At 71.7% G+C, this 57,017-nt stretch carries 54 protein-coding genes (2 of these 54 only partly in view); 13 read left to right on the plus strand and 41 right to left on the minus strand.

Annotated elements, in window-relative coordinates; genetic code table 11:
• Positions 1-1,381: the 3' portion of a hypothetical protein gene (locus tag ASC99_RS04230; RefSeq protein WP_057228360.1), read on the plus strand. The gene continues 1,061 nt to the left of window position 1, outside the view; the window shows 1,381 of its 2,442 coding nt (coding positions 1,062-2,442); its start codon lies off the left edge, out of view; it ends in the stop codon at positions 1,379-1,381.
• 32 nt (positions 1,382-1,413) lie between these two features.
• Positions 1,414-1,635, plus strand: coding sequence for a hypothetical protein (locus ASC99_RS04235; RefSeq protein WP_057228362.1), 222 nt, complete (start codon positions 1,414-1,416; stop codon positions 1,633-1,635).
• Positions 1,636-1,690: 55 nt separating this feature from the next.
• Here ASC99_RS04235 and ASC99_RS04240 read toward each other — a convergent pair whose 3' ends face one another.
• Positions 1,691-2,485 (minus strand): FHA domain-containing protein, encoded by a 795-nt coding sequence (locus ASC99_RS04240; protein ID WP_235502904.1) that lies wholly within the window; start codon positions 2,483-2,485, stop codon positions 1,691-1,693.
• Between the two features lie 153 nt (positions 2,486-2,638).
• Between ASC99_RS04240 and ASC99_RS04245 the strand changes: the two genes are divergently transcribed.
• Positions 2,639-4,282 carry a serine/threonine-protein kinase gene (locus ASC99_RS04245; protein ID WP_057228364.1) on the plus strand — a complete coding sequence of 548 codons (1,644 nt, stop codon included), beginning with the start codon at positions 2,639-2,641 and terminating at the stop codon, positions 4,280-4,282.
• 27 nt (positions 4,283-4,309) lie between these two features.
• A complete protein-coding gene (locus tag ASC99_RS04250; protein WP_057228365.1) occupies positions 4,310-4,837 on the plus strand; it encodes a GNAT family N-acetyltransferase in 528 nt (175 codons plus the stop codon).
• Here the strand turns inward: ASC99_RS04250 and ASC99_RS04255 are convergent.
• The 3 genes from ASC99_RS04255 to ASC99_RS04265 all read right to left on the minus strand — a co-directional run bounded on the left by ASC99_RS04255 (position 4,829) and on the right by ASC99_RS04265 (position 10,144).
• Positions 4,829-5,842, minus strand: a complete 1,014-nt coding sequence (locus ASC99_RS04255) for an aminotransferase class I/II-fold pyridoxal phosphate-dependent enzyme (protein ID WP_057228367.1) — start codon at positions 5,840-5,842, stop codon at positions 4,829-4,831. The genes ASC99_RS04250 and ASC99_RS04255 overlap by 9 nt on opposite strands.
• On the minus strand, positions 5,839-7,179 hold the full coding sequence (locus ASC99_RS04260; protein ID WP_235502905.1) for a radical SAM protein: 1,341 nt from the start codon (positions 7,177-7,179) through the stop codon (positions 5,839-5,841). The genes ASC99_RS04255 and ASC99_RS04260 overlap by 4 nt, the downstream gene beginning before the upstream one ends.
• A gap of 91 nt (positions 7,180-7,270) precedes the next feature.
• Positions 7,271-10,144 carry an RNA helicase gene (locus ASC99_RS04265; RefSeq protein WP_235583002.1) on the minus strand — a complete coding sequence of 958 codons (2,874 nt, stop codon included), beginning with the start codon at positions 10,142-10,144 and terminating at the stop codon, positions 7,271-7,273.
• Between the two features lie 146 nt (positions 10,145-10,290).
• Here ASC99_RS04265 and ASC99_RS04270 point away from each other — a divergent pair, with 146 nt between their 5' ends.
• The 3 genes from ASC99_RS04270 to ASC99_RS04280 all read left to right on the plus strand — a co-directional run bounded on the left by ASC99_RS04270 (position 10,291) and on the right by ASC99_RS04280 (position 11,412).
• Positions 10,291-10,470, plus strand: coding sequence for a hypothetical protein (locus tag ASC99_RS04270; protein ID WP_157531360.1), 180 nt, complete (start codon positions 10,291-10,293; stop codon positions 10,468-10,470).
• A 184-nt stretch (positions 10,471-10,654) separates the two neighbouring features.
• The gene (locus ASC99_RS04275) at positions 10,655-11,029 is read left to right on the plus strand and encodes a hypothetical protein (RefSeq protein WP_057228374.1); all 375 of its coding nucleotides are present in this window, start codon (positions 10,655-10,657) and stop codon (positions 11,027-11,029) included.
• Positions 11,030-11,085: 56 nt separating this feature from the next.
• Positions 11,086-11,412 carry a helix-turn-helix transcriptional regulator gene (locus ASC99_RS04280; protein ID WP_304440506.1) on the plus strand — a complete coding sequence of 109 codons (327 nt, stop codon included), beginning with the start codon at positions 11,086-11,088 and terminating at the stop codon, positions 11,410-11,412.
• 40 nt (positions 11,413-11,452) lie between these two features.
• Here ASC99_RS04280 and ASC99_RS04285 read toward each other — a convergent pair whose 3' ends face one another.
• Positions 11,453-12,622 (minus strand): aminotransferase class V-fold PLP-dependent enzyme, encoded by a 1,170-nt coding sequence (locus ASC99_RS04285; protein ID WP_057228376.1) that lies wholly within the window; start codon positions 12,620-12,622, stop codon positions 11,453-11,455.
• Positions 12,623-12,717: 95 nt separating this feature from the next.
• Between ASC99_RS04285 and ASC99_RS04290 the strand changes: the two genes are divergently transcribed.
• Both ASC99_RS04290 and ASC99_RS04295 read left to right on the plus strand, forming a co-directional pair.
• Positions 12,718-14,790, plus strand: a complete 2,073-nt coding sequence (locus ASC99_RS04290) for a prolyl oligopeptidase family serine peptidase (protein WP_057228378.1) — start codon at positions 12,718-12,720, stop codon at positions 14,788-14,790.
• Between the two features lie 200 nt (positions 14,791-14,990).
• Positions 14,991-17,372: an immune inhibitor A domain-containing protein gene (locus ASC99_RS04295; protein WP_057228380.1), complete on the plus strand. Its 2,382-nt coding sequence runs from the start codon at positions 14,991-14,993 to the stop codon at positions 17,370-17,372.
• Between the two features lie 150 nt (positions 17,373-17,522).
• Here the strand turns inward: ASC99_RS04295 and ASC99_RS04300 are convergent, their stop codons facing one another.
• From ASC99_RS04300 to ASC99_RS04330, 7 genes are all read right to left on the minus strand, one after another.
• A complete protein-coding gene (locus ASC99_RS04300; protein WP_057228382.1) occupies positions 17,523-19,328 on the minus strand; it encodes a glycoside hydrolase family 36 protein in 1,806 nt (601 codons plus the stop codon).
• Between the two features lie 339 nt (positions 19,329-19,667).
• On the minus strand, positions 19,668-22,025 hold the full coding sequence (locus tag ASC99_RS04305; protein WP_057228384.1) for a collagenase: 2,358 nt from the start codon (positions 22,023-22,025) through the stop codon (positions 19,668-19,670).
• 129 nt (positions 22,026-22,154) lie between these two features.
• On the minus strand, positions 22,155-23,135 hold the full coding sequence (locus ASC99_RS04310; RefSeq protein WP_057228386.1) for an ABC transporter ATP-binding protein: 981 nt from the start codon (positions 23,133-23,135) through the stop codon (positions 22,155-22,157).
• Positions 23,132-24,118: an ABC transporter ATP-binding protein gene (locus tag ASC99_RS04315; RefSeq protein WP_057228388.1), complete on the minus strand. Its 987-nt coding sequence runs from the start codon at positions 24,116-24,118 to the stop codon at positions 23,132-23,134. Before ASC99_RS04315 ends, ASC99_RS04310 begins: the two co-directional genes overlap by 4 nt.
• Positions 24,115-25,104 (minus strand): ABC transporter permease, encoded by a 990-nt coding sequence (locus ASC99_RS04320; protein WP_057228390.1) that lies wholly within the window; start codon positions 25,102-25,104, stop codon positions 24,115-24,117. The genes ASC99_RS04315 and ASC99_RS04320 overlap by 4 nt, the downstream gene beginning before the upstream one ends.
• Positions 25,101-26,090 (minus strand): ABC transporter permease, encoded by a 990-nt coding sequence (locus tag ASC99_RS04325; protein ID WP_057228392.1) that lies wholly within the window; start codon positions 26,088-26,090, stop codon positions 25,101-25,103. Before ASC99_RS04325 ends, ASC99_RS04320 begins: the two co-directional genes overlap by 4 nt.
• Positions 26,091-26,104: 14 nt before the next feature.
• Positions 26,105-27,841 carry an ABC transporter substrate-binding protein gene (locus tag ASC99_RS04330; protein ID WP_057228394.1) on the minus strand — a complete coding sequence of 579 codons (1,737 nt, stop codon included), beginning with the start codon at positions 27,839-27,841 and terminating at the stop codon, positions 26,105-26,107.
• A gap of 258 nt (positions 27,842-28,099) precedes the next feature.
• Between ASC99_RS04330 and ASC99_RS04335 the strand changes: the two genes are divergently transcribed.
• Positions 28,100-29,542 carry an aminopeptidase P family protein gene (locus tag ASC99_RS04335; RefSeq protein ID WP_057228396.1) on the plus strand — a complete coding sequence of 481 codons (1,443 nt, stop codon included), beginning with the start codon at positions 28,100-28,102 and terminating at the stop codon, positions 29,540-29,542.
• A gap of 59 nt (positions 29,543-29,601) precedes the next feature.
• The gene (locus ASC99_RS04340; protein ID WP_057228400.1) at positions 29,602-29,973 is read left to right on the plus strand and encodes a MerR family transcriptional regulator; all 372 of its coding nucleotides are present in this window, start codon (positions 29,602-29,604) and stop codon (positions 29,971-29,973) included.
• Here ASC99_RS04340 and ASC99_RS04345 read toward each other — a convergent pair.
• From ASC99_RS04345 to ASC99_RS04360, 4 genes are all read right to left on the minus strand, one after another.
• Positions 29,952-30,965 carry a nitronate monooxygenase gene (locus tag ASC99_RS04345; protein WP_057228402.1) on the minus strand — a complete coding sequence of 338 codons (1,014 nt, stop codon included), beginning with the start codon at positions 30,963-30,965 and terminating at the stop codon, positions 29,952-29,954. The two genes, ASC99_RS04340 and ASC99_RS04345, sit on opposite strands and share 22 nt — an antisense overlap.
• Positions 30,962-31,645 (minus strand): TetR/AcrR family transcriptional regulator, encoded by a 684-nt coding sequence (locus tag ASC99_RS04350; RefSeq protein ID WP_057228501.1) that lies wholly within the window; start codon positions 31,643-31,645, stop codon positions 30,962-30,964. The genes ASC99_RS04345 and ASC99_RS04350 overlap by 4 nt, the downstream gene beginning before the upstream one ends.
• A 68-nt stretch (positions 31,646-31,713) precedes the next feature.
• Positions 31,714-32,346, minus strand: coding sequence for a response regulator transcription factor (locus tag ASC99_RS04355; protein WP_057228404.1), 633 nt, complete (start codon positions 32,344-32,346; stop codon positions 31,714-31,716).
• Positions 32,343-33,560 (minus strand): sensor histidine kinase, encoded by a 1,218-nt coding sequence (locus tag ASC99_RS04360; protein ID WP_235502909.1) that lies wholly within the window; start codon positions 33,558-33,560, stop codon positions 32,343-32,345. Before ASC99_RS04360 ends, ASC99_RS04355 begins: the two co-directional genes overlap by 4 nt.
• 179 nt (positions 33,561-33,739) lie before the next feature.
• Between ASC99_RS04360 and ASC99_RS04365 the strand changes: the two genes are divergently transcribed.
• Together ASC99_RS04365 and ASC99_RS04370 are read left to right on the plus strand one after the other, a co-directional pair.
• Positions 33,740-34,810 carry an FtsX-like permease family protein gene (locus ASC99_RS04365; protein WP_057228405.1) on the plus strand — a complete coding sequence of 357 codons (1,071 nt, stop codon included), beginning with the start codon at positions 33,740-33,742 and terminating at the stop codon, positions 34,808-34,810.
• Positions 34,807-35,502, plus strand: coding sequence for an ABC transporter ATP-binding protein (locus ASC99_RS04370; protein ID WP_057228406.1), 696 nt, complete (start codon positions 34,807-34,809; stop codon positions 35,500-35,502). The genes ASC99_RS04365 and ASC99_RS04370 overlap by 4 nt, the downstream gene beginning before the upstream one ends.
• Here ASC99_RS04370 and ASC99_RS04375 read toward each other — a convergent pair.
• From ASC99_RS04375 to dop, 25 genes are all read right to left on the minus strand, one after another.
• Entirely contained in the window at positions 35,499-36,086 is a 588-nt protein-coding gene (locus tag ASC99_RS04375; RefSeq protein ID WP_057228505.1) for a Uma2 family endonuclease, read from the minus strand. The two genes, ASC99_RS04370 and ASC99_RS04375, sit on opposite strands and share 4 nt — an antisense overlap.
• Positions 36,087-36,186: 100 nt before the next feature.
• The gene (locus ASC99_RS04380; protein ID WP_057228408.1) at positions 36,187-36,921 is read right to left on the minus strand and encodes a hypothetical protein; all 735 of its coding nucleotides are present in this window, start codon (positions 36,919-36,921) and stop codon (positions 36,187-36,189) included.
• 90 nt (positions 36,922-37,011) lie between these two features.
• A complete protein-coding gene (locus ASC99_RS04385; protein ID WP_057228410.1) occupies positions 37,012-37,722 on the minus strand; it encodes a GntR family transcriptional regulator in 711 nt (236 codons plus the stop codon).
• Positions 37,723-37,791: 69 nt separating this feature from the next.
• Entirely contained in the window at positions 37,792-38,691 is a 900-nt protein-coding gene (locus ASC99_RS04390) for an ornithine cyclodeaminase family protein (protein WP_057228412.1), read from the minus strand.
• Positions 38,691-39,722 carry a proline racemase family protein gene (locus ASC99_RS04395; RefSeq protein WP_057228414.1) on the minus strand — a complete coding sequence of 344 codons (1,032 nt, stop codon included), beginning with the start codon at positions 39,720-39,722 and terminating at the stop codon, positions 38,691-38,693. Before ASC99_RS04395 ends, ASC99_RS04390 begins: the two co-directional genes overlap by 1 nt.
• Entirely contained in the window at positions 39,719-41,107 is a 1,389-nt protein-coding gene (locus ASC99_RS04400; RefSeq protein ID WP_057228416.1) for an aldehyde dehydrogenase, read from the minus strand. Before ASC99_RS04400 ends, ASC99_RS04395 begins: the two co-directional genes overlap by 4 nt.
• A 143-nt stretch (positions 41,108-41,250) precedes the next feature.
• A complete protein-coding gene (locus ASC99_RS04405) occupies positions 41,251-42,252 on the minus strand; it encodes a proline racemase family protein (protein WP_057228418.1) in 1,002 nt (333 codons plus the stop codon).
• A gap of 73 nt (positions 42,253-42,325) precedes the next feature.
• Positions 42,326-43,189 carry a dihydrodipicolinate synthase family protein gene (locus ASC99_RS04410; RefSeq protein ID WP_057228507.1) on the minus strand — a complete coding sequence of 288 codons (864 nt, stop codon included), beginning with the start codon at positions 43,187-43,189 and terminating at the stop codon, positions 42,326-42,328.
• 154 nt (positions 43,190-43,343) lie between these two features.
• On the minus strand, positions 43,344-44,726 hold the full coding sequence (locus tag ASC99_RS04415; RefSeq protein WP_057228420.1) for an NAD(P)/FAD-dependent oxidoreductase: 1,383 nt from the start codon (positions 44,724-44,726) through the stop codon (positions 43,344-43,346).
• A complete protein-coding gene (locus ASC99_RS04420) occupies positions 44,707-45,021 on the minus strand; it encodes a (2Fe-2S)-binding protein (protein WP_057228423.1) in 315 nt (104 codons plus the stop codon). Before ASC99_RS04420 ends, ASC99_RS04415 begins: the two co-directional genes overlap by 20 nt.
• A 26-nt stretch (positions 45,022-45,047) precedes the next feature.
• Positions 45,048-46,199, minus strand: a complete 1,152-nt coding sequence (locus ASC99_RS04425; RefSeq protein WP_057228424.1) for an FAD-binding oxidoreductase — start codon at positions 46,197-46,199, stop codon at positions 45,048-45,050.
• Positions 46,200-46,311: 112 nt separating this feature from the next.
• Positions 46,312-47,205, minus strand: coding sequence for a twin-arginine translocase subunit TatC (gene tatC, locus ASC99_RS04430; RefSeq protein WP_057228509.1), 894 nt, complete (start codon positions 47,203-47,205; stop codon positions 46,312-46,314).
• Between the two features lie 47 nt (positions 47,206-47,252).
• A complete protein-coding gene (gene tatA / locus ASC99_RS04435; protein WP_057228426.1) occupies positions 47,253-47,492 on the minus strand; it encodes a Sec-independent protein translocase subunit TatA in 240 nt (79 codons plus the stop codon).
• Positions 47,493-47,576: 84 nt separating this feature from the next.
• Positions 47,577-47,741, minus strand: coding sequence for a hypothetical protein (locus tag ASC99_RS38245; RefSeq protein ID WP_157531361.1), 165 nt, complete (start codon positions 47,739-47,741; stop codon positions 47,577-47,579).
• A 13-nt stretch (positions 47,742-47,754) separates the two neighbouring features.
• On the minus strand, positions 47,755-47,985 hold the full coding sequence (locus ASC99_RS04440) for a hypothetical protein (protein WP_057228428.1): 231 nt from the start codon (positions 47,983-47,985) through the stop codon (positions 47,755-47,757).
• A 3-nt stretch (positions 47,986-47,988) separates the two neighbouring features.
• Positions 47,989-48,906 carry a YafY family protein gene (locus ASC99_RS04445; RefSeq protein WP_057228511.1) on the minus strand — a complete coding sequence of 306 codons (918 nt, stop codon included), beginning with the start codon at positions 48,904-48,906 and terminating at the stop codon, positions 47,989-47,991.
• Between the two features lie 26 nt (positions 48,907-48,932).
• Complete coding sequence (locus ASC99_RS04450; RefSeq protein WP_057228430.1) at positions 48,933-49,910, minus strand: YafY family protein; 978 nt, start codon at positions 49,908-49,910, stop codon at positions 48,933-48,935.
• Positions 49,911-50,050: 140 nt separating this feature from the next.
• Positions 50,051-50,422, minus strand: a complete 372-nt coding sequence (locus tag ASC99_RS04455; protein WP_057228432.1) for an FKBP-type peptidyl-prolyl cis-trans isomerase — start codon at positions 50,420-50,422, stop codon at positions 50,051-50,053.
• 58 nt (positions 50,423-50,480) lie between these two features.
• A complete protein-coding gene (locus ASC99_RS04460) occupies positions 50,481-51,770 on the minus strand; it encodes an FKBP-type peptidyl-prolyl cis-trans isomerase (protein WP_057228434.1) in 1,290 nt (429 codons plus the stop codon).
• A gap of 143 nt (positions 51,771-51,913) precedes the next feature.
• Positions 51,914-52,900, minus strand: a complete 987-nt coding sequence (locus ASC99_RS04465) for an FKBP-type peptidyl-prolyl cis-trans isomerase (protein ID WP_057228436.1) — start codon at positions 52,898-52,900, stop codon at positions 51,914-51,916.
• Positions 52,901-52,993: 93 nt separating this feature from the next.
• A complete protein-coding gene (gene pafA, locus ASC99_RS04470) occupies positions 52,994-54,355 on the minus strand; it encodes a Pup--protein ligase (RefSeq protein ID WP_057228438.1) in 1,362 nt (453 codons plus the stop codon).
• Between the two features lie 109 nt (positions 54,356-54,464).
• Positions 54,465-55,205, minus strand: a complete 741-nt coding sequence (prcA, locus tag ASC99_RS04475) for a proteasome subunit alpha (RefSeq protein WP_057228440.1) — start codon at positions 55,203-55,205, stop codon at positions 54,465-54,467.
• A gap of 36 nt (positions 55,206-55,241) precedes the next feature.
• Entirely contained in the window at positions 55,242-56,084 is an 843-nt protein-coding gene (gene prcB, locus ASC99_RS04480; RefSeq protein WP_057228441.1) for a proteasome subunit beta, read from the minus strand.
• A gap of 154 nt (positions 56,085-56,238) precedes the next feature.
• Positions 56,239-56,457, minus strand: a complete 219-nt coding sequence (locus tag ASC99_RS04485; protein ID WP_057228443.1) for a ubiquitin-like protein Pup — start codon at positions 56,455-56,457, stop codon at positions 56,239-56,241.
• A 135-nt stretch (positions 56,458-56,592) separates the two neighbouring features.
• On the minus strand, positions 56,593-57,017 hold the 3' portion of the coding sequence (gene dop, locus ASC99_RS04490; protein ID WP_057228445.1) for a depupylase/deamidase Dop. Its footprint extends 1,087 nt past the window's final position; only the last 425 of its 1,512 coding nucleotides appear in the window; its start codon lies off the right edge, out of view; the stop codon is at positions 56,593-56,595.

A 57,017-nucleotide genomic window follows, 5' to 3' on the forward strand; every position in this document is an offset into this window, starting at 1 on the left:
CTGCCGGGTGCTCACCACGTGGATCGAGGCGCCGGAGACCACCCCGGACGAGGTCGCGGCCCACTTCCGAGCGCTGGACGTTGCGGTGCTCCGGGCGGAGAAGAGCGGACAGGCGCAGCTCGGCGTGACGCTGGCCCGTGCCGCCTCGCCGAAACTGGCGCTGTCCCGGCAGTTCGACGCATGGGGCAGCCTGCTCGGAGCCGGCTGGACCGCCGCGAAGAGCGCGGGAGACAGCGTGGGTGAGGAGTTCTTCCTGCGCGAGGCGCGCACCCGCCGCAAGGCGATCGGTCGAGCCGCACAGACGGCGGCCCTGGCGCTCGAGGCCGGCGTGCTCTGGCACGAACTCACCGTCCTGCAAGCGCATTCGGCGGCCCATCAGGTCGCCAGTGCGGCGGTGACCACCCCACCGCCGGTCCACACGTTCGTCCCGACGCACGGCACGGGCCACCTGGCGTCCGTCCCACACGCGCCCGCCACGGTGGTTCCCCCGCACGCACCGGTGGCGAAGCCGGTGGTCGACTTTTCGGGTGCCGGCCACCACTCGGCCGTCGCCAACCACCTGCCGGCCGGCACACCTGCCCCCACCCCGACACCGGCGCGGATCGACCTTTCGCAGGCGCACTCCTCCGTCGCCCAGCCGACGCCGACGCATGCCGTGAACACACCCACGCCTGCGACGAGTTCGGGCCACGCGACACACGTCTCCGCCGCCCATCCGACGCACGCCGTGGGCACGACCGCGACGGGCTCGGGCCACACCGCGCTCACCGTCGCAGGCGCGGCAGGTGCCAAGGCCGGAGTGTCAGCACTCGCTCTCGCCTGCGCGTTCGGCTTCGTTGTCGTGCTGGGCGTGGGCGCCATGGTCTACGCAGACGACCAGTCAGCCTCGTCGTCTGCCGCCACATCGGGTCCCGTCTACCCGGCCGTCAAGACGTCGGGGCCGAGCAAGCACACCTCGCCCACACCCACCTTCGACCCCGTGTGCAAGACCGTGATCCCGGACCTGGAACGAGAGATCCAGCGGTACAACACCGACCGCGCCACCGCGTCCGGCTCGCTCGACGCGTACAACAACGCCATGGGCGCCTACAACTCGGGCCGGACCTCCACTCCTCCCAGCGACGGCACCCTGAAGGCCAACGTCAACACCGTCCTCAGCGACCTGCGCTCCATCGAGTCCACGTTGCGGGGAGCCAAATCGCGAGCCCGGGACAGCTCCGTGGCGTCAGATCTCAACAGCATGCTGACCTCCGTTCAGCAGATGGAGAGCCAATATCGGTCGTATCAGAACGATCCGGAAGGTTCCACGGTAGACACGTCGAGTCAGGCCTCAGCGATGAACTCGGCCGCAAACCGTCTGGAAGCCGACTGCGGTACCTGACCATCCCTCAGAACAACCAGGAAAGGCCGACCATGCCTGCGGAATCCGCACCCGGCGGCATCCAGGCCGGGGACGTCTCCGGCACCTTCATCGTGGGCGACAACAACCGCGTGACGAACACGGCGCAGCGCCCCGAACAGCCGCAATCCCAGCCACGCCAACAGAACTCGGCGGAGGACCGGGCAGCCGTCTTCGCGGTCGAGCACGGCACCATGCACGTGACCTACAACGCCGAGCCCGACCCGGAACGCTGAGAAACGCCGCCTGCCCCGGCGAACGATCCACCGGGGCAGGCGTCCTGACGTCCGCTCATTCCTGACCGGCCAGCAACTCCAGGTCCTGAGCACTCAGCGTCGCCGTCTTCAGCAGTTCCCTGATCAGGTTGACGCTGAGCATCGAGCCGACCGGCTCGCCGACCTCATCGCGCGTCAGTCCGCGTACGCCCCGCCGGTGCAGCCGTTCGCGCACGTCCTCGACCGAGTTCGCGACCGACTTGTAGCTCCAGGACTTGGTCACGTAGACCGAGGCGTTGACCAGGCGGGCGGTGTCCTCCCAGGTCAGCGGGAGAGGGAAGGCGTCGTGGCCCTCCAGGTAGCGCCGGGCGAGCGCGGTGAGTACCAGCCGCTCCTGCGGGGAGAGTTCGTAGACCGTCTCGGGGCCCACGGTCTCCGCACTGCTCGTGGAGCGGGGGCGCCGGTCGTCCTCGGCCACGACGCGGACCTCCACCAGGTGGGAACGCTGCTTGGAGGAGTTGATCACCAGTGGGGTGTACCCGGAGTCGGTGATCCGCTTGTGGCCGGTGAGCATCAGCACGCCGTCGGGCAGTTCGATCGGCAGGTTGCCGGTGTTGATCAGCCACCAGTTCTCGTCCGTGCCCGTGCAGGTGAAGACGCCGTGCCGACGGCTGACCGTCGGGTCGTCGACACCGACCGGCACGTGCACATCCTCGCGGTCGCGCCCGAACAGCAGCGTGTACCGGCGCGGCGGCACGGCGTACCCACCCTCCGGACCGAGCACGAAGATCGTCCCGGGCGGCGCCGAGGGCACCCTGTCGGCAGGACTGCCCGGCGGCAGCATCTGGGGTGGGAAGTTTCCGTACGCCATCTCACATACCTCCGCCTCGGCTCGCGCCAGTGTAGGAACCCCCTCCGAGGACCGGTCCTCACGCGGGACCCGGTCTCCGTCAACTGATGTTGCATGGGCATGACTTGATCGATAATCTGCCCGCCATGAGCGCTACCGGCCGGGAACCTGCTGATGACAGATAGCACGGTCGCCGAACCTCTCGGTCCGGGCGATCCGCAGGAGATCGGCAGCTTCACCATCATCGGCCTGCTCGGCACCGGTGGCATGGGCGAGGTCTACCTCGGGGCCTCGGACCGGGGCTACGCCGCCGTCAAGCGCGTCCGGCCCCGGCTGGTCTCCAGCGAACGCTTCGAACGAGAGGTCGGCATCCTCTACCGGGTGCCGTTCGGGGTCGGGCCGAGGGTACTGGCGAGCGACGGCACCGCGGAACGCCCCTGGTTCGCCGCCGAGTACGTCCCCGGTCTCACGGTGGACGAGGCCGTCCGGCTGCGCGGCCCGCTGCCCGCCGAGGCGCTGTGGCTGCTGCTGGCCGAGGCAGCCACGCAGCTGCGGGCCGTGCACGCGTCCGAGATCGCGCACCGCGACATCAAGCCCGGCAACGTCATGCTGGTGCGCGACGGTGTGAAGCTGATCGACTTCGGCATCGCCCGCGCCGCGGACCAGGCGAGGCTCACCAGGGGCGGTGGCAGCTACGGAACCCAGGGGTTCTCGGCTCCGGAACAGCAGGCCGGGAACGAGGACGTGGCAGCACCCGCGGACGTCTACTCGCTCGCGGCGCTCCTGCTCTATGCCTCCTCGGGTCGCACGCCCGGAGTTGTCCCCGATCTGGCACCGCTGCGCACCGTGGACGCCGACCTCGCCGCCGTCATCGAGCCCTGCCTCGCCACCGACCCCCAAAGACGCCCCACCGCCCACGAGATCGCCGCGGCGGCCCGCCTGCACCTGCCCGTTCCTCCCTCGTCGTGGCCGCCTGAGGTCATGTCACGCATCGACGCGCGACGCGCCTTCGCCGCGACGCCGGTCGGCAAGCTGGAGACCGTCCCTCCGCCGGACCTGGCCACGGACCCGAATCCCGAAGTCGGAGCCACGCCCCTCGGATCACCTCGCCGCCCGCGCACACGCCTGCTCGTGCTACCGATCGCCGCCGTGATCGCCCTCGGCGCCGTCGCGGCGTTCGTCCTCAGCCCGTCCGGTTCCCCGCATGACCGTCCGTCACCATCGGCCGGCAGCACGTCGGTCACTGTCGAATCAACCGTCGGGACAACGCAGCGGCCCTCTGCGAGCCCTTCGGCGTCCCCCACTACCCCAGCCCCAACCGGCTCGACGCAGCCGCTCCCCCCGAGCCCGACTGCCTCGCCCTCCGCCACTTCCAAGCCCACTCCCCCGACCACCCCACCGAGCACAGCCCCTGCCCCCGTCGTGACCGCCTCGTCGCCCGCGACTGCCCCCAGCGTCACCTCTTCGTCGATCAGCGGCATCAACGGCGGCGACGACCCGGCGCAGGTCAAGGGCTCCGAGGCGGACACCAGCTGGTTCGGCAACGTCGCCGCCTGCTCCGCCTGGCTAGACGACAACGGCTCCGGCGCCCTCGCGGGCGTGCTGAACACCTCCCTGAACCAAACCTGCGTCGCCGAGCTCAACCGCAGCGACGGCCTCAGCTACACCTTCCGCGCCTCCTGGGGCGCCGCGAAGACGAACTTCGTCCCGGACACCGGCACCACGATGTGGATCTGCGTCTGGAACGCGAGCGACCGGACCAGCGAGCAGTGCTCCGCCCGCTTCGGCATGAATGGGACCACCCCGGTCCGTCGGTGAAGTGGTCGCGACCCGGAGGATGACCGCATGACCATCGAGTTCCGCCACCACACCGACCTCACCGCGGAGGCCCGCCAGGACCTGCTGGACGTCTACACGGAGGTCCGGGCACCCCTGCTGCACCTGGCCAACTACGGCGTCGAGGCGTTCGTCCGACGCCTCGACCAGTACGCCACCGAGCCCGGCTTCGAACTCGTCCTCGGCTACGACGGCGAAGTACCGGTCGGGTACGCCTACGGCAACACCGTCGACGCCGCCGACCGGTACTGGAAACGGATGGCCGAACCGCTGCCCGACGGCTGGACCGACACCCCCGTGCTGGCCATCAGGGAGATCGGCGTCCGCACCCCCTGGCGCGGAACCGGCACCGCCCGCCGCATGCACGACGAACTCCTCGCCCACCGCACCGAGGACCGCGCCACCCTCATGGTCAACCCGCTCGCCGGGGACGGCAAGGTCCAGGCCCTGTACGGGACTTGGGGTTATCAGGCTTTCAACAGCCAGCCGCCTTCGGCCGACTCACCCCGACTCACCGCCATGGTCCGCTCACGCTGATTCCGAGGTCGGGCCGAAGCCGTCGGCAAGGCTGGTCAGGACGGAGCCGGACCAGCGGCTCTCCCCGAACACGCTGACCGGCAGGGCGAGCAGGCCGTACTCGCGCCGGAGCGTCTCCGCCGGGATGTCCACCGGGAAGAAGTAGTTGCCGGGGCAGGTCCGGCTCGCCACCGGAATCGCCCCGAGCACCTCGTCCGGCAACCGTTCGAACAACCGCTCAGCCCGGGCGGCCAGTTCGTCGACGACCTGCCGGGGCACGTCACTGTGCTCGGTCAGCAGGCGGTCGGCGAGCCTGAGCTGTGTCTGCGTCGGCGGATCCGCCCGGAACGCTTCGGCCAGTTCGGCCTGCGCCGGACCCAGCAGGACCACGCCGAAGGTGCGCGGCCACAGCCACCCCTTGGTGACCGAGTGCAGCAGGACCGCACGGCCGGTGTCCAGCAGTCGCCGGGTGCCGGCCGCGAACGGGGCCCCCAGGTCGTAGACGCTGTCGATCAGCAGGTGGCGGCGCGGCGAATCCCGCAACCACGAGATCAGCGCGTCGCACTCGGCATCGGAGAGGTACCGGCCGAGCGGCTTGCTGGGGTTGGCGAGCAGCAGGTACTCGGGCCGGTCGTCCGCCGGCGCCCCGGGGAGGACCGGCGTCGGCAGCGTCGGGTAGGACGCGGGCGCCAGGCCCGCAGCGCGAGCCAGCTCGAAGTAGACCGGGTAGACGTCGCTGGGCAACCACAACCGCGCCTGCACGGTGCGCAGCCAGTGGAACACCACACCGAGCCCGTGCCGGACCCCTCGGCAGACCATGGTGTGGCGGGACCACTCCTCCGGCAGCTCGAACCGCCGCAGCCAGGCGCGGGCGAGATCGCACCGGTGCACCGTACTCAGACCGGCCGGCGGCTCCGGTCGCAGCGGAGCGAGCGCCCGGTACACATTGGTCTCGGCAGCGTCCAACAGGGCAGGGCCGGCACTGAGTTGCCGCCGCCGGAAGTCCTGAAACTCGTCGAACCTCATACCGCTGCACCTGCCGGCACGATCTCGCTGGCCCGGTCCTCCAGGGAGGCGTAGCAGCGTCCGTCGGCCAGGACGTTCCAGCTGCGTGCGATCCCGTTGGTGCGTTCCCAGAGCAGGCTGGGCTCGGTGTAGGCGGCGATCCGCATCGGTCGTCCTTCCCAACTGCCGTGGTAGACCGGTGCGCCCCAGGGCAGGCGGCTCGCCAGTTCGAAGCCGTGCTGCTCGGCGAACCGGGTGACGACGGACAGCGAGACCTGGCGCTCCCGGCTCCAGACGTTGGCGGCGCGGTCGAAGTAGAGCGACTCGGTGCTGGTGGAGACGTAGAGCTCTTTGAAGCAGACTTCCTCGACGCCGAGAGTCGCGGCCCACGCAAGGTAGTCGCCGACGCCGGTCGCGTCGGCCACGCCGCCGTGCTGGAGCACGCAGATCAGTCTCATCCGCAGCCCCGGCCAGCGGTCACGTTCCACGCGCCAGGTGTCGACCACCGAGCCCACCGGCGTACGCAGCATCATCAGCCGCTCACTGACGGCCTCGTCCTGATGGTGCCGGGAGACCGCCAGCACGCTCAGGCCCGCGGCGCTCAGGGCTGCCAGTCGGTCGGCCCGGTCGGCGTGCTGACCCTTCGCCAGGGTGTGCGCGTTGGTGATCAGGACGACCTTCGGGAAGGCCGCCGAGCAGGCGGAGACCAGCCGCAGCTGCTGGTCGAACGGTATGAGCGTGGGCTCCCCGCCGCCGGTGATCACTGCCCGCTCGGCACCCGCCGCACGGGCCCGCTCCAGCCAGTGGGCGACCGCGTCCCACGGGACCCGGGCCGGCGCCTGGTCGCTGGAGATCGAAGCCGCGGAGAAGCAGAACGAACACCGGGCCTGGCAGGCGGAGGCGACCGGCAGAACCGAGACCGTACGCGGTCGCAGGTCGGCGTAGCGACGCTGCGCCGATCCCTGCAGGTGCAGGGAGGCCGCCATCGCATCCTCGACGGTGGTCGGGCGCAGCGTGAACTCGTCGCCCACCTGGTCGAGTTCGTGCACGGCTGACAACCGGATCCGAGCCTCGTGCAGTTCCGTGCCGAGGCCGGTCGACACGTTGGGCTCCAACGTGTCGGGGTCCACCGTGGTTTCCAGCACCAGCAGTCGGTCGCCCGGAACGGCCAACCGGTCCAGCAGACGTCGCGCCTTACCGATACCGATACCCAACTCCGCACGGGTCAGCAGGTGGAACCGGTCGGGAAAGGTACTCTCCGGAATCCCCGCCTTGCCGTAGGCGAACGCGTACTTGTCGAAGCCCCTCGCGAAGTTCGACAGCACGATGACGTGGAAGCGCTGGTCCCTACGATTCATCCCGTCATCATGCATGACCGGTTCTCGAGGCGTTCAGGGCCCCGCCCGGAGGTGATCCCGGACGGGGCCCTGGCGTTGGGGAACGAGCCCGCTACCCGACCGAGCTGTACGCGATGATGCCGCGCCGCAGCGAGTCGACCGCCTTCCGGGCGGTGGACCGCAGCTTCGCGTCCTCGCCCGCCGCGTCCTGGATCTGCCCGAGCACGTCGATCAGCTGCTTGGTCCAGCGGACGAAGTCGCCGGCCGGGAGGTCGGCGTCGCGGAGCACCTGGTCGAGGTTGTGGCCGAGCGCCCAGCGGTAGGCGACCCAGGCGAAGCCGAGGTCGGGTTCGCGTTGGCCGACGCCCTCGGCCGTGTTGATCTTGTGCTGCTCCTCCAGGGCGTCCAGGTGGCCCCAGATCCGGATCATCCGGCCGAGCGCCTCCTTGCTCCCGCCCTCCGGCACCCGGGGTGCGGCCGCGTCGTCGGACTGCCGCGACTCGTACACCAACGCCGAGGCGCAGGCGGCCAGTTCGGGCGGGCTGAGCTCGGCCCAGACGCCCTCGCGGATGCACTCGGAGGCCAGCAGGTCGAGCTCGCCGTACAGCCGGCCGAGGCGCTTGCCGTCCTCGGTGACGGTGTCCCCGCTGAGGTAGCCGAGGTCGGTGAGCAGGCCGCAGACCCGGTCGAAGGTGCGGGAGATGGTGTGGGTGCGGGAGCGCATCCGGCGCTCCAGCAGGTCGGTGTCGCGGTGCAGGCGGTGGTAGCGCTCGGACCAGCGGGCGTGGTCCTCGCGCTCGTCGCAGCCGTGGCAGGGGTGCTGCCGAAGCTCCGCGCGCAGCCGGGCGATCTCGGGGTCGTCGGCGGCGGCCGCTCGGCCCTTGCGGAACCGCTCGGGCTCCAGGTGGCCCGCCTTGGTGCGCAGGGCTGACGCCAGGTCACGCCGGGACTGCGGGCTGCGCGGGTTGAAGGACTTGGGGATCTTCACCCGGTCGACGGCGGTCACCGGATACGGGAAGTCGATCATCGCGAGCCGCTTGACCTGCCGCTCGGCGGTGAGCACCACCGGGCGCGGGCCGTCCTGGTAGTCGGGGTGACGGACCGTCCGGGGCGAGCGGCTGACCGGCGGCAGGCCGGGGTCGAGCACCAGCGCGAGCCCGGCGAACTTGCCGGTCGGCACATGGATCACGTCGCCCGGCTTGAGCGCCTCGATCGCCTCGATCGCGGCCGCTCGGCGCTGGCCCGTGCCCTCGCGGGCGAGGTCGTTCTCCCGCTCCTTGAGCGTCCGACGGAGGCTCATGTACTCCTCGAAGTCGCCGAGGTGACAGGTCATCGACTCCCGGTAGCCCGCGAGCCCGTCCTCGTTCTTCTGCACCTGGCGGGCGATGCCGACCACCGCGCGGTCGGCCTGGAACTGGGCGAACGAGGTCTCAAGGAGCTCGCGCGAGCGGTGCCGCCCGAACTGGCCGACCAGATTGACCGCCATGTTGTACGAAGGGCGGAACGAGGAGCGCAGCGGGTACGTCCGGGTGCCGGCCAGACCGGCCAGAGCCTCCGGGTCGATGCCACGCTGCCAGAGCACCACGGCGTGACCCTCGATGTCGATGCCCCGTCGCCCGGCCCGGCCGGTGAGCTGAGTGTACTCACCGGGGGTGATGTCGGCGTGGGTCTCGCCGTTCCACTTGACCAGCTTCTCCATCACCACCGAGCGGGCGGGCATGTTGATGCCCAGCGCCAGCGTCTCGGTCGCGAAGACGGCCTTGACCAGCCCCTTCACGAAGAGCTCCTCGACCACCTCCTTGAACCGGGGCAGCATCCCGGCGTGGTGGGCGGCGATGCCGCGCTCGAGCCCGTCCAGCCACTCGAAGTAGCCGAGGACGTGCAGGTCCTCGTCGGGGATGTCGGCGCAGCGCTCCTCGACGATCGCGCGGACCGTCGCCCGGTCGGAGTCGCGGTTCAGCCGCAGGCCCGAGGTGAGGCACTGCTGGACGGCGGCCTCGCAGCCGGCCCGGCTGAAGATGAAGGTGATCGCGGGCAGCAGGCCCTCGGCGTCGAGGCGCTCGATCACGTCGACCCGGCCGGGCGTCCAGACCCGGTTCGGGCGGCCGGTGGGCATCGAGCGGCCCCGGCCGCGGCCGAACCGGTCGTCCCGCGAGCCGCGGTCTCCCTCGGAGCGGGCCAGCCGGACCAGTTCGGGGTTGACCGCCTTGGCCGGGTTGCGCGGGGCGTTCTTGGGACGGCCGTCCACGTCCGGGTTGGCGAACAGGTCGTACATCCGGTTGCCCGCCATCACGTGCTGCCAGAGCGGCACGGGGCGGTGCTCGGAGACGATCACCTTGGTGCCGCCGCGCACGGTGTCCAGCCAGTCGCCGAACTCCTCGGCGTTGGAGACGGTGGCCGACAGCGAGGCCAGCACCACCGACTCGGGCAGGTGGATGATCACCTCTTCCCAGACCGCGCCGCGGAACCGGTCGGCCAGGTAGTGCACCTCGTCCATCACCACGTAGCCGAGGCCGTTCAGCGCGGAGGAGCCCGCGTAGAGCATGTTGCGCAGCACCTCGGTGGTCATCACGACCACCGGGGCGTCGCCGTTGACGCTGTTGTCACCGGTCAGCAGGCCGACCTTGTCGGCGCCGTAGCGCTTGACCAGGTCGCCGAACTTCTGGTTCGACAGCGCCTTGATCGGCGTGGTGTAGAAGCACTTCCGGCCGGACTGCAGGGCCAGGTGGACGGCGAACTCGCCGACGATGGTCTTGCCGGAGCCGGTCGGGGCGGCGACCAGCACACCCTCGCCGGCCTCCAGTGCGCGGCAGGCCTCCAGCTGGAACTCGTCCAGCTCGAAGTCGTAGAGCTGCTGGAAGCCGTAGAGGATGGTGGCCTGCTCCTTGGCCCGGCGGCGGAAGGCCGCGTAGGCCTCGGCCGGGCCGAGCTCCTCGGTGCCGGAGGTGCCGGAGGTCTCCGGGTGTTCGGGCATGGCGCTGTTCATCGGCGTCACCTCTTCTTCCCGTGGGACTGCTGGCTGCCGTGCCGGAGACCGGCCGGGCGGGACGGGGGCGCAGACGGCGACGCCTGCGGCTGCGGGGCCCGGACGGCGGTGGCCGACCCGGGGGCGCAGCGGCTGTGGTTGGTGTGGTGATCGAGCATCTCAGCCAGACATTACCCGCCTGGACCGACATCAACAGCACCGTTTTCGACCCGGTTGCGGAGCCGGGCGGATCGCCGGATGTCGACCTGTCGTCATACCGCGTTGCCGACCGGGATTTCGACACCGCGAAGGCGGCCTGCCGCGTCCGCTCCCGTGCGGGGGAGTGACCGGCGGTCAGCGTTTTGGGTCAGATTCTCAGTTGCAGAAGTCTTCATATCGCTGACGGACGATCACTTCCCGCTCTGCTTCGATCAACTCCGGGCAGATCGCCTGCGGACACCGTCGCGCTTCCTACAGTCATCTCCACCGAGCCCGCCCTCCGATGCGGGCCTCGCCGACTGGAGGATCCCGATGGCCAATCTGGAGAGCGCACTCAAGGAAGCCATGACCATCGACGGCGCGATCGGCGTCGCCCTGGTCGACTACGACAGCGGGATGGCGCTCGGCACCCTCGGCGACAGCGCCGAACTCGACCTCAACGTGGCGGCGGCGGGCAACACCGACCTGGTGCGGGCCAAGATGCGCACCATGCAGATGCTCAACCTGCACGACAACGAGATCGAGGACATGCTGATCACCCTCACCACCCAGTACCACCTGATCCGGCCGCTCACCATGCCGAACGGGCGCGGGCTGTTCCTCTACCTCGCGCTCAACCGGGCCCGGGCCAACATGGCGATGGCCCGGCACCAGCTCCGCCGGCTGGAGACCACCCTTGAGCTCTGACCGGCGGGCGTCCGCCGACGGAGGATCACGGGCATCCGGAAGAGGGGAGGGCTGCGGTGCCCCAGCTGTACCAGGCCAAGGCGGAGCTGTTCCGGATGCTCGGGCACCCGGTGCGGATCCGGGTGCTGGAGCTGCTCCAGGCCGGGCCCACACCGGTCCGTGAGCTGGTGGTCGCGCTGGACATCGAGCCGTCCAGCCTGTCCCAGCAGCTCGCCCAGCTCCGCCGGGCCGGTCTGGTCACCGCCTCCCGCGAGGGCTCGACCGTGGTCTACGCGCTGGCCGGCGGCGACGTCGCCGACCTGATGCGGGCCGCCCGGCGGATCCTCACCGAGCTGATCGCCGACCGGGGCGAGCTGCTCGCCGAGCTCCGCGCAGCCGACTGACGGCCACTCACCTGACGGCCGGCCACGGGGCGGCCATCCGTCAGCGCCCGTCCAGCAGCTCCCCGATCCCGGCCGCCAGCGCGCGGTACTCCTCCGGCCGGTTGTAGATCTGCGCGCTGATCCGCAGCACCCCGCCGCCGGACCACGGCCGGATCGCCACCCGGGTGGCCAGCCGCCGCCGGATGCCCACCATCAGCGCCTTCGCGGTGTGCTCGCTCTCCGCGCACCCCGGCGGCAGCCGGACCGCCCGCATCGCCAGCCCCGGCATCGCGGGCAGTGCCCGCAGCCCGGCCCGCTCCACCAACTGCTCCTGCCCGTACGTCGCCAGGGCCTCGTTGTGCGCCCTGACCCGCTCGGCCCCGAGCTGGTCCAGCAGTCCGAAGCCGGCCGGGGCGGCCAGCCAGGGCGTGTAGTCGCAGGTGCCGCGCCACTCGACCCGGCCGGGGAAGCCCCGGTCGTGCTCCCAGGAGAACATCAGCGGCCGGATCCGGGAACGCCAGGCGCTGTGCACCGCGAGCACCGCCGAAGCCCTCGGCGCGAAGGCCCACTTGTGCAGGTTGCCGATCCAGAAGTCGGCGCCGCCGGCCTGGTCGCCCAGGTCCACGGGCAGCATGCCGGGGGCGTGCGCGGCGTCCACCACCGTGGTCACGCCGCGCTCGGCCAGCGCGGCCAGCAGCACCGGGTCGGCGATCTGCCGGGCGGTCGGCGAGCTGACCAGGTCGAGCACGGCGACCTTGGTCCGCTCGTCCACCGCCGCCAGGATCCGCTCCCGGACCGCCTCCTGGTCGGGGGTGTGCACCGAGAGCCGGACGGTCCGCACCCGGGCGCCGCTCTCCGCCGCCCGTCGCTCGGCCGCCCTGGTCACCACGCCGTAGCCGTGGTCGGTAACCAGGATCTCCTCGCCCGCCTCCAGCGGCAGCGAGTCCAGCACCACCGCGATCCCCTCGGTGACGTTGGTGACCAGGGCGATCCGGTCGGGGCGGGCGCCGAGCGCGGTGGCGACCCGGGCCCTGGCCCGGGCGATCCGGTCCGGCAGCTCCAGGAAGAAACCGTCCGGGTCCTGCTCCTGCTCGGCCCGCAGCCGGGCCTGGACCCGCTGGACCGGCAGCGGCACCGCGCCGTAACTGCCGTGATTGAGGTGGGTCACGGCCGGATCCAGCGTGAACAGGGCGCCTGCACCCGGTAGTTGGCGTGGTGGTTCGATGCTCATGCTGATCTCCCGCTCCCCGAAACACATAATGGTGTGTGACATTTCACACTGCATACTTCTAGCCGAGATCCCCTGCTCACGGCAACCATCGGGCCGTGACCCACACCGACCCCTTCCTCGCCCTGAGCTCCCGGACCGGCCGCTTCAGCTACGGCGCACCGCGCGCCGTGACGCTCGCCGCCGACGGTTCCCGGCTGCTCTTCCTGCGTTCCACCGGCTCCGAGGACCCGGTCGAGCGGCTCTGGCTGCTCGACCTGGTCACCCGGCAGGAGCACCTGGTCGCCGACCCGGCCGTACTCGCCCCGCACCGCACCGGCGACCCCGCCGACCTGCCCGCCCTGGAGCGCCGCCTGCGCGAGCGGCTCCGGCTCTGGGCCCCCGGCATCGGCTCCTTCGCCGCCACCGCCGACCTCGCGGTCGCCGTCTTCGCGCTGGACGGCCGGCTGTTCCGGGCCACCGTGGCCACCGGATCCAGCACCGAACTCCCGGTCGCCGGACCGGCCTTCGACCCACGGCCGAACACCGACGGCAGCCTGGTCGCGTACGTCACCGGCGGCGCGCTGCACCTGACCGACCGGGCCGGGCCGCTCAGCCCGGCCGACGGTGCGGTCTGGGGTGTCGCCGAGTTCGCCGCCGCCGAGGAGCTCGGCCGCACCCGGGGCCACTGGTGGTCCCCGGACGGCCGCGCGCTGCTGGCCGCCCGGATCGACGAATCCGCCCTGCCGCTGCGCTGGTTCGCCGACCCGGCCCGCCCCGAGCTGGCCGCCGAGAGCTTCGCCTATCCGCAGGCGGGTGGCCCCAACGTGGACCTCCAGCTCTGGGTGCTCGGCCTCGACGGCGGCCGGGTCAGGCTGGACTGGGACGCCGCCGCGTACCCGTACGTCTGCGCGGCCGGCTGGGAGGGCGACGGAGAGCTGCTGCTCACCGTCGCCGACCGGCTCCAGCAGACCGTGCTGCTGCTCAGCGCCGATTCGGCCACCGGCCGGACCCGCGAACTCTCCCGCACCGTGGACGAGTTCTGGGTGGACGACCTGCCCGGCACCCCGGCCAGGCTGGACGACGGCCGGCTGCTCACCGCCGCCGACACGACCGGCGGCGACGCCCGGGGCGTCGCCCTGGACGGGAAGATCCTCACCGACGAGCGGACCCAGGTCCGCCGGGTGGTCGGCCGGCTGCGCGGACAGCTGCTGATCGAGGCGGGCCAGGACGACCCGGCCGACCAGCACGTCTTCCTGCTCGACCCGGACAGCGGCGCGCTCACCCGGCTCAGCGAGGGCACCGGCGTGCACTCCGCCGTGGCGGCCGGGGAGACCCTGCTGCTCACCTCCGCCACCCCGGCCGGCATCGAGCGGAAGCTCCACTTCCAGGACACGGCCTTCGCCCTGCCGGACCTGGCCGCTCCGCTCCCCCACCAGGTCACCCCACAGCTCGCCCGGGTCACCGAACTGGGCCTGCCCACCGCCGTGGTCTACCCGCGCGGCCACGTCACGGGCCGTCAACTGCCGGTGCTGCTCGACGTGTACGGCGGCCCCGGCTACCAGGCCGTGGCCAACGAGCCGCGCCGCTGGCAGGCCCGCCAGTGGTGGGCCGACCAGGGCTTCGCCGTGGTCACCACCGACAACCGGGGCACCCCGTTCGTCTCGCCGTCCTTCAGTCGGGCGATCTTCCGCCGGTTCTCCGCCGTCGCCCTGGACGACCAGATCGCCGCCCTGCAGGCGCTGGCCGGCACCCACCCCGATCTCGACCTGACCCGGGTCGGCGTCCGGGGCTGGTCCTACGGCGGCTACTTCGCCGCCCTCGCGGTGCTCCGCCGCCCGGACGTCTTCCACGCCGGCTGCGCGGGCGCCCCGCCCACCGACTTCCGGCTCTACGACACCGCCTACACCGAGCGCTACCTCGGCCTCCCGCAGGACAACCCGGAGGGCTACGCCGCCGACTGCCTGATCCCCGACGCCCCGTCACTGACCAGGCCGCTGCTGCTCATCCACGGGCTGGCCGACGACAACGTGCATCCCTCGCACACCCTGCTGCTCTCGCAGGCCCTCACCAAGGCCCGCCGCCCGCACTCCGTGCTCCCGCTGCCCGCGGTCAGCCACATGACCCCGAACGGCGTCAACGAGCTCGTCGCCGAGGCCGAACTGGCCTTCCTGCGCAGCTCGCTGGGCTGACACCCAGGGGCCGGCCCCCACCACCCCACGGCCCGATGTCCGCCCCCGACGTCGGGCCGTGGTCGTCGGCTGCCCCGAAGGGGGCGGGCGGCGGTCGGACGGATGAGATCCGCTTGTACCCAGGGCTTCCATGTGATGGATGACATGTGAAATATTACCCTCGCTCACCCGACCACCCTCGTCCGGAAAGGACCGGTCAGTTGCGCAGACTGTCCGCAGCCGTCACGGCTGCGCTGACCACCAGTGCGATAGCCGCCACCCTGCTGAGTGGCAACGCCTACGCCGCCCCCGAACCCGCCGCCGCGCCGCAGTCCCTGGACGCCCCGGCGGAGGCCCTGGTGGGCCCGGAGGGCAAGGAGGCCCCCGCGGGTCCGCTGGCGCCGCAGGAGCGGACCCGGCAGGCGCTCCGCACCAAGGCGCTGGAGCAGCTCAACCAGGGTTCGCTGGCCAAGACTTCGGCGGGCACCGCGCCCAAGAAGGTCAAGATCGGCAACGAGTACGTCCAGCTCGCCCAGGAGCGCAAGGACAAGGTCTTCGTGATCCTTGCCCAGTTCGGCGACCAGGTCGACAACTCGACGCTGCACAACGGCGTCCCGCGCTACGCGGGCACCCCCGGGCCGCAGCACAACGCGATACCGCAGCCCGACGGCAGCGACACCCACACCTTCTGGAAGAGCGACTTCAGTCGCGCCTACTACCAGCAGATGTTCTTCGACGACCGGGCCGGCGCCAACTCGATGCGGAACTTCTACCGCACCCAGTCCTCCGGCCGGTACGACTTCGACGGCACCGTCACCGACTGGGTGACCCTGCCGTACAACGAGGCGCGCTACGGAAGCAACAAGGGGCCGCAGGGCAGTGGCGCCTGGACCCAGGCGCAGGAGTTCATCCGGGACGCCACCAAGGCCTGGTACGACGGCGAGTTGGCGAAGGGCCGCAGCGCGGCTGACGTCAAGGCCGAGATCAAGCAGTACGACGTGCACGACCGCTACGACTTCGACAAGGACGGGAACTTCGAGGAGCCGGACGGCTACATCGACAACCTGGTCGTGGTGCACGCGGGCGTGGACGAGACCTGGGGCGGCGGCGCCCAGGGCGCCGACGCGATGTGGGCGCACCGCAGTTGGGCCCTCCCGGACCCGACCGGACAGGTCGGCCCGGCGGGCAACAAGATCGGCGGTGCGCCGGTCGGCGACACCGGTGTCTTCGCCTACGACTACGTGCAGGGCGGCGAGAACAGCGGCGTCGGCCTGTTCTCCCACGAGTACGGCCACAACCTCGGCCTGCCGGACCTCTACCCGACCAGCGGCGGCGACAACAGCGTCAGCTTCTGGTCGCTGATGTCCTCCGCCTCGTACCTGGGCCGGGGCAAGAACACCACGGGTGAGTACCCGGGTGACCTGGACGCCTGGAGCAAGCTGCAGTTCGGCTGGCTCAACTACGACGAGGCGCAGGCCGCGACCCGGTCCAGCCACGCACTCGGCGTCAGCGGCTACAACACCGACCAGGCCCAGGCCGTGCTGGTGCACCTGCCGCCGACCAAGAAGACCACCACGCTGGCCGACCCCTTCGAGGGTGCTTCGCAGTGGTACAGCGGCACCGGTGACTCCATCGACAACTCGCTGACCCGGACGGTGGACCTGACCGGTCGCACCTCCTCGGCGGCGATCTCGGCGGCCGCCTGGTACGACATCGAGCAGGACTACGACTTCCTCTCGGTCGAGGCCAGTGCCGACAACGGCAAGACCTGGAAGGCCCTGGGCGGCACGGTGGACGGTGCGCCGATCGGCAACACCACCGCCAACACCCCTGGCCTGAGCGGCACTTCGAACGCCTGGCGGCAGCTGAACATCCCGCTGGACGCCTACCTCGGCCAGACCGTGCAGCTGCGCTTCCACGTCACCTCGGACAACAACACCCACGGCAAGGGCGTGCTGGTCGACGCGGTCAAGATCACCGCCGACGGCGCCACCCTGCTCGAGGACGGCGCGGAGAACGGCAACCAGGGCTGGGTGCTGAACGGCTTCGCCCCGCTCAAGGGCAAGGACTCCGTCAAGGAGCACCCGCGGGCGTACCTGGTGGAGAACCGCCGCTACGTCGGCTACGGCGCCTACCTGAAGACCGGTCCGTACAACTTCGGTTACAGCGGCGTCGAGGGCAAGGCCGGCGTGATCGACAACTACCCGTACCAGGAGGGTGTGCTGATCTGGCTCTGGGACACCAGCTACCTGGACAACAACACCAAGGAGCACCTGGGCGGCGGCATGATCCTGCCGATCGACTCCCGCCCGCAGGCGATGAAGTTCAAGGGCGGCGTGCTGGTCAACGGCCGCGCGCAGAGCCACGACGCGACCTTCTCGCTCAACCCCACCTCCGCCTTCACCCTGCACAGCGCGGGTGTCGCGACCAAGTACCCGTCGAAGCCCGGCATCCCGGTCTTCAACGACCGCACCGGGGTCTACGCGGACCCGGCCATCCCGCAGCTGGGCGTGGCCGTCCCGAACACCAACACCAAGATCGAGGTCGTTCGGGAGACCCAGGGCGGCAAGCTGACCACCATCAAGGTCGGCCCCGCCTCCTGATCCACCGTCACCACCGTCACCACCCGAGCCCCGGCCCGCGCACCCCTGCGGGCCGGGGCTCCGGCGTGTCCCCGGGAGCGGGTACGAGCGGGTACGACAGCGCCCACCGGGCGGGGCTCACAGGCCCCGCCCGGTGGGCACCGGGTTTGATCAGCGGCGGAGCGTCAGCAGCCCGCCGAGCGGGACGTGCAGGGCGAGTTCGAGGCCCTCGACGGTCAGGGTCACCTCGGCGAGCGTGCCGCCCGTCGCGTCCTGGACCAGGGCCGTGAGCGTGCCCGGGGCCCGGTCGAAGACCAGCCGGACCAGGGTGTCGGGGTCGGCGTTGCCGAGCAGCAGCAGCTCCCACTCCCCCGGCACCGCGACCGGCACCGGGGCGTAGCGGCCGAACGCCCGGGCGCCGTCGCGGCGGGACTCGATCAGCGGGTAGGCGAGCTCCGGCCGGTGCGGGCGGAACTCGGAGCGCTGGAGCAGGTCCCGGTGCTCGGCCATGACGGACAGCCAGAACCGCACCGCGGCCAGCTGGCCAGGCCCCTGGGCGGCCAGGTCCACGGAGACCTGCGGGGTGGCGAACAGCACCGAGAGCAGCAGCACCGCGATCTGCTCCGGGGCCTCCTCGGGGTGCCAGGTGAGCGGGTCGGCGTGCACGGCCAGCGGTCCTGCGGTGAGCCGCAGGTCGGCGGTGCGGGTGCGGTTCTCGGTGGCGTTGTGCGGGCAGTCGGTGGCCCGGACCATCGTCGCGTACGGCCACAGGCCCGGGCCCATGTACTGCTGCCGGTGCTCGACCAGCACCTCGGGCCGCACCGCCCGCAGCCGGGCGTCGAGTTCGGCCAGCAGGCGGCGGACGCCCTCGGCGACCTCGGTGCAGTCCGGGTCAGGGGAGGCGGTGGTGGGCTCGCGCAGGAAGGTGTCGATGAAGTCGATCTTCAGGCCGTCGACCCCGTACCGCTCCACCGCCGCCGCGAGCCGCTCCACCTGGTGCGTCCGGACCACCGGGCTGCGCGGGTCGAGGACGTACGTCTCCAGGGTCGGCAGGTGGGCCAGCGCGTGCTCGGCGAGCGTGCCGATCGCCGCACTGCGGTCGCCGGCGAACGGGAGGGCGTGCCAGAGCAGGTAGTTGAGGCCCAACGCGCGGACCCGGGCGACGTGCTCGGCGAAGTCGGGGAAGCCGACCGGGGCGGGCTGCCAGTCGCCGGTGGTGGCGTAGGAGCGGCCGTTCTCGTCGGTCTGCCAGCCGTCGTCGACGATCAGCGCGCCGAAGCCGAGCGGGGCGGCCAGCGCGGCCAGCTTCTCCACCTCGGCCGAGGTCATCGCCAGGTGCAGGGCGTACCAGGTGCAGAAGACCGGCTCGAAGGCCGAGTCCGGCACCACCGAGAGCGGCAGCGAGGTGCCCCACCAGGCGGCCGCGCCCCGGACGGTGTCGGCGAAGTGACGCCCGCTCAGGTCGAGCAAAAGCCGCAGTGTGCCGCCCTCGTGCTCGACCCACCAGCTGAACTCGCCGGTCTCCTCGACCGCACCCTCGCCGATCGAGACCGGCAGCACCGTCTCGCCGACCGCGAAGGTGCAGAGCGCGGCGTCCGCCGTGCCGACCAGGCTGCCGACCGGCGCGCCCTTGGGCAGCGCGGCGATCCGCGGCAGCGCCCAGGACGGCGGCAGCCAGCGGGTGCCGGTGCCCGGCGTCCAGTAGCCGGTGGCGCCGGTGCACGGCAGCCGCCACTCCACCCGGGCCCGGACCGGCGCGTCGTCGGTCGGCCGGGTGGCGGTGACTTCGATCAGCAATACCCCGGGAACGTCCTGCGGGGTGACCCGCACCGCGAGCTCCCCGGCGCCGACGGCGGTGGCTCTGACCCGCAGGCCCGACAGGTCGAGGCCGGTCTCCACCGGACAGGCGGTCTCGGTCCGGCCGGAGGGGTGGGCGCTGCCGTCCCAGCTGAGCGGGGGTGGTGTCTGGGTGGTCACGAGGGCCTGGCCTTTCACGTGAAAGTGCCCGGCCGCGGGGAGGGCGGCCGGGGTGGTGGGGGCTGTCTGACGATTCCCGTCGGATCAGGCCGGGTCGTTCGGTGCGTGCGCTCGGCGTGCGGCCGGGGCGACCTCGTAGCGGAGCTACTTGGTCGCCCCGGCCGTGCGGCGAGCGTGCGTGCTGGGCGGGCCGGCCCCGACGGGAATCGTCAGACAGCCCCCAACCCGTGCGGGGCAACCGCGGAAGCGGTTGAACGGCTGCCCCGCACGGGAGTTGTGGGCCTGGTCGGACGCGGCCCGCCGTTACGGTTCCCCGCCGCGTCCGACCAGGGGCATGGGTCACCTGCGGAGCGGGCCCTCGCAGGTGTAGTTGGCGGTGCCGGCCTTGCCGCCGGGCCAGACGTTGACCGCGCCGAAGTAGCAGTTCATGTCGTCCAGGTTGTTGGCGACGCCCTTGGTCCGGGTCAGCAGGAAGTAGTCGACCGTGTAGGACATGTCGTTGAAGACCTGGTCGGGGTTGTTCGCGTCGGCCAGGTTCGCGGTGATCGCACCGGTGCAGACGAAGCGCATCGGCTTGTTCACCCAGTCCCCGTTGTCCTTGCAGGACGGGGTGATCCCGGTGGCACCGGCGATCGCGGTCTGCACCTCGGAGGCGTACGCGAACTTCAGCCAGCCGTTCTGGGTGTACGAGGTGCTCGGCACGTACAGGCTGGGGGCGATCGCGATCTGGGCGTTCAGGAAGGCGTCGTACTCGGCCTGCAGGCCCTGGTCGGCGCCGGTCCGGGTGCGCCAGTCGTCGAAGCCGGCCGGGTCGTCGGCGCGCAGGTAGCCGTACATCTCGCGGAGCTTGGCCGGGTGCTTGGCCCAGAGGAACTCGTAGAACGTGCCGGCGTAGTTGTAGAAGTGGAAGGCCGGGGTGTCGTCGTAGCTCGCGTGCAGCAGCTTGTTGACGGTCAGCCGCGGGACACCCGCCGCCTCGTCGGAGGCCAGCCTGGCCACCAGCGACTTGCGGACCTTGACGCCCTGGTCCCGGGTCGAGCCGTCGAAGAACTCGGCGGTGCCCTCGTCCATCGCGGTGGTCAGGTCCTTGGCGTACCAGCGCGCGTCACCGAAGTAACCCGGGGTCGCCCAGCGGCCGTTGAGGTAGTGGGTGTACTCGTGCCGGAACAGCTCCTCCAGCGTGAGGTACGACTCAGCCGTGGTGCGCTGGTAGGTGTAGAAGGTGGCGCCGCGCTCGATGTAGATGCCACCGTTGCTGGTGTTCATCCCGGTCAGCAGCGGGTGGTAGACCTCGTAGTCCGAACGCGTCGCGTACAGGTGGATGTTGAGGGTGGCGTTCGGGTCACCGGCCAGCGGGACGTCGGTGCCGAGCACCCGGAAGAAGTGCGTCTTCACCTGCTTGCTGGCGTAGTACATCTGGTCCACGGTGGCCCGGTCCAGCGCGGTGCGGACGGAGACGGCGCCGTTGTCGTACTTGTAGGTGTACGGGAAGAGCTTCGCCTCGATCGTCGCGGTGCAGACGTTGAACTCGGCGCAGTTCCCATAGGTGTTGGACCAGCCGACCACCTTGATCCAGGGGCCGGACCACTCGCCGAAGGTGGCCTTGGTGGTGGCCAGCAGGGTACCGATCTCGGCGGTGACGCCGGCCCGCAGCTCGGCGATCTGGCCGGTCCGGCCGTACTCGCCGACCGCGTCCCTGGCCAGCCACTCGTTCGCGGTGCCCTTGAGGTGGCCGTACCCGGCGAAGACCCGGAAGGCCGCCCGGTAGGAGGCGTCGGCGGCGACCACCGGCAGGAAGGCCGGGTCCTGGTTGGAGATGCCCAGCCAGTTGAGGTTGAGCGCGGCCAGCCCGGCGGTGCCCCAGGCCCAGCTCTCGGCGACCCTGGTGCCGGGGGCGAACTTCGCCAGGATCTTCTTCGCCAGGCCCAGGTTGTTCTGCCGCAGGCCCACCGATCCGGCGGTGGTGGTCATCTCACGGATCGTCACGGCGGCCAGGTCGGTGTCGTCGAAGGCGTGCGGGCTGTTCCCGTACGCGGTGACGGCCTGCTGGATCGCGGCCACCGTGGCGGCGTCGGTGACGTCTATGCCGTCGTGGTTGAAGTCGTAGTAGACGGTGGCGTGCAGGAAGGTCCACAGCTCGTAGAGGTGGGCCGCGCCGGTGCCGTCGTCGGCGGCGGAGCGCTGGGTGATCCGCTGGGCGACGGCCTGGACGTGGGCGTCGTCCATGGTGGTGTTGTACCGGGCGTCCCAGGTCCACAGGAAGTTCTTCAGGCAGCCGTCGAAGGTGACGGCCGGGTCGGTCAGGAAGTCCGCGAGCCCGCTCGGGCTCAGCGAGGTCATCCCGTCCACGGTGCACGGCACGCCGGCCGCGGTGGTCGCGGCGCTGCCGCCGACGGCGAGTTCGGCGGCGGTCGGGGCCGGGGCGCCGACCCGGTCCGGCAGCATGCCGGGGACCGGTCCGGAGCCGAGCGAGCCGCCGCCGGGGGCGGGCGCGGCGGTGCCGGTCTTCGCGGTGACGTCGCCGAGCCGGTCCACCTCGTCGTAGCCGGTGGGCAGGGTCGGTGCCGGGGTGGTGGCGGCCGAGCCGGCCACCGGGGTCTGGGCGATCGCCTGGCCGGTCTGGATCGCGGGCAGCGCCAGCGTGGCCGTCAGGACCGCAGCGAGCAGAACTCGACGCGTGGTACGGGGAGTTGCCATGGCTCTTCTCCAGGTGGGGGCGGAGATGTGGGGGGTGCACCGGTGGGGGCGGTGCGTGGAGCTCGCGCCGCCGCCGCGCGCGAAGGAGGGTGCGCGGCGGCGACGCGGCGGAGGACCGACGGGGGGACGTCAGGCCTCGGGGAAGTGGCAGGCGGCCTGGCGGCTGCCACCCGCCGGGGTGATCTGGAGCAGCGGCCGCTCGGTGCGGCAGATCTGCTGCGCCTTCGGGCACCGCGGGTGGAAGGTGCAGCCGCTCGGCGGGTTGGCCGGGCTCGGCGGGTCGCCGAGCAGCACGATCCGCTCCCGGGCGCGTTCGGCGGCCGGGTCGGGCAGCGGCACGGCCGACAGCAGCGCCTTGGTGTACGGGTGCGCCGGGTTGGCGTACACCTCGCGCTGGTCGCCGATCTCGACGATCCGGCCCAGGTACATCACCGCGACCCGGTGGCTGATGTGCTTCACCACGGCCAGGTCGTGCGCGATGAAGACGTACGCCACGCCGAGTTCGCGCTGCAGCCGCTCCATCAGGCCGACGATCTGGGCCTGGATGGAGACGTCCAGGGCCGAGACCGGTTCGTCCGCCACCACCAGTTCGGGGCGGGTGGCCAGCGCGCGGGCGATACCGATCCGCTGGGCCTGGCCGCCGGAGAACTGGTGCGGGTAGCGGTCCAGGTGCTCCGGGGCCAGGCCGACCAGCTGGACCAGGTCGCGGACCTCACGGCTGATCTCGGCGGCCGGGGTGTCCTGGGCGCGCAGCGGGGCGGCGATGATCTGCTGGACGGTCTGCCGCGGGTTCAGCGAGGCGAACGGGTCCTGGAAGATCATCTGGAACTTGCGGCGCAGCGGCCGCAGTTCGCGCTGCGTGGTCCGGGTGATGTCCTTACCCCGGAAGGAGACCTGACCGGCCGTCGGGTCGAGCAGCCGGACCAGCATTCGCCCGGTGGTGGACTTGCCGCAGCCGGACTCGCCGACCAGCCCGAGCGTCTCGCCGGGGCGGACCTCGAAGCTGACGTCGTCGACCGCCTTGATCCCGGCCGCGCGGCCGAGGCCGGAGCGCGGACCGGGGAAGGTCATGCCCAGGCCCTCGACGGTGAGCAGCGGTTCGGTGGTCATGAAGTCCCTCCGTCGAGGTCGAGCGCGCACGCGTTGCGGTGCCCCTCCGCCACCAGGCGGAGCAACGGGCGCTCCCCGGTGCAGAGTTCACTGGGCTTCGCGGCGTAGACCGGGCAGCGCGGATGGAAGGCGCAGCCGGCCGGCGGGGCGAGCAGCGAGGGCGGGCTGCCGGGGATCGAGCGCAGGCTCTCCCCCTCGACGGCGTCCACCCGGGGCAGCGAGTCCAGCAGCCCCCGGGTGTACGGGTGCCTGGGGGTGGCGAACAGCGCGTCGGCGGAGGCCTGTTCGGCAGCGGAGCCGCCGTACATCACCAGCACGTCGTCGGCCACCCGGGCGATCACCCCCAGGTCGTGGGTGATCATCACGATGCCGAGGCCGCGGTCCTGCTGAAGCTTCATCAGCAGCTCCAGCACCTGGGCCTGGACGGTGACGTCCAGCGCGGTGGTGGGCTCGTCCGCGATGATCAGATCCGGCTCGCAGGAGAGCGCGAGCGCGATCATCGCCCGCTGGCGCATACCGCCGGAGAACTGGTGCGGGTGCTCCCCCGCCCGGCGGGCCGGCTCGGGGATGCCGACGTCGCCCAGCACCTCGACGGCGCGAGCCAGGGCGGCCTTGCGGGTGCCGCCGTGGTGCTCCCGGTACGCCTCGGCGATCTGGTCGCCGATGGTGAAGTACGGGTGCAGCGCGGTCAGCGCGTCCTGGAAGACCATCGCCATCCGGCGCCCGCGCAGCTTGCGGACGGTCTCGTCCGGAGCGCCGAGCAGTTCGGTGCCGTCGAACTTGACCGAACCGGTCACCTTGGCACCCCGGTGCAGACCCATCACGGCCAGCGAGGTGACGGACTTTCCGGAGCCGGACTCACCGACGATACCCAGCGTCCGCCCGCGCTCGACGGTGAAGCCGACGCCCTTGACGGCCTTGACGACGCCTTCGGCGGTGTTGAACTCGACTTCGAGATCGGTGACTTCAAGCAGCGTACTCACGACAGCCTCGCCCTCGGGTCGATCCAGGCGTAGACCAGGTCCACCACCAGGTTGGAGGTCACGATGAAGAAGGAGGCCAGCAGCGTGACGCCCATGATCACCGGTTGGTCGGACTTGTTCAGCGAGTCCGCGAAGAGCTTGCCGACGCCCGGGAGGCTGAACAGCGACTCGGTGATCAGCGCACCGGCGAGCAGCCCGCCGAGGTCCATCCCGAGCATGGTGGCGATCGGGGTCAGCGCGGGCCGCAGCCCGTGCTTGGTGACCACCCGGCGCTCGCGCAGGCCCTTGGCCCTGGCGGTCCGGACGAACGGCTCCTCCATGGTCTCGATCACCGAGTTGCGGGTCATCCGGGCGTACAGCGCGGCGAACAGCAACGACAGCGTGATCCACGGCAGCACCAGGTTGCGCAGCCAGCCGACCGGGTCCTCGCCGAAGGCGATGTACCGGGGCAGCGGCATCAGGCCGAGCACCGTGACCACCAGGTAGAGCAGGATCATCGCGGTGAAGTAGACCGGCAGCGCCGCGATCCCGATGGTGCTGATCATCACCGTGCGGTCCACCCAGGTGTTCCGCTTGAGCGCCGAGAGCACCCCGGCCGAGAGGCCGAGCGCCATCCAGCAGACCGCCGCACCGAGCGCCAGCGAGGCACTGACCGGGAACCGGTCCATCATCAGGTCCCAGACCGGCTGGGCACTCTGGAACGAGTAGCCGAAGCACGGGAAGCTGCACTCGACCGCGTACTGGCCGCTGCCGAGCGTCTGGCCGGCGAAGATGCCGATCAGGTAGCGGCCGAACTGGACCGGCAGCGAGTCGTCCAGGCCCATCTGCTGACGGACCATCTCGATCCGGTCGGTCGAGCAGTCCTTGCCGCAGAACTGGGCCGCCGGGTCGGCGGGGAAGAGGTAGAACACCGCGAAGGTCAGCGCGCAGATCACCACCAGGGTGGCCGCGATGCCGAGCAGACGGCGGATCAGGAATCCGATCACGACTTGCCGCCCTTCGGGTCCAGGGCGTCGCGCAGCGCGTCACCGAGCAGGGTGAACCCCAGCACCACCAGGAACAGGCAGGCGCTCGGCAGGATGAAGAACATCGGATCGACCTTGTAGTAGAGCACCGAGTCGGCGATCATCTGGCCCCAGGAGGGCGTCGGGGGACGGACGCCCACGCCCAGGAAGGTCAGCGCGGCCTCGGTGCCGATCAGGCCCGGGATGGCCAGCGTGATGTAGACGATGATCGTGCCGGACAGGTTGGGCAGGATCTCGGTGAGCAGGATGCGACTGCTCCGGGTGCCGCTGGCGCGGGCCGCCTCGACGTACTCGCGGTGCTTGAGCGAGAGCGTCTGGGCCCGGATCACCCGGGCGACGTACGGCCAGCTGAAGACGCCCATCACGATGATCAGCAGCAGCACGCGGTTGACGCTCCGGGCCACCGAGAGCAGCGCGATCATGAAGATCAGGCTGGGGAAGGACATCATGACGTCCATGAACCGGGAGATCACGGTGTCGATCCGGCCGCCGAAGTAGCCGGCCAGGATGCCCAGGGTCACCCCGATCAAGGTGATCATGATCGCCGAGGCGAAGGCGACCAGCAGACTGATCTGGGCACCGTAGAGCAGCCGGGCGAAGATGTCCCGGCCGAGCATCGGCTCGACGCCGAGCCAGTGCTCGGGGCTCATCCCGCCGAAGCTGCCCTTGGGCAGGCCGCCGAGATAGGAGTTGATGGCCTTCTTGTCGGTGTCCGCCGGGCCCTTGCCGCTGATCGCGGTGAGCACCGGGGCCAGCAGGGCGGCCAGGATGAAGAAGGTGATGATGCCGAGGCCGGTCAGTGCGGCCTTCTGGCGGCGCAGCCGGTGCCAGGCCAACCGCCAAGGGGAGGCGGGCTGTTGATGACGGTCGGCGGTGGAGACGGGGGCAGCGGGACTGGCCGCCGCCCCCGCTCCCCCGGCCTCGGCCGGAGAGAGCGGGGCGGTCATGGGGGAACTCCCGACTACTTCGCGGTCTTCAGGCCGATGACGGCGTAGTCGACCTGGCCGGCCCACACCGGGTGGGCGAAGGCGCCGGCGATGTTGGAACCGACCAGCAGCGGCTTCTTGGCCCAGGCCAGCGGCACGGCCGGGGACTTGTCCATGATCTTGGCGTCCAGCTCGAGCCACGCCTTGTTGGCAGCTTGGACATCGCTCATCGCGGCGATCCGGTCCAGCTCGGCGATGGTCTCCGGGTCGTTGAACCGGGTGACGTTGCCCTGGTTGCCCTTGTCCTTGATGGTGCGGCCATCGAAGATCATCGGCAGGAAGGTGGCGGCCGACGGGTAGTCGGGGCACCAGCCGCCGATCGAGAGACCGGGCTGCTTGGCCTTGTCACCGGTGATCGAGCTGACCGCGGTCGGGTCGACGGTGGTGATGGTGATCTCGACGCCGACCTTCTTCAGCGCGGCCTGGATGGCCTCCGCCTGCTGCTTGCCACCGGTGGAGGTGACCAGCTCGGTGGCGAAGCCGTTCGCGAAACCGGCCTCGGCCAGCAGCGCCTTGGCCTTCGCCGGGTCGCCGCCCGGCTTGATCAGGAAGTGGTCGATCGGAGCGCCCTGGGTGAGCACCGGCGGCAGGTAGGTGGTGGCCACGTCGGTGAAGGCCGGGCCGCCCTGCGCGGCCGCGAAGGCCTCCTTGTCCACCGCGAACTGCATCGCGAGGCGGACCTTGGCGTTGTCGAACGGCGCCTTGGTGTTGTTCATGTCGAGCTTGGTGGTGCAGCCCGCGTTCTCGGAGATCAGCCGCTTCTTGACCTCCGGGTTGGTGAGCACCTCGCTGATCTTGGAGGGCACCAGGTCGACGTAGGAGAGCGCGCTCTGGTCCTCGCCCTGATCGGTGATCAGACGCTCGGCGATGCCGGTGCCCTTGAGGGTCTGGTCCACCACGATCTTGTCCGGGTAGGCCTTGCGGACCGGGTCGGTCTTCTGGTCCCAGTACGTGTTGCGGACCAGCACCATGCGCTTGCCGCGGTCGTACGACTCGATCTTGTACGGGCCGGAGGAGACCGGGTGGTTGCTGTAGTTGGCACCGGCCTCCTTCGCCTTCGGGACCGGGGCGAAGGTCGGCAGCGTGACGGTGTAGCCGAACTCGGCGACCGGGCGCTGGAGGTGGAAGACGATGGTCTTCTCGTCCGGGACCTCGATCGACTCCTTGCCCAGGCGCTGGCCGGCCAGCGGGCCCTTGTAGTCGGCCGGGGCGACCAGGTAGGTCCGGGCGTAGTCCGGGCCACCGGGCAGCTCGGGCGAGTAGGACCGCTCGACGTTGTACTTGATGTCGTCGGAGACGATCGGCGTGCCGTCCTCGTACTTCAGACCGTCCTTCAGCTTGAAGGTCCAGGTCTTGCCGCCGTCGGTCGACTGGCCGAGGTCGGTGGCCAGGTCGGGCTCGATCTTCAGGCCCTCGGCACCCGGGGCCGCCTTGAAGGTGGTGAGGGTGCGGTAGAGGGTGCGGACACCGAAGTCCATCACCGGCATGGTCCAGTTACGGGTCGGGTCCAGCTGGTCGAAGTCGACGTTCGACAGCAGGGTCAGGGTGCCGCCCTTGACGGGCGTCCCGCCGATGATGCCGTTGCCCTCGGTGGTGACACCGCCCTGGTTGGTGTCGTCGCTGCTTCCGCCGGTGCTGGAACAGGCCCCGAGGCCGAGAGTGAGTGCTGCCGCGATCGCCGCTGCAAGGGCGGCATGGGTACGCCTGGTCATAGTGCAACTCCGCAGTGGGAGGCCACAGTTGCGGCCTTGGTTCGCCCCGGGGCTGATCCGGGGCCACCGAGAGGGCGACCGCTGGGGTCTAGCCGCTCCAAGGTGTGACCCGTAACATAGTAATGTGAAATTGCACTGGCAAGGGATCGGGCGGCTCGTTACCTAGCTGTGTCCGGTTGCCGCCCCAACTCCCGCCCCACGCAATGACATCAACACCACTGAATCCGGACAGACCGCCCCGCCGAAGGAGTCGCAGACGTGACCACCGCCCCCCGCCCGCTGAACACCGGCAGCCACGACCTGCCGGTCTCCGCCGCCCTTGACGCCTTCATGGGCACCGGCTGGGCCCCCACCTCGCTGCCCGCGAGCGACCGGGTGCCGGGCTACGCCGCGATGCCCGGCCGCCGGGCCCGGCTCGCCGCCGCCTTCCCCGGCGAGCGGCTGATCGTCCCGGCGGGGCAGCTCAAGGTGCGCAGCCACGACTGCGACTACCGGTTCCGCCCGCACAGCGCGTACGCCTGGCTCACCGGCCTGACCGGCGAGGAGCAGGTCGGCCACGTGCTGGTGGTCGAGCCGAACGGCGAGCCGGTGCTCTACCTGCGCCCGCGTTCGCCGCGCGGCGGCGGTAACCCGTACGGCTCCGAGTTCTTCCGGGACCGCCGCTACGGCGAGTTCTGGGTCGGCCGCCGTCCCGACCTGGCCGAGGCCGAGCAGCTCACCGGCATCCGGACCGCCCACCTGGACGACCTGGAGAAGCTGCTGACGGGCGCTCAGCCCGTCACCCGGCTGCTCGGCGGGGCCGACCCGGTGCTGGACGCGCTGCTGCCCACCGCCGCCGACGCCGCGCTCGCCACCACCCTCTCCGAGCTGCGGCTGGTCAAGGACGCCTGGGAGGTCGAGCAGCTCCAGCTCTCCGTCGACGCCACCACCGCCGGCTTCGAGGACGTGATCCGCGCGCTGCCCGCCGCCTTCCGGCACGGCCGGGGCGAGCGCTGGCTGGAGGGCACCTTCAACCTGCGGGCCCGCGCCGAGGGCAACGGCACCGGCTACGAGACCATCGTCGCCTCCGGCGCGCACGCCTGCGTGCTGCACTGGATCCGCAACGACGGCGCTCTGGACCCCTCGAAGCTGCTGCTGCTGGACGCGGGCGTGGAGGTCGACTCGCTCTACACCGCGGACATCACCCGCACCATCCCGCTCAGCGGCACCTTCTCCCCCGTCCAGCGCCAGGTCTACGAACTCGTCCTGGCCGCCCAGGAGGCGGGCATCGCCACCCTGCGCCCCGGCGCCAGCTTCCGGGACTTCCACCGGGCCGGCATGCGGGTGATCGCCGAGGGCCTGGCCGACTGGGGCGTGCTCAAGATCTCCGCCGAGGAGGCCCTCCAGGAGGACAGCGGCCTGTTCCGCCGCTACACCCTCTGCTCCAGCGGCCACATGCTCGGCCTCGACGTGCACGACTGCGCCAAGGCCCGCGCCGAGACCTACCTCGACGGCATCCTGGAGGAGGGCCAGGTGCTCACCGTGGAGCCCGGCCTCTACCTCCAGCCCGACGACGAGACCCTCCCCGCCGAACTCCGCGGCATCGGCGCCCGGGTCGAGGACGACCTGGTCATCACCGCCGACGGCGCCCGCCTGATGTCCGGCGCGCTCCCCCGCACCGTCGCGGGCATCGAGGAGTGGATGGGCAACCTGCTCGGCTGACCGTCCGTCAGGCGGAACGGGTCTGTCCGGCCCGTTCCGCCCCGGGCGATGATGGCGTCATGACCACAGCGACATTTCTGACGCCCGCTCAGGCGGTCGAGGAGTCCGGGTTCAGTCTGGACACCCTGCGGTACTACGAGAAGATCGGGCTGCTGGGGGACGTCCAGCGGTCTGCCAGTGGGCACCGGCGGTTCAGTGCGGAGGACCTGGCCTGGCTCGGGGTGCTGCGGTGTCTGCGGGACACCGGGATGCCGATCTCGGAGATGCTGCACTTCGCCGAGCTGGTGCGGTCCGGGGACGGGACCTTCGCGGACCGACTGGCGCTGCTGGCCGCGCACGACGACCAGGTGGAGGAGCAGATCGCCACCCTGCGCAGGCGGCAGCAGGTGATCCGGGACAAGATCGCGTACTACCGCGCGGCGTTGGCCTGAGCCAGCAGTTCGGCGGTCAGCCCGGCGGCCGGGCCGGTGCGGGCCTGTCGGTGGCCGGTGCCGGCCCAGAGGTGCATCGCCGTCAGGTCGCCCCGGCGGGTGGCGGCGGCGCGCAGCGGCCTGGTGAGGTGGTGCACCTCGGGGTAGCCGACCGGGGCGTACGGCTCGTACCGGTCGATGAAGGCGTTCCGCAGGCCCCGGGCGGGCCGGCCCGTGAAGGCCCGGGTCACCACGGTGCCGCCCCGGAGGGTGACCAGGGCCGCCTGGTGGTTCGGGTCGGCTCCGGACTCGTCGGTGCGCAGGTACGCCGTGCCGAGCTGGGCCGCGCTCGCGCCCGCGCGAAGGGCGGCGGCGATCCCGGCGCCGTCCGTCAGCCCGCCCGCTGCGATCAGCGGCAGCGCGGTCACCGTCCGTACGGCGGCGAGCAGTTCGGGCAGCGGGCTGGTGGACGGCACCGCCGACTGACGGTGAGTGCCCCGGTGGCCGCCGGCCTCCGGGCCCTGCACACAGAGCGCGTCCAGGCCGAGCAGCGTGGCGGCCCTGGCCTCCGCCGGGGTGGTGACGGTGCCGATCTGATAGCTGCCCACCGCGCGGAGCGCGGCGGCCTCGGCGGCCGAGGGCAGCCCGAAGGTGTACGAGAGCACCGGCACCGGATCGGCGAGCAGCAGCTCCAGCTTGGCCTCCCAGTCGTCCCGGTCCGGGCCGATCCGCTCGGGCAGGTCGACGCCGTGCCGGACGGCCTCGGGCCGCAGCCGCTCCCGGTAGGCGGCCACCGCCGCCGGATCGGCGGGTGCCTCCGGGACGAAGAGGTTCACTCCGAACGGACGGTCCGTCAGCTTCCCGGTCGCACCGATCGCGGCGGCCAGCGCGGCCGCACTCAGATAGCCCGCAGGCAGCAGGCCGAGCCCGCCGCCCTCGTTCACCGCCGCCACCAGCTCGGGGGTGGTGGCGCCGCCGGCCATCGGCGCGGCGATGACCACGGGCAGCTTCATCGGGACACTCCGGTGCGGTCGGCGGTGCGGGCCAGCGCGATCCGTCCGGCGGTGCAGCCCGCCAGCCGGAGGGCCGCATCGGCGATTGCGGGGGCCACCTCGGCGGCGGTGCGGGCCGGGTTCTCCCTGGCCGTGGCCACCCCGCCCTCGACCAGGCCGAGCAGCAGGTCGGTCCGCAGCTCCCGGTCCGACGGCAGGTCGGCGGCCTGGCCAAGCCGGGCCAGCAGCTCGCCGTAGACGGCCCGCAGCTCCGCCCTGGTCCGGCGGAAGTCCAGGAACCGGTCGCCCCGCACCTCGGGCAGCTGGTAGAGCGCACCGAGGTTGTAGAGCCCGCCGAACAGCAGCTCCGAGTCGTACCGGGCCAGCCGCCAGAGCGCGGCGGCCGGGTCGAGCCCGGGGTCGGCGAGCAGCGTCCGGCCGAAGGCCAGCGAGGGTTCGACCGTGCTCTCCAGCAGCGTGGCGAGCAGGTCCTCCTTGCGGGCGAAGTAGTGGTACATCGACGCCTGCCGCAGCCCCGCCAGCTCGGCCACCGCCCTGGTGGTGGTCGCGGCGTACCCGTTCCGGGTGAACAGCGCGGCGGCGGCCGCCAACACCTGCTCCCGGCCGGACAGTTCGCTGTTCGACGGCCCGGCGGCACGCGGCCGCCCCACCCGGGGCCTCGGGAACGCGGTACCTGACACCTCGTGATCATCGCACAGCACGTTCCCGCGGCGGCCGCGCTCCGACGCAGGGTCCAGGACTCTCCGGCTCAGGCCGGCCGGATCAGCCCGCTGGTCAGACCCGAGGCGATCGCGGCCGTCCGGCTGTCCACGCCGAGCTTGTCGTAGATGTGCACCAGGTGGGTCTTGACCGTCGCCTCGCTGATGAACAGCCGCTTGGAGATCTGCTTGTTGGCCAGCCCGAGCGCCAGCAGCTGGAGGATCTCCGCCTCGCGCGGCGACAGCGTCGGCCGCCCGGCCCGGACCCGCCCGAGCAGCCGGGCCGCGACCGGCGGCGCCAGCACCGTCTCGCCCCGGGCGGCGGCCCGGACCGCCGCCGCCACCTCCTCCGGCGGGGCGTCCTTGAGCAGATAACCCGTCGCACCCGCCTCGACCGCCGCCAGGATGTCGGCGTCGGTGCTGTAGGTGGTGAGGATCAGCACGGCGGGCGGATCGGGCAGCGCGGTGATCCGCCGGGTGGCCTCCACCCCGTGCATCCCGGCGCCCATCTGAAGGTCCATCAGCACCACGTCGGGGCGCTGCGCCAGCTCCGCCAGCACCCGCAGCGCCTCCGCACCGTCGGCCGCCTCGCCCACCGCCTCCAGCTCGGGCAGGTCGTCCACCATCGCGCGCAGCCCGCGCCGCACCACCGGGTGGTCGTCCACCAACAGCACCCGGATCACTGCGCACCAGCCTCCGTCAGCACGGCCTCGGCCGTCTCGATCGTCCGCAGCGGCAGCGAGACCGCCACCACCGTCCCCTCGCCCGGCGCCGACTCCACCGTCAGCCGCCCGCCCAGTGCCGCGATCCGCTCGCGCATCCCGTGCAGGCCGAACCGCCGGCCCTCACCCGAGGGCAGCGCGAGCGGATCGAAGCCCACCCCGTCGTCGAAGACGTCCAGGGTCACCTCGTCGTCCAGATAGGTCAGTGTGACGGCAACCGCCTCGGCCCGGGCGTGCCGGGCCGCGTTGGCCAGCGCCTCCTGGGTCAGCCGGAGCAGCGCGACCTCCGCCTCCACCGGCAGGGGGTACGGCTCGCCGTCCAGGTGGAACACCACGCTCTGGGCATCGGCCAGCCGCCGCAGCGCCTCGGTCAGTGTCACCCCGTCCAGCGCGGGCGGGGTGAGCGCGTGCACGAACCGGCGGGCCTCCGCGAGATTGGCCGAGGCCGTCCGCCCGACCTCGGCGATCCGCTCCCGGGCCGCGCCCGGGTCGGCCGACAGCGCGGACTCCGCCGAGCGGGCCAGCAGCACGATGCTGGACAGCCCCTGCGCCAGGGTGTCGTGGATCTCCCGGGCCAGCCGCTGACGCTCCGCCAGCCGGCCGGCCTCGCGCTGGGTGGCGGCCAGCTCGTCCCTGGCCCGGACCAGGTCGTCGATCAGCCGCTGCCGCTCCCGGCTCTCCCGGTACAGCGCCGCGTAGCCGTACGCGGTGAGCAGCGCGACCACCGCGCCCGCCACCGGACCGAGCACCTTCGCGGTGGTCAGCCCGCCCTCGGTGCCCGCCTGCGCGGCCACCACCACCACGGTGAGCGCGCCCACCGCGGCGACAGCCCAGCGCACCGGCAGCAGGTGCAGACAGACGAAGTACAGCGGGAAGGCCAGGTAGCAGAACTCGGGGTGCCGGAGCGTCAGACCGATCCAGAGCAGCAGCACCGCGCCGAGCCAGAGCCCGGCCCACAGCCGGGTGGTGCGCACCGGTGCGAGAGCGCCGCCGCTGAGGTAGACCGCCGCGAGCAGGATCGCGGTGAGCAGCGCGCCTGGCCCGAGCCCGCCGTCGGCCACGCCCCGGGCGACCAGCACCACCAGCAGGGCCAGGAACAGGCCGTGCAGGGCGAGGTTCATCAGCCGCAGCGCGGGCGTGTTCCCGGAGTGGCCGGGCGGTTCGGTACTGGTCACGCCTTCCGAGAGTACGGGGTGCGGGCCCCCGGTCCGGCCGCCACGGCATCAACCGTTCGATGTATTCCTGGCTGCATCCCCCGCACGAGTGGAGTCCCCCTCCTCTCCCTGATGGAATCGGGGCCGCGCGCCGACAGGGTTGAGGAGTCTCAGAAAATCTCCGTACCGGGAAGGCCACCGTGTTCGTCGCACTCCGTGACATCCGCTTCGCCAAGGGGCGGTTCGCCCTGATGGGGGCGGTGGTCACCTTGATAACCACCCTGGTCGTCTTCCTCTACGGGCTGACCGGCGGGCTCGCCTCCGCCGCCTCCTCCACCGTCGCCGACCTGCCGGCCGACCAGATCGTCTTCGGCGCTCCCGCCGGGGCCACGCCGACCGTCTCGTTCAGCAGCAGCACCGTGTCGTCCGACCAGGCCGCGGCGTTCGCCGCCGCCCCGGGCGTCGAGTCGGTGCAGCCGCTGGGCATCTCGATGACCCGGCTGACCGCCAGCGACACGGCCGCCTCGGTCAGCGTGGTCGGCGCCCCGGCCGGGCTGCTGCCCCCGCTGGAGTCCGGCACCGCCCCGACGGACGGTCAGATCGCGGTCGGCGCCGACACCGCCGCCGAGTACCACCTGACGGTCGGTGAGCAGGTCAATGTCGGCCCGCGCACGGTCACCGTCTCCGGCCTGACCGCCGAGCGCTCCTACAGTCACGCCCCGACGGTGTGGACCACCGTCGCCACCTGGGAGCAGGTCAGCGGCCAGACCCAGCCGACCGCCCTGGCACTGACCACCTCGGATGCGGACCTCGGCGCGCTGGACGCGGCGCAGGGCACCGAGACCGTCTCGCTCGGCGACTCGCTGGCCGGCATCAACGGGTACTCCGCCGAGCAGGGCAGCCTGCAGATGATCCAGGGCTTCCTGTTCGCGGTCAGCGCGCTGGTGGTCGGGGCCTTCTTCACGGTCTGGACGGTCCAGCGCAAGCCCGACATCGCGGTGCTCAAGGCGGTCGGCGCGAGCAGCGGTTACCTGGTCCGGGACGCGTTGGCGCAGGCCGCCGCCGTGCTGCTCGGCGGTGCGCTGCTGGGCGGCGCGATCGGCGGGGCGGGCGGGCTGCTGGCCGCCGCCACCGTCCCGTTCGACGTCAGCCTGGCGAGTGTGGGCGTCCCGGTCGCGGTGATGGTCCTGCTCGGCCTGCTCGGCGCCGCACTCGCCGTCCGCCGCATCACCTCCGTCGACCCGCTGGCCGCGCTTGGAGCCAACCGATGACCACCACCGTCCAGTCCACCCGCACCGGCCTCGCCCTGCGCGACGTCACCCTCACCTACCCCGACGGCGAAGCCCGGCTGACCGCCCTCGACCAGGTCTCGCTCTCGGTCGCGCCCGGTGAGTTCACGGCGGTGGCCGGGCCCTCCGGCTCCGGCAAGTCCTCGCTGCTGGCGGTGGCCGCCACCCTGCTCCGCCCGGACAGCGGCTCGGTGCTGATCGACGGTCAGGAGGTCGACGCACTGGGCGAGAAGGCCCGCTCGGCGCTGCGCCGGGAGCGGCTGGGGATCGTCTTCCAGCAGTCCAACCTGCTCGCCTCGCTGACGGCGGTGGAGCAGCTGCTGGTCCTGGAGTCCGTCCGTGGTGGCAAGCCCCGGGCCGCCCGCGAGCGGGCCGAGGCCCTGCTCGCCTCGGTCGGCCTGGACGCGTCCAAGCAGCGCCGCCGCCCGCACCAGCTCTCCGGCGGCGAGCGCCAGCGGGTCAACATCGCCCGCGCCCTCTTCGGCGAGCCCTCCGTCCTGCTGGTCGACGAGCCCACCTCGGCCCTGGACCACGAGCGCGGCGCCCAGATCGTCGACCTGCTCGCCACCATCACCCGCGAGCACCGCACCGCCACGGTGATGGTCACCCACGACCGCGACCTGCTGACCCGGGTCGACCGGGTCCTGGAGATGCACGACGGCCGGCTGGTCTAGCCCTTCTCGCCCAGCACGCCGTCCACCGAGAGCGTCACGGCTGCCCCGATCGACTCGGGCAGCGTGAAGCTCTGGCCCCGGTGGTGGACGGCGTGCACGCGGTACTCCCCGTCGGAGGGGTCGGTGAGCACCATGACCTTCTCGTTCTTCCGGTCGACGATCACGTAGACCGGGATGCCCGCCCCGGCGTAGGCGGCGGGCTTCTTCTTCAGGTCGTCGCTGAGGTTGCTGGAGGTCACCTCGAGCACCATGCGGAAGATCGCGGGGTCGTAGCAGTTGAACGCCACTCCGTGGTCAAGGTAGTCGGCATCCACAACGGCCAGATCAGGGACGGCGTAGTCCGAGGGGCCGTCCGGCAACCAGAGTCCGACGGCCTGGATGACCTTGCTCGCCTCCCCGTGCAGCCCCGCCGCGCTGAGGGCGAGTACGAGGTCCGTCAGGGAGACGCCATGCGGGCCGTCAGCAGGTGGTGTCACGGTGATCTGGCCCCCGATGATCTCGACCCGGTAACCGATCAGTTCGTCGGACATCCTGTCAGCGACCTCGAGCAACGTCGGGTGCTGCTCAACTGCTGCTGCGGACATGGTTTCCTCCGGCTGGCCGGTGTCGAGAGCATCATCGTAGAACGCCACCGCCCGGCGCGACCTCGCGCCGGGCGATTCACCTGAACGGGAACGGACCGCCTCAGACCGCCGGGTAGCGGTCCGCGAGGTCGCCGTAGCCGCCGGCCTGCCAGATCCGGCGGCGGAACTCCTGGAGGCTGAGCGCTCGGGCGGGTTCGCCCGGGGTGGGCGGGAAGTGGGCTGTGGCGCAGCGGGCGCAGTACCAGGCCTGGGCCCAGAGTTCCTCGGCGGCGGGGCGGCCGGCCAGCCGGGTGCGGAGCGCTGCCTTGCGGCTTGCGGCCAGAACGAACAGCAGCACCGCCGCGAGCAGGGCGAACCCGGAGATCCAGCCGAGGAAGGCCAGGTCGGGGTGGTCCGCCGAGGCCGACGAGCCGGCGTCGGCGTAGGTCCAGGTCCGCACGCCGTCCACCTCCACCCAGCCGGTGACGCCCCGCCCGTAGCCCTGCGGCCTGGCGGCCGGGGCGGGGTCGTCGGCGAACCACCGGCCGCCGAGCGCACCGCCGATGAAGGTGCCGACGGCGATGAACAGGGCGAACACCCCGAGGGCGATGAACCCCGCGGCCTTCGCCACAGTGGCCGCGCCCAGCAGCGGTACGGGCGAGAGGGCGTCCGACACCGCCGTGGTGACCGTGCGGGTGACGGTGGTCGAGCGGCCGTCCTGGTCCCGGGCGGGGACCAGGACGCGGTCGCGCCCGGCCAGGTGGACGGCCGGGACTCTCTTCACCTCGTCCGTCAGGCCGCAGCTCGGGCAGGGCACCAGGGTGTGCCCCGGTCTGTCGTCATGGATCTCAACCATCTGTCCCCCCGTAGACCCGGCCGGGAGTCCGGCCGCTGATCATCTGCGCAGACGCTACAGGGGGCCGGCCGGTTGCAACCCGACGGACCGTCAGCGCGCACCGAGGCGCAGAGCCGGCTGCTCGGCAGCTGCGGCCTCCACGCCGGCCGCCCAGAGCGAGCGGACGTGGCCGAGGTGTTCGGCCATGCAGGTCTCGGCGGCCTCGGCGTTGCCCGCGATCATCAGGTCGAGCAGGGTGAGGTGCTCCTCCGCGGAGGAGACCAGCTCGCCGCGCTGGTCCAGGCGGTTGAGGCCGTAGAGACGGGAGCGCTTGCGGAGGTCACCGACCACGTCGACCAGCCGGGCGTTGCCGGCCAGGCCGAGCAGCGAGAGGTGGAACTGGCGGTCCGCCTCCAGGTAGCCGATCAGGTCGTGCTTGCGGGCGGCCGCGACGATGGCGTGGGCCTCGGGGCGGAGCGCTTCGAGCTGGTCCCGGTCGGCGGTGCGGGTGACCCGGCCGATGGTGGGGACCTCGATCAGGGCGCGGATCTCGGTGTAGTCGTCGAGGTCGCGCTCGGTCAGCTCGGTGACCCGGAAGCCCTTGTTGCGGACCGCCTCGACCAGACCTTCACGGGCCAGGTCGAGCATCGCCTCCCGGACGGGGGTGGCGGAGACGCCGAAGTCGGCGGCCAGCGCGGGCGCCGAGTAGACGACGCCGGGGCGGAGCTCGCCGGAGATCAGGGCAGCCCGAAGGGCGTGGGCGACCTGGTCGCGCAGGCGCTCCTGGACGGAGATGAGGGCGCGGGGCTTGAGGTCCGCCATGGTGTTCCTCCGGGTGGCTTAGCAGGACACCATTGTACAATGTCACGTTACGTTGATTTGTAAAGCAATTCAGACGGAACTGCCCGCCTCGTACTGTGCCGCCGCCACCGCGAGGTCCTGCCAGGCCATCCCGACGCTCTTGAAGAAGCGCGGACGATCCGTGGGAACAACTGCCTTGCCGTTGACCAGTTCTGACAGGTTAGCAAGCCTGGATCCAGCCACACCAGGGATCAGCAGGTCGCCCGCCTCCCGGAGCGCGACCGAACGCGCCTCCACATAGAGCGCCGCCCGGTCGACCAACACCGTGTCCACCTCACGGGCCGTCGGTTCGTGCGAGCCTACCGCCGCCACCGCAGCGTGGTCCGGCACCAGCGCACCATCGAACAGCGGCTCCCGCGCCGTGGTGCAGCAGACCACCAGATCGGCCTCGGCCACCGCACCGGCATCGCCCGCCACCGCGTCGAGGCCGAGCCCCTGGGCGTACGTCACCAGGGCGACCACCGGCTCGACCGACCGGCCGACCACGGTGACCCGGGTCAGCGGCCGGATCGCCAGCAGCGCGTCCAGGTGCGCGTACGCCTGCGGCCCGGAGCCGAACAGCACCAGGTGCGAGGCCTCCGGCACGGCCAGCAGGCGCAGGGCGAGCGCGGTGACGGCCGGGGTGCGCAGCGAGGTGAGCGCGATGCCGTCGAGCAGCGCGATCGGCTGCAGGGTCGGCCCGTCCAGCAGCAGGTAGCTGCCGGTGATCCGGGGCAGGCCCCGGGCCGCGTTGGCCGGGACCACGCCCGCGATCTTCACCCCCGCGTACGCGGTGTCGGCGGCCGGCATCAGCAGCAGCTCGCCCGCCGGGACGGGGATGTTGCTGCGGGCCGGGCACTCCTCCGGGTCGAGACCCTTGAGCAGCACGGCGGCCAGCGCGTCGACGGCCTGGCCGGGGGTGAGGGTGAGCGGGAGCTGAGCGATGGCCATCAGAGCAGGAACCCCGTCCCGAGAGAGTCGGCCGGGTCGAGCAGGAAGCGGTGCTCGCCGGTCCGGTGGGCGGTGCCGGTCACCTCGGTGATCCATCCGTCGCGGTGCTCCGTGGCGAGCCGCCCGGTGAACACGCTACCGATGATCGACTCGTGCCGCAGTTCCTCACCCACCGTCAGACGGCCCTCGGCGGCCAGCAGGGCGAGCCGGGCGGAGCTGCCGGAGCCGCACGGCGAGCGGTCGATCTGGCCGTCCGCGAAGACGGTGACGTTGCGCTGGCTGGGGCCTGCCGGGGTGTCCGGCAGCTCCTCGTACAGGATCACCCCGTAGACCCCGGAGAGCAGCGGGTCACTGGGGTGCCTGGTGGCGGGCTCGTCGGCCAGTGCGGCCCTGATCTCCCGGCCCAGTGCGGTGAGTTCGGGCAGCGAGGCAGTGTCGACGGTCAGCCCGAGGTCGGCCGCCCGGACCGAGGCGTAGCAGGCGCCGGAGTGCGCCAGGTCGACCGCGACCGTCCCGCGCGAGGTGGGCACGGCCAGCTTGCAGGCGGTGACGGCGGTGGGCACGTTCCGGAAGGTGACCCCGGTGGTCCGGCCGTCGGTGCGGTGCACGGCGGCGCTGACCCGGCCTGACGGTACGTCGATCCGGACCCGGACGGTGCCGTCCGCCGGGGCGGCCACCAGACCGGAGTCGACCGCCCAGGCGCCGAGCGCGATGGTGCCGTGGCCACAGGCGGTGGAGTAGCCGTCCTTGTGCCAGAACAGCACCCCGAGGTGGGCCTCGCTGTCGTCGGCCGGGACCACGAAACCGCCGTACATCCCGGCGTGTCCGCGCGGCTCGCGGGTGAGCAGCCGACGGATGTCGTCCAGCGCGCTGGGACGCGGGTCGGTCGCCGTGCCACCGGCACCGAGCGCGATGGCGCGGCGCTCGGCGACGGTGTCGCCGGGGATCGGCGGCAGCCCGGCGGTGACGATCCGGAACGGCTCGCCGGCGGTGTGGTAGTCGACCGTGTGGACCGGGGTCAGCGCGCTCATCGCGGCGAACCTGCGGGCAGCAGGGTGACGGTGCGCTCGGCGGTGTAGAAGTCGAGCACGGCCTGCCCCTGCTCGCGCGGGCCGTAGCCGGCACCCTTGGCACCGCTGAACGGGACGTGGAAGTCCACGCCGCTGGACGGCGCGTTCACCCGGACCATGCCCGCGTCGAGGCGGTCGGCGGCGGCCAGCGCGGTGTCCAGGTCCCGGGTGTGCACCGAGGTGGAGAGGCTGTGCCGGGTGTCGTTGGCGACCGCGATCGCCTCGTCCAGGTCGGCGGCGCGCAGCAGCACGGCCACCGGGCCGAAGAACTCCTCGGTCCGCAGCGGGTGTTCGGCCGGGACCTCCTCGAGCAGGGTCGGCTCGATGAACCAGCCGTCGCGCTCGATCCGGCTGCCGCCCGCGAGCGCGGTGGCCCCGGCGGCGACGGCGCTGTCCACGGCCTCGGTCAGGCGCTCCAGCGCGGGCTTGTTGATCACCGGTCCGCAGACCTCGGTCAGCGCGGCCGGCTCGGCGATCGCGGCCAGCGCCTTGGCGAGCGCGGCGGCCAGCGGCTCGTACGCGTCGCCGACGGCGATCACCCGGCTGGTGGCGGTGCACTTCTGCCCCGCGTACCCGGCGATCGCGGAGGCCAGGTGGGCGGCGGCCTGGGCGATGTCGGCGTCCGGCAGCACGATCGCGGCGTTCAGGCCGCCCATCTCGGCCTGCACCGGGATACCGCGCTCGGTGGTCGCGGCGACCACGGCCCGGCCGACGGCGGTGGAGCCGGTGAACGAGACCACGTCGGAGGCCGCGACCAGCGCCGCCCCCTCCTCGGCCCCACCCGGGACGACGGTCAGCACGCCCTCGGGCAGGCCCGCGAGTTCGGCCAGCCGCAGGGCGCACGCGGTGCCCTCGGGGGCGGGCTTGAGGACGACGGTGTTGCCGACCGCGAGGGCCGGGGCGGCCTTCCAGGTCGGGATGGCGAGCGGGAAGTTCCACGGGGTGATCAGCCCGGCCACACCGTACGGGCGACGGCGGGTCAGCAGCAGGCCCTCGCCGGCGGCGGGCTCGTGCACGGCACCTGACGCGGCGTAGGGCGCCTGCGCGTAGTAGCGCCAGATCGCCACCGTACGGGCCACCTCGCCGCGGGCCTCGGCGAGCGGCTTGCCGACCTCACGGACGATCAGAGCGGCGAGCTCGGCGGCGTTCGCCTCGACGGCGTCAGCGGCACGGCCCAGGGCGGCGGAGCGGCCGCCCGCACCGAGGGCCAGCCAGCCGGACTGGGCGGCGCGGGCCTGGGCGACGGCTTGGGTCGTGCCCGGGCCTCCGGCGGCTTCGACCTCGATCACGAGGTCGCTGGGGTCGGCGGGGTTGTACGAGCTGACGCTCACTGGGAAACCTTTCATGTACTTGCACTACCCAGGGGCTCGGGGAACTGCGAGGAGATCTGGCGCCGGGGTCACTGCGAAAGTGCCTGACCATCCACACAGGTGCAACGCTCCAGAGGTCGGCGTCGCAGTTCCCCGAGCCCCTGGGTGGTGCAACTCATTCAGAGCAGGAAGCCGGCGGGGAAGGGGTCGGTCGGGTCGAGGAAGTACTGCGCCGTGCCCGTGATCCAGGCCCGGCCAGTGACGGTGGGGACCACGGCGGGCAGGCCGGCCACGGTGGTCTCCTCGACCAGGCGGCCGGTGAACGAGGTGCCGATGAAGGAGTCGTTCAGGAAGTCCTGGTGGAGCGGGAGTTCGCCGCGGGCGTGCAGCTGGGCCATCCGGGCCGAGGTGCCGGTGCCGCACGGGGAGCGGTCGAACCAGCCGGGGTGGATGGCCATCGCGTGCCGGGAGTGGGCGGCGGTCGAGCCGGGGGCGAGCAGCTGCACGTGGTGGCAGCTGTGGATGGACGGGTTCTCCGGGTGGACCGGGCGGTCGGCCGCGTTGATGGCGTCCATCAGGGCGAGCCCGGCGTCCAGGATCTCCTGCTTGCGCTCCCGTTCGAACGGGATCCCGAACTCGGCCAGCGGCAGGATCGCGTAGAAGTTGCCGCCGTACGCCAGGTCGTAGCCGACCGCTCCGTAGCCCGGGACCTCGATCTTCTGGTCGAGGGCGACCGAGTACGAGGGCACGTTACGGATCGTCACGGCCTTGGCCGCGCCGTCCTGGACGTGCACGTCGGCGATCACCAGTCCGGCGGGGGTGTCGAGCCGGACCGTGGTGACCGGCTCCACCACGTCGACCATGCCGGTCTCCACCAGCACGGTGGCGACCCCGATGGTGCCGTGGCCGCACATCGGCAGCAGGCCGGAGACCTCGATGTAGAGCACGCCGAAGTCGGCGTCGGGACGGGTCGGCGGCTGGAGGATCGCGCCGCTCATCGCCGCGTGGCCGCGCGGCTCGTACATCAGCAGGGTGCGGAAGTGGTCCAAGTGCTCCTGGAAGTGCACCCGGCGCTCGGCCATGGTGGCGCCCGGGATGACACCGAACCCGCCGGTGATGACCCGGGTCGGCATGCCCTCGGTGTGCGAGTCGACGGCGTGGAAGACGTGACGGCTGCGCATGGATTCGGTCCCCTCGGTGGGAGGGCCGGCTGCCCCCGCAGCCGGCCACTGGCAATTCCTCGTTGACGTACGGTCAGACCAGACCGTCGGCGAGGGCCTTCTCGGTCGCGGCGCGGACGGCCGCCTCGATCTCCGGGGAGAGCGGGAAGCGCGGCGGACGGACCGGACCACCGGGGCGGCCGGCGATGTCCATCGACAGCTTGATGGCCTGGACGAACTCGGTCTTGGAGTCCCAGCGCAGCAGCGAGTGCAGCGAGCGGTACAGCGGCACCGCGGTCTCCAGGTCACCGGCGACGGCGGCCCGGAACAGCTTGGCGCTGGCCTGCGGCAGCGCGTTCGGGTACCCGGCGATCCAGCCCACCGCACCGCCGACCGCCAGCTCGAGCAGCACGTCGTCGGCGCCGATCAGCAGGTCGAGGTCGGGCGCCAGCTCGGCGATCTGGTAGGCCCGGCGGACGTCGCCGCTGAACTCCTTGACGGCCACGATCGAGCCGTCGGTGTGCAGCTGGGCGAGCAGCTCGGGAACCAGGTCGACCTTGGTGTCGATCGGGTTGTTGTAGGCGACGATCGGCAGACCGGCCTGCGCCACCTCGGCGTAGTGGGCGCGGACGGCGGCGTGGTCGGCGCGGTAGGCGTTCGGCGGGAGCAGCAGGACCGAGCCTGCCCCGGCCTCGGCGGCCTGCTCGGCCCAGCGGCGGGACTCGGCGCTGCCGTAGGCGGCGACGCCGGGCATCACCCGCGAGCCGTCACCGGCGGCCTCGACCGCCGTGGTGACGACCTTGGCCCGCTCCTCGGCGGTGAGGGTCTGGTACTCGCCGAGCGAGCCGTTGGGGACGACGCCGTCGCAGCCGTTCGCGATCAGCCACTGGACGTGCTCGCCGTACGCGTCGTAGTCGACGGAGAGGTCGGCGCGCAGCGGGAGCGTGGTGGCGACCATGATGCCGCGCCAGGGACGGGTGGGCTCGTGCGTTGCGGACACGTGGACTACTCCTTGGGGTGGTGAGGTGTGACATTTTATTAGATGGGAAGAGCGGACACAAGGGGGCGCAGCGGACGGGCCGCGCCCCCGGGGGAATGCCTCTCGCGAGGCACTACGAACCGTCGGCCAACTGGGCCAGCGGGACGGGGCAGGAGAGCGGTCGGGAGTCCGGGCGCAGCTCGCTGCTCCCGGACAGGCAGGCGACGGCGGGGCCGCACATCCGGCCCTGGCACCAGCCCATCCCGGCTCGGGTGAGGAGTTTGACGGTCCGTGAGTCGGTCGCGCCGAGCTCCTCGACGGCCTCCCGGACGGCGGCGACCGAGACTTCCTCGCAGCGGCAGACGTCGGTGTCCGGGCGGAGCCAATCCGTCCAGCCCGGGCCCGGGCGGTGCGCGGCGGCCATCAGCCCCGCGAAGGCCCGGCGCCGGTCCCGGCGCCGGCGCAGCGCGGTCGGCACCGGGGCGCCGGCGATCACCCTGGCAGCCAGCTCGCCCTCGGCGATCGCCAGGTCGGCCCCGCCGACGCCGCAGGTCTCCCCCGCCGCCCAGAGGCCCGGCAGGCTGGTGCGCAGCCCGTCGTCGACCTTGAGCGCGACGGTCCGGTCCGCCGTCAGCACGGTCTCCGCGCCCAGCTCGGTGGCCAGTTCGATCTGCGGCAGCAGCCCGTGGCCGACCGCGAGCGCGTCGCAGTCGATCCGCCGCTCGGTGCCGGGCACCGGGCGCCACTCGGCGTCCAGCCGGGCCACCGTCACCCCGGTCACCCGGTCGGTGCCGTGGGCCTCGACCACCGCGCTGGAGCGCCGCAGCCGGACCTTGCCGCGCAGCAGCCTCGCGCCGTGCCCGGCGCCCTCGACCAGCTTCGCGGGGTTGGCCGCGAGCGTACCGAGCCCCCGGGCGTAGCCGAGGTAGTTGCCCGCCTCGACCACCGCGGGGACGCCGGCCCCGGCGGAGACCAGCGAGGAGGCGGCGGCCAGCAGCAGCGGGCCGCTGCCCGCGACCACGATCCGCCGGCCGGGCAGCACCAGGCCCGCCTTGAGCATCGCCTGGGCGCCACCCGCGGTGACCACCCCGGGCAGCGTCCAGCCGGGGAAGGGCAGTTGACGCTCGTACGCGCCGGTGGCCAGCAGCACCGCCTTGGCCTCGACCACCGCGCTGCCGGTGGATCCGGCTCCGACGGTGGCGTGCAGGCGCCAGGTATCGCCCTGTTCGGCGGTCCAGACGTGGTGCTCCGTCAGGTGGGTGACCGTACTGGCGGCCAGCCGGCCGGTCAGACCGGTGAAGGCGGACCAGCCGTGGTGCAGCCGCTCCGGGTGGGCGGCGCCGAGACCGGGCGCGGGGTGCCGGTAGTACTGGCCGCCGGGGCGCGGGCCCGCGTCCAGCAGGACGCAGCGCAGGCCGAGTTCGGCGGCGGTGACGGCGGCGGCCAGCCCGGCCGGGCCGGCCCCGATCACCGCGAGGTCGTACGGTGCGGGGCGCTCAGACGGCGAGGTCGGCACGGCCGTGGCCCTCCTGGGTGGTGACGGTGGTGCCGGGCTCGGCGGGCAGCAGGCAGGTGCGCTGACTCGCCTGGCCGTTGACGGTGGCCAGGCAGTCGTAGCAGGCGCCGATCCCGCAGAAGGCGCCGCGCGGGCGACCGTTCACCCGGGTGGTGCGCCAGGCCAGGATGCCCTCGGCCCACAGTGCGGCAGCGATGGTCTGGCCGGGCAGAGCCGGGATCGGGCGGCCGTCGAAGTCGATGGTGTGCCCGGGCTCGGGCCGTGCGCCGACCAGTTCGGCGGGGGTTCGGCGCATGGTGCGTCCTCTCCTGGGGCGGGAATTCACGCGGCGGCCTCGTCGAAGCGGTCGGCGCGGAACGGGGTGAGGTCGAGCTCGGGTCGTTCGCCGGTGAGCTGACGGGCGATCAGCAGACCGGTGGCGGGGGCCAGGCCGATGCCCGCGCCCTCGTGGCCGCAGGCGTGGTAGAGGCCGGGCACCCGGGGGTCGGCGCCGATCGCGGGCAGGTGGTCCGGCAGGTAGGGGCGGAAGCCCCGGTAGGCGCGCTGGACCGCGACGGTGCGCAGCACCGGGAAGAGCGCGGCGGCGTTCGCGGCCAGCCGCTGGAGCACCTCCACCGAGAGGGTCCGGTCGAAGCCGACCCGCTCCCGGCTGGCGCCGATCAGAACCGGCCCTGCGGGGGTGCCCTCGACCACGGCGGAGGTCTGCAGGGCGGCCGAGCCGCTCGCCACGTCGGCCACGTAGTCGGCGGCGTAGACCTTGTGCCGGACGATCCTCGGCAGTGGCTCGGTGACCAGCACGAAGCCCCGGCGGGGCAGCACCGGCAGCGCCACCCCGGCCAGCGCGGCGAGGTCCCCGCCCCAGGTGCCGGCCGCGTTGATCACAGCGGGGGCGTCGATCCGGCCCCGGTCGGTGGTGACGCCGAGCACCTCACCGGACGGGCCGGTGCGGATCGCGGTGACGGTCTCACCGAGCCGGACCGACGCCCCGGAGGCCCGCAGCAGGTGAGCGGCTGCCAGCGCGGGCTGGACCTGGGCGTCCTGGGAGTAGTGGAAGCCGCCGGCCAGACCGGGGGCCAGATGCGGCTCCAGCTCGGCCAGCCGGTCGCCGGGGATCTCGGTCGAGACCACCCCGGCCTTGGCCTGCTCGGCCGCGAAGGCCCGCAGCGCGGTCATCCCGGCCTCGGCGGAGGCGACCACCAGGCCGCCCTTGGCCTCGTACTCGATCTGCTCGCCCAGCTGCTCGGCGATGGTCTGCCAGAGGCCGGTGGAGAGCAGTGCGAGGTCGAGCTCCGGCCCCGGCTCCTTGTCGGAGACCAGCAGGTTCCCCTCGCCCGCACCGGTGGTGCCGCCGGCCACCGGGCCGCGGTCGATCACGGTGACAGCGAGGCCGGCTCGGGCCGCGTAGTAGGCGCAGGCGGCACCGACCACACCGGCGCCGATCACCAGGACATCGTGGGGGGATCTCTTGGACACGTCAGTAATATGTCACATGGTTGTGGCGCTGCCAAGGCCGTGCACACGACAGAAAGGCCCCGACCGCTGGAAGGACCAGCAGGCCGGGGCCTTACGGATGACTGACAGTCTGTCAGGTGATGTCGTCCAGCTGCTCACGGCGCGCCGCCGGGACGGCCGTCGGCAGCTCCGGGGCGGCCGACGCCTCGATGGCCTCGACCGAGCCGACCTGGTCCACCGAGAGGTCCAGGTGCGAGGCCTCGTCCTCGTCCAACCCGGCATCCGGGTTGCGCCGGGCCCGGCGGCGGTCGTTCAGCAGGGCCACGCCGACCGCGATGAAGTACAGCACGATGATCGGTGCGGCCAGACCCAGCATCGAGAGCGGGTCCGCGCTCGGGGTGGCGAAGGCCGCGAAGACGGTGATCGCCATGATCATCCCGCGCCACCAGCCGAGCAGCCGCTTGCCGCTGACCACCCCGACCAGGTTCAGCATCACCAGCAGCAGCGGGAACTCGAAGCCGAACCCGAAGACCAGCACCATCCTGGTGATGATGTCGAGGTAGTTCTCCACCGGCAGGATCGAGGTGACCCCGCTGGCGGTCAACGAGATCAGCATCTGTGCCGTCACCGGCATGATCACGTACGCCAGCGCGGCACCCGCCAGGAACAGCGGGGTGCCGAGGCCGAGGAAGGAGAGCGTGTAGCGGCGCTCGTTCTGGTGCAGGCCCGGCGCGACGAACTTCCACAGCTGGTAGAGCCAGACCGGGGTGGAGACCACCACACCGGTGGTCAGGGCGACCTTGAGCAGCACCGTGAAGGGGCTCAGCAGACCGATGTTGGAGACCAGCGCACAGTTCATGTCGCCCGGCAGCGGCTTGCCGTCCGGACCACAGACCGGCAGCGGCGCGATCAGGAAGTCGGTGATCTGCCGGTGGTAGAAGAAGGCGACGATGGTGATCGCGATGATCGCCAGCAGCGACTTGACCAGCCGGTTGCGGAGTTCCCGCAGGTGGTCGGCGAGCGCCATCCGGCCCTCGGGGTCCTTGGCCGACTTCACGGCCTTCTCGGACTTGCTCAACCTCGGTCCTCAACTCGTGCGGTCTGGCCGGGGGCGGACTTGATGACCCGCGGGGCCTCGATCGGGTCGGCCGCCCCCTCCTTGGCGGCGGCCACCGTCTCGTCCTTCAGCGCCTTGGTCTCGGCCTTGAGAATGCGCGCCGACTTCCCGAGTGACCGGGCCAGATCGGGCAGTCGCTTCGCGCCGAACAGCAGCAGGGCCAGGACGACGATGATCAGAATCGTGCCGATCCGCATGTGCGACCGCCTTTCTCCCAGGGGCAGCACTCCCCCACTCCGGGCGATGGTAGCCCCTACGGGTGACCGAGCGGGAACGAGGCCCTACATAGGTTTGAGCTGCCCGGCTGCGTCAGCCAGCGCCCGGGAGGCGCCGGCCACCTCGCGGGCCAGCGATCTGACGTCCAGCCAGAGGCGGCAGGCCAGCGCGCCGAGGACCAGCAGCCCGGCGGTGGCCAGCAGGACGGCGGCAATCACGGTCCACGACACGGTGGCGCTCCCCTTACCCTTCGACCGGCAGCAGGCGCATGGTGCTGACCCCGGCCCTGGTCAACGCCGCCACGATGTTCTCACCCGCGGGCTTGCGCACCGAGGCGCCGCACTCCGGGCAGGTGAAGCTGTAGAAGGTGCGCTCCCGGGTGGCGCCGAGCGCCAGCCGGAAGCAGTCCGCCGCCAGCTCCACCTTCGCCCGGCAGGCCGAGCAGTAGACCTTGAATCTGGTGCCCTCGGCCACTGATCAGTCCCGGTACCCCTCAAGGGCGGCCAGGGCCGTGGCCCGGGCCGAGTCGGCCAGCTCGGCCGGCGAGACGATCCGGCCGTCCCGGCCCAGCCGCAGCGCCAGCGGCCGCAGCCCGGCCGGGTCGGCGCTGCGCAGGGTGATCCGCAGCCCGCCGTCCGGGAGTTCCTCGGCCGCGTCGTGGGTGTAGTACTCGGCCACCCAGCGACCACCGGCACCGACCTCGACCACCACCTCGGGGTCGTCGGCGGCCGGCGAGACCAGCCCGGCCGACAGGTCGCGCGGCTCCAGCCGAGGCGGGGCGGCGGGCTCGTCCAGCACCTTGATCTCGGCCACCCGGTCCAGCCGGAAGACCCGCCGGTCCTCGGAGGTCCGGCACCAGCCCTCCAGGTAGGTGTGCCCCTCGGTGACCAGCCGGATCGGGTCCACCAGACGCTCCGTCATACCGCCGCGCCCGTGCGACCAGTAGCGCAGCCAGATCAGCCGGCCCTCGCTCAGCGCGCGGTCGATGTCGGCGAAGACCTGGCCCTCGGCCTCGAAGGTCACCCCGACCCGGGCGCTGGACTCGGCACTGTCACCGGCCGCGTCCTCGATCTTGGCCACGGCCCTGGTGAGCGCCTGCCGGTCCCGCTCGCGCAGGCCCGGCAGCCCGGCCACCGCACGGGCGGCCACCAGCAGCGCGGTCGCCTCGTCGGCGGCCAGGCGCAGCGGCTGGGCCACGTCGTCGACGTTGTGCCACCAGATCCGCTCGCCGTCGGTGTCGATGTCCAGCAGGTCGCCGCCGCGGAAGCTGGTGCCGCACATCGGCAGCACGTTCAGGTCGTTGATCAGCTCCCGCTCGGTGATCCCGAACGCCCGGGCCACCTCGGCCACCTCCGCACCGGGGCGCTCGCGCAGGTAGGTGACCAGCGACAGCATCCGCCGGGTCTGGTCGATCGCGTTGCTCACAGCTGCCCCTCGGGTGCGAGTCCGGCCACCGCGCGCAGCCGGTCGATGACGTCTGCCCGCAGCTCCTCGGGCCCCAGCACCACCAGGTCCGGGCCGAACTCGGCCAGGTCGGCGGCCAGGCCGTTGCCGTACGGGATCTCCAGCTCGTCCCAGCCGCCGGTCAGCTCGGTGACCTTGAGCGCCTTGGTACGGAGCGGGAAGCCCGCGCCCTGGCGCAGCCGGACGGTGGCGCTGGCGGTCGCGCCCTCGCCGGCGAACCGGGCCACCACCGCGCGCACGTCCACGTGCTCGGGGACGGCGCCGGTGAACTGCCCGGCCCGGGAGCGCACCTTGCCGGTGATCCGGCTGAGCCGGAACACCCGGGCGGCCTCCCGGTCCCGGTCCCAGCCGGCCAGGTACCAGTGGCCGCGCCAGCACTCCAGCGCCCACGGCTCCACCGCGCGCTGCTCGGCGGCGGAGGCACCGGCCTTGCGGTACTCGAAAGTGACGGGCCGTCGGTCCCGGGCGGCGATCAGCAGCGGCTCGAAGGCCGCCTCGCGGGCCGGGATCCGCGGCTCCAGCGCGCTGTTCGCGCTCTCCTCGGTTATCGGCATCCCGCCGGCCCGCAGCTTCTGCAACGCACCGCTGGCCGCGCCGGACATCTTGGCCTGCTGCCAGACCCGGGCGGCCAGCGTCAGCGCGGCCGCCTCCTCGGCGTCCAGGGCGATCTCCGGCAGCCGGTTGCGGTCCCGGCGGGCCAGGTAGCCGACCTCGCCGTCCAGCGCGTTCTCGTCGACGTCGATGACCAGGCCGAGCTCGCGCAGGTCGTCCTTGTCGCGCTCGAACATCCGGTTGAAGGCCTCTTCGCTGCCCTGCTGCCAGGCCTCGCGGTACGCCTCGACGGACTCCCGGAGCTCCTTCTTGGAGAGCGGACGTCTGGTGTTCATCAGGCACAGGGCGAGGTTCATCAGCCGCTCTGCCTTGGCGATCGCCATCGCGGACCTTTCCGGTAACTGGGGTGCATCTTGCTGTGCTGGTTCGTGATCCGCCGACGACCGTACCGGTAGCGACCCGGCCGGGGAAAGCCGAGGGCCGTACCCCGCGACTGCGGGGTACGGCCCAGGGTGACGAACTGTCAGACGCCGAGCAGGTCGACCACGAAGATCAGGGTCGAGTTCGCCGGGATCAGCGGGCTCGGCGACTGGGCACCGTAGGCCTTGGCCGGCGGGATGATCAGCTCGCGCCGACCGCCGACCTTCATGCCCTGGACGCCCTCGTCCCAGCCCTTGATGACCCGGCCGCCGCCCAGCGGGAAGCTGAACGTCTGGCCACGGTTCCAGGAGGCGTCGAACTCCTCGCCGGTGGAGAACGTCACGCCCACGTAGTGGACCTTGACGTTGGCGCCGGCCTTGGCCTCGGCACCGTCACCCACGATGATGTCGCGGATCTGCAGCTCGGTCGGCGCGTCGCCAACCGGGAAGTCGATCTCCGGCTTCTCAAGGCTCACAACAAAGCTCTTCTCGTTCGGTGATGTAACGGGACTACGTTACGCGACAGGACCGGGACTAGTCGGCCGCGCCGACACCCGCGTCCAGAATGTCGATCACGAAGACCAGGGTCGAGTTGGCCGGAATCTTCTCCGAGGCCTTGTCGCCGTAGCCGAGGGCGGGCGGGATGACGACCTCGATCCGGCTGCCGATGGTCTGGCCGGTGACCGCCTTGTCCCAGCCCTCGATGACGCCGCCGCCACCGGTGGCGAAGCTGAACGCCTGGCCGCGCTCCAGCGAGGAGTCGAACTGCTTTCCGTCGGCGTACAGCACGCCGGTGTACTGGACGACGACCTTCTCGCCGGACTCGATCTTGCGACCCTTGCCCGCGATCAGCACCGAGGTCTTCAGCTCGGTCGGCGCCGCGACACCGGGCACCGGGGTGATGGTGGCCGGCTTCTTGCCGTTGTCCTTCACCTTGGGCATGCCCTCGGTGGGCTCGGCCACGTCACCGCTGACGGTGGCGTCCGGCGCGGTGGCCTGCTTGATGTCGATCACGAAGACCAGGTTGTCCGCGGCCCCGACACCCATCTGCGGGTTGCCCTGCGGGCCGAAGGCGGCGGCCGGCGGAGCGATCACCAGCACCCGGCTGCCGGCCGCGTGACCGGTCACCGCGTCGTCCAGCGCCGGGATCAGCTTGCCGCCGCCGGCCTGGAACAGCTGCGGCTTGTTCTGGTCGAAGGAGCTGGCCAGGTCCTTGCCGGTGGTCCAGTCCTTGCTGGTGAAGTCGGCGGTGACCCAGTTGCCCTTGCCGACCTTCGGTCCGGTGCCCTCGATCAGGGTCTTGACCACGAAGTTGCCGTCGGCCGCCTCCTTGGGCAGCTCGATGGTGGCCTTCTTGCCCAGCTCGCCGGTGACCGTCGGCAGCACCTTGGCGTCCGTCTTGATCGGCGGCACCGGGTTCTGGGTCGGGGCGGGCGGGCTGGTCGGGGCCGCGTCGGCGGCCGGCTTCTTGCTGTCCGGCTTGTTCACCACGTACAGCGTCACGCCGCTGCCGACCAGCAGCACCGCGAGCACCGTGCCGAGGATCACGCCGAGCCGGCCCACCGAGCCGGGGTTCTCGTCGTAGCCGGCCTCCGAGAGGTCCTTCTTGCGCACGTTGGACGCGAAGACCTGCGGGGTCTCGTCCTTGCTCGCGCCACTCTCGGCCCGCCTGGCCTCGGCCTGACCCCAGCCGGCCTGCTGCTTCAGAATGGCGGGCGGGACGACGATCGACTCGCCGTCGCCGGGCAGTGGCCCACCGGGCCGTGCGGCCGCCGGGTCGGCCACCGCTCCGTCGTTCGCGCCACCGGCACTCTTGTCAGTCATGACTCCCCATCCATCTCGCCGCGCCGCGCCCTCACCGGGTCCTGACGGACTCCTGCCACAGTGCGCGACAGTATGTCAGGTGAAGGTGAGGGCACGGTAAGAGGCTGGACGGGCCAAAACGCTCAGAGGGCCTCGCCAAACCCTCAGACGGCCTCGAGGATGTCGATCACGAAGACCAGGGTCGAGTTCGCCGGGACGGAGGACTGCGCCTTGTCCCCGTAGCCGAGCGTCGGCGGGACCACCAGCTCCACCCGGCTGCCCACGGTCTGGCCGACCAGGCCCTGGTCCCAGCCCTTGATCAGGCTGCCGGTACCGACCTGCAGCGCCTGCGCCCCGCCGTGGCTCCAGGAGGAGTCGAACTGCTTGCCGTCGGCCCACAGCACGCCGGTGTACTGGACCACCAGGGTCTGCCCCGACTGCACGGGCTTGCCGTCCCCCTTCACCAGCACGAAGGTCTTCAGGTCGGTCGGCGGCGCGGGCGGCCCGGCCGGAATGGTGATGGTCGGCGCAGCCTTGCCGTTGTCCTTGACCTGCGGCATGTCGGCCGGCGGCTGAGTGATCGCGCCGCCGATGGTGGAGTCCGGCGGCAGGCTCTCGATGATGTCGAGCACGAAGACCACGGTGTCACCCGCGCCCACCCCGAGATCGGCGTTGCCCTGGCTGCCGAAGGCGGCGGCCGGCGGAGCCACCACCAGCAGCCGGCTGCCGACCTTCTTGCCCAGCACGCTCTGGTCGAAGGCGGGCACCAGCTGGCCGCTGCCCGCCTGGTAGAGCTGCGGCTTGCTGCCGGAGTCGTAGGAGCTGGCGAGGTCCTTGCCGGTGGTCCAGTCCTTGGCGGTGTAGTTGACGGTCACCCAGTCGTTCTTGGCGACCGTGGCGCCGTCCCCCTCACTCACCGTGTTCACCACGAACTGGCCGCTCGGCTGGCCGGCCGGGATGGTGATGGTGGCCTTGCTGCCGAAGCTCCCCGCCACGGTGGGCATCGGCGAGGCCGAGGCCACCGGGCTCGGCACCGCCGAGGCGGAGGCCGAGGAGGTCGTGGACGCCCCCGAGGAGGGCGACCCGTCGCTGCTGCACGCGGGGAGCAGGACGAGCGGCAGGACGGCGAGCAGACCGGCGATACGACGCACGGTATTCCTAACTGTCGGTCAAGTACGAGGCGCTACAAGCTCGCCCGACAGCGTACGGCCCGATCTGCTCCCCACCTCGGAGGCACCACTGTCCTACATACCGGCGATCAGCTTCTCCACCCGCTCGTCCACCGAGCGGAACGGGTCCTTGCAGAGCACCGTGCGCTGCGCCTGGTCGTTCAGCTTGAGGTGCACCCAGTCGACGGTGAAGTCCCGGCGCTGCTCCTGCGCCTTCCGGATGAAGTCGCCGCGCAGCCGGGCCCGGGTGGTCTGCGGGGGCACCGACTTGGCCTCGAAGGTCTTCAGGTCGGTGGTCACCCGCTCGGCCTGGTTCTTGTTCTGCAGCAGGTAGAACAGGCCGCGCCGGCGGTGGATGTCGTGGTACGCCAGGTCGATCTGGGCCACCCGGGGGTTGGACATGCTCATCTGGTGCTTCTCGCGGTACCGCTCGATCAGCTGGTGCTTCATGATCCAGTCGATCTCGGTGGCCACGCTGCCCAGGTTCTCGGTGCGGACCGCCTCAAGTGTGCGGCCCCAGAGGTCCAGCACCTTGGCGATGGTTCCGGTGTTGATTCCCTTGCGGTCGGCGAACTCCAGCGCCTTGGAGTAGTACTCCTCCTGGATGTCCAGCGCGCTGGCCTCCCGGCCGTTGGCGAGCCGGACCTGGTGGGTGCCGGTCAGGTCGTGGCTGACCTCGCGGATCGCCCGGATCGGGTTCTCCAGGGTCAGGTCGCGCATCACCACCCCGGCCTCGATCAGCCGCAGCACCAGGTCGGTGGCACCGACCTTGAGCAGGGTGGTGGTCTCGGACATGTTGGAGTCGCCGACGATCACGTGCAGCCGGCGGTAGCGCTCGGCGTCCGCGTGCGGCTCGTCCCTGGTGTTGATGATCGGACGGGACCGGGTGGTCGCCGAGCTGACGCCCTCCCAGATGTGCTCGGCCCGCTGGCTGACGCAGTAGACCGCGCCGCGCGGGGTCTGCAGCACCTTGCCCGCGCCGCAGATCAGCTGACGGGTCACCAGGAACGGGATCAGCACGTCGGCCAGCCGGGAGAACTCGCCGTGCCGGGCCACCAGGTAGTTCTCGTGGCAGCCGTAGGAGTTGCCGGCCGAGTCGGTGTTGTTCTTGAACAGGTAGACGTCGCCCGCGATGCCCTCCTCGTGCAGCCGCCGCTCGGCGTCCACCAGGAGCCCCTCGAGGATCCGCTCGCCCGCCTTGTCGTGCGTCACCAGCTCGGTGACGTCGTCGCACTCGGGGGTGGCGTACTCGGGGTGCGAGCCCACGTCCAGGTAGAGCCGGGCTCCGTTGCGCAGGAAGACGTTGCTGCTGCGGCCCCAGGAGACAACCCGGCGGAAGAGGTACCTGGCCACCTCGTCCGGGGACAGCCGACGCTGCCCACGGAACGTACAGGTGACGCCGTACTCGTTCTCGATCCCGAAAATTCGGCGGTCCATAAGGCTCCTCTTCTCTGCGCGAGGCCTTGCGAAACCCTTGGTGAACCGGACGGGGCATCAGCTCACCACGGTGGAGCGGGAGCCCGGCCCGGGCTCCCGCTGCTACCGGCTACTCGGAGGCGTCCGCCTCCTCCGCGGCGGCGGACTCGTCGCCGCTCAGCAGGCGGCCGAGCTGGCCGCCCAGGATGCGCTTGAACTTCCGCTGCTGGAAGCGGGTGCGGTCGAGCACCGCGACCTCCAGCTGATCGGGCGTCAGGGTGCGCGGGGAGCCGCCGTTCGGATCCCTGGCGAGGCCGTCGACGGCGAGCCTGAGCGCCCCGGCCAGGGTGAGCCCGGCCCGGTGCTCCTGGCCCAGGTAGTTGGCGATCGAGTCGGCGTTGCCACCGACCACGATCGCGTTCTTCTCGTCCACCACCGAGCCGTCGGGGGTGAGCCGGTAGATCTGGTCGTCCTCGACGGTGGCGCCGACCTCGGCCACCACCAGCTCCACCTCGTACGGCTTCTCGCCGACCGAGGAGAAGATCGTGCCGAGCGTCTGGGCGTACACGTTGGCCAGCCCACGGGCCGTCACATCGGCCCGGTCGTAGGAGTACCCGCGCAGGTCGGCGTAGCGCACGCCGCCGATCCGCAGGTTCTCGAACTCGTTGTAGCGGCCGACCGCGGCGAAGGCGATCTGGTCGTAGATCTCGGACACCTTGTGCAGCGCCCGGGAGGTGTTCTCGGCGACGAAGAGGATGCCGTCGTCATAGGTGAGCACGACCACGCTGCGGCCGCGGGCGATGCCCTTGCGGGCGTACTCCGCGCGGTCCGCCATGGCCTGCTGGGGCGAGACGTAGAACGGTGTGGACACCGGCGATCGTCCCCTTCCTGGTTGGGAGCCGGCGGGCTAGAGGAGTGGGGCCTGCGGACCGTTGGGGTGCTCGAGGCGCCCGTCGGTGATCGAGTGCGCGATCGTGGAGACCTCGTCGTCGGTGAGGCGGCGGAAACCGTCCTCGGTGATCAGCGAGACGATCGGGAAGATCTTCCGGGCCATGTCCGGGCCACCGGTGGCGGAGTCGTCGTCCGCCGCGTCGTACAGCGCCTGCACCACCACGGTGGCGGCCTGATCGGCCGTCAGGTCCGCGCGGTAGAGCTTCTTCAGCGAGCCCCGGGCGAACACCGAGCCCGATCCGGTGGCCGCGAAGCCGCGCTCCTCGGACCGGCCGCCGGTGACGTCGTAGGTGAAGATCCGGCCCCGGCCGAGCCGGAGGTCGTACCCGGCGAACAGCGGCACCACGGCGAGGCCCTGCATGGCCATCCCGAGGTTGCCCCGGATCATCGTGGTCAGCCGGTTGGCCTTGCCCTCCAGGGAGAGCACGGTGCCCTCGATCTTCTCGTAGTGCTCCAGCTCCAGCTGGAACAGCCGGACCATCTCGACCGCCAGGCCGGCCGTGCCGGCGATGCCGACGGCGCTGTACTCGTCCGCCGGGAACACCTTCTCGATGTCCCGCTGGGCGATCACGTTCCCCATCGTGGCGCGGCGGTCGCCGGCGATCACCACGCCGCCGTCGAAGACCGCGGAGACGATGGTGGTGCCGTGCGGCGCCTCGATCGTCAGGCCCTCGGGCAGCCTGCGGCCACCGGGCAGCAGCTCGGGCGAGTGCTGGCCGAGGAAGTCGTAGAACGACGAGGACCCCGGAGTCAGGAAGGCAGCCGGTAGACGCCCGGTGCCACCAGTGTTGGCTTCCACACGATTCCTTCCAGGTAGATCAACTAGACGCTTGCCCCGGACCCTACCCGTTTACGGGCGGTGATCCACCTGACAGGTCGTCCGAAGTTTGCGCGCGGCAACCCCGTGCATTTCTGACGGGATTGCCGCGCGCGACGGAAGAACGGGCGAGCGGCTACTGGCCGCCCTTCTGGACGAACTGCCGGACGAAATCCTCCGCATTCGACTCGAGTACGTCGTCGATTTCGTCCAGGACCGCGTCCACGTCGTCGTTGAGCTTTTCCTGGCGCTCCTTGAGGTCGTCCGAGGACTGTGCCTCCGCAGCCTGCTCCTCGACCTCCTCGGAGGAACGGTTCGCCCGCTGCTGACCACCGCCGGTGTCCTTGCTGGCCATGTACCTCACCCCGCTCGCTCGGTTGGTCCGACCCTATCCACCGGCTACGACATCCGCGTCCGGTTCCTGTACAACGTTCGTCGTCTCTCAGGATGATTCCCCGTCGCGGGATGTTCACCCGTGGTGATCGAAAAGTTACCCGCCGGAGAGCACGCGGACCAGGTCCTCGGCCGTACGGCAGCGGTCCAGCAGCGCCTCGACGTGCTCCCTGGTGCCGCGCAGCGGCTCCAGGGTCGGCACCCGCTGGAGCGAGTCCCGGCCCGGCAGGTCGAAGATGACGGAGTCCCAGGAGGCCGCCGCCACATGGTCGGCGTACTGCTCCAGACAGCGGCCCCGGAAGTACGCCCTGGTGTCCTCCGGCGGCTTCGAGACCGCCCTGGTGATCTCCTCCTCGGTGAGCAGCCGCTCGAACCGGCCGCGGGCCACCAGGCGGTTGTACAGGCCCTTGTCGGGGCGGACGTCGCTGTACTGGAGGTCGACCAGCTGGAGCCTGGGGCTGTCCCAGTCCAGGCCGTCGCGCTGGCGGTAGCCCTCCAGGATCTCCTTCTTGGCGATCCAGT

It is taken from the genome of Kitasatospora sp. Root107, from assembly GCF_001424875.1.
GTDB lineage: Bacteria > Actinomycetota > Actinomycetes > Streptomycetales > Streptomycetaceae > Kitasatospora.

Coding starts and splice junctions, on each gene's coding strand:
- ASC99_RS04235 (WP_057228362.1), top strand. CDS start 1,414: ATGCCTGCGGAATCCGCACCCGGCGGCATCCAGGCCGGGGACGTCTCC.
- ASC99_RS04240 (WP_235502904.1), bottom strand. CDS start 2,485: ATGGCGTACGGAAACTTCCCACCCCAGATGCTGCCGCCGGGCAGTCCT.
- ASC99_RS04245 (WP_057228364.1), top strand. CDS start 2,639: ATGACAGATAGCACGGTCGCCGAACCTCTCGGTCCGGGCGATCCGCAG.
- ASC99_RS04250 (WP_057228365.1), top strand. CDS start 4,310: ATGACCATCGAGTTCCGCCACCACACCGACCTCACCGCGGAGGCCCGC.
- ASC99_RS04255 (WP_057228367.1), bottom strand. CDS start 5,842: ATGAGGTTCGACGAGTTTCAGGACTTCCGGCGGCGGCAACTCAGTGCC.
- ASC99_RS04260 (WP_235502905.1), bottom strand. CDS start 7,179: ATGAATCGTAGGGACCAGCGCTTCCACGTCATCGTGCTGTCGAACTTC.
- ASC99_RS04265 (WP_235583002.1), bottom strand. CDS start 10,144: ATGAACAGCGCCATGCCCGAACACCCGGAGACCTCCGGCACCTCCGGC.
- ASC99_RS04275 (WP_057228374.1), top strand. CDS start 10,655: ATGGCCAATCTGGAGAGCGCACTCAAGGAAGCCATGACCATCGACGGC.
- ASC99_RS04285 (WP_057228376.1), bottom strand. CDS start 12,622: ATGAGCATCGAACCACCACGCCAACTACCGGGTGCAGGCGCCCTGTTC.
- ASC99_RS04305 (WP_057228384.1), bottom strand. CDS start 22,025: ATGGCAACTCCCCGTACCACGCGTCGAGTTCTGCTCGCTGCGGTCCTG.
- ASC99_RS04310 (WP_057228386.1), bottom strand. CDS start 23,135: ATGACCACCGAACCGCTGCTCACCGTCGAGGGCCTGGGCATGACCTTC.
- ASC99_RS04325 (WP_057228392.1), bottom strand. CDS start 26,090: ATGACCGCCCCGCTCTCTCCGGCCGAGGCCGGGGGAGCGGGGGCGGCG.
- ASC99_RS04330 (WP_057228394.1), bottom strand. CDS start 27,841: ATGACCAGGCGTACCCATGCCGCCCTTGCAGCGGCGATCGCGGCAGCA.
- ASC99_RS04340 (WP_057228400.1), top strand. CDS start 29,602: ATGACCACAGCGACATTTCTGACGCCCGCTCAGGCGGTCGAGGAGTCC.
- ASC99_RS04345 (WP_057228402.1), bottom strand. CDS start 30,965: ATGAAGCTGCCCGTGGTCATCGCCGCGCCGATGGCCGGCGGCGCCACC.
- ASC99_RS04370 (WP_057228406.1), top strand. CDS start 34,807: ATGACCACCACCGTCCAGTCCACCCGCACCGGCCTCGCCCTGCGCGAC.
- ASC99_RS04375 (WP_057228505.1), bottom strand. CDS start 36,086: ATGTCCGCAGCAGCAGTTGAGCAGCACCCGACGTTGCTCGAGGTCGCT.
- ASC99_RS04380 (WP_057228408.1), bottom strand. CDS start 36,921: ATGGTTGAGATCCATGACGACAGACCGGGGCACACCCTGGTGCCCTGC.
- ASC99_RS04385 (WP_057228410.1), bottom strand. CDS start 37,722: ATGGCGGACCTCAAGCCCCGCGCCCTCATCTCCGTCCAGGAGCGCCTG.
- ASC99_RS04390 (WP_057228412.1), bottom strand. CDS start 38,691: ATGGCCATCGCTCAGCTCCCGCTCACCCTCACCCCCGGCCAGGCCGTC.
- ASC99_RS04395 (WP_057228414.1), bottom strand. CDS start 39,722: ATGAGCGCGCTGACCCCGGTCCACACGGTCGACTACCACACCGCCGGC.
- ASC99_RS04400 (WP_057228416.1), bottom strand. CDS start 41,107: ATGAAAGGTTTCCCAGTGAGCGTCAGCTCGTACAACCCCGCCGACCCC.
- ASC99_RS04405 (WP_057228418.1), bottom strand. CDS start 42,252: ATGCGCAGCCGTCACGTCTTCCACGCCGTCGACTCGCACACCGAGGGC.
- ASC99_RS04410 (WP_057228507.1), bottom strand. CDS start 43,189: ATGGTCGCCACCACGCTCCCGCTGCGCGCCGACCTCTCCGTCGACTAC.
- ASC99_RS04420 (WP_057228423.1), bottom strand. CDS start 45,021: ATGCGCCGAACCCCCGCCGAACTGGTCGGCGCACGGCCCGAGCCCGGG.
- tatC (WP_057228509.1), bottom strand. CDS start 47,205: ATGGCGCTCGCCGACCACCTGCGGGAACTCCGCAACCGGCTGGTCAAG.
- tatA (WP_057228426.1), bottom strand. CDS start 47,492: ATGCGGATCGGCACGATTCTGATCATCGTCGTCCTGGCCCTGCTGCTG.
- ASC99_RS04445 (WP_057228511.1), bottom strand. CDS start 48,906: ATGCTGTCGCTGGTCACCTACCTGCGCGAGCGCCCCGGTGCGGAGGTG.
- ASC99_RS04450 (WP_057228430.1), bottom strand. CDS start 49,910: ATGGCGATCGCCAAGGCAGAGCGGCTGATGAACCTCGCCCTGTGCCTG.
- ASC99_RS04460 (WP_057228434.1), bottom strand. CDS start 51,770: ATGACTGACAAGAGTGCCGGTGGCGCGAACGACGGAGCGGTGGCCGAC.
- pafA (WP_057228438.1), bottom strand. CDS start 54,355: ATGGACCGCCGAATTTTCGGGATCGAGAACGAGTACGGCGTCACCTGT.
- ASC99_RS04485 (WP_057228443.1), bottom strand. CDS start 56,457: ATGGCCAGCAAGGACACCGGCGGTGGTCAGCAGCGGGCGAACCGTTCC.